Consider the following 57671-nt stretch of genomic DNA (forward strand, 5'->3'; position numbering starts at 1 on the left):
TCGGTCGCGATGTACGAACTGGCCGGCGCGCTGCCGTCCAGACGCAGCATGCCGAGTTGATGGCCGCCATCGTCGACCACCACGATGGCGACGGCCCACTGGTGTTTCTCGGCTTCGGCGCGGGCGGCTTCGAGAATGCGGGTCGTTTCGGCGACGGTCAACATGGGTTTGCTCAGCATAGTGAATTTCCTGGTTCGTGTAGGGTAAGGATCGGCTCGGCCACGCCGCCACTCGCGCTTTGCACGGATGGCTTCGGCCTCGATGGCTAACCGCCGCGCGCGGGAATTGCACCGTGCACGCGCGCGGCGGCCGCGTTGATATTCGGTGACGGCGCGGGTTGCACGCAGCCTTCCAGTATCCGCATTGTGCGCGAATGCCGCAGCGCCGGCCTGGTCCTTGCCCAAGCGCTTTGCTTGGGGATTTTACGTCCAAGCGCCGCCGGAAGAAACGGCGGCATCGCGCGCTTCGGTATTCGGCGGTTCGTTTGGCCGCTATTCCGGCTGGAACGAAGCGAGCGGCGGGCTTTACAATCAGGCATCGCACACAAGAATTCGCACGCTCCCCACGTGCGCCCCCACGCCATGCCGACCATCAGCGAACTATTCGTCTATCCGATCAAATCCTGCGCGGGCATTGCCCTCAATGAGGCGCGGCTGCTCGCCACCGGCCTCGAATACGACCGCTGCTGGATGGTCACCGACCCGGCCGGCGCCATGCTCACGCAGCGCGCGTATCCGCGCATGGCGCTGATCCGTGTCGAACTCGGCGCCGAGGATCTCGTGATCCGCGCGCCCGGCATGAGCGAGTTGCGCACGCCGCTGGAAAGCGCGCGGCTGGAGGCGCCGCCCGCGGTGCAGACCAGGGTCTGGCGCGACGCGGCCTATGGACTCGACACCGGCGACGCATGCGCCGCGTGGTTCTCGACATTTCTCGGCGTGCCCGCGCGGCTCTTGCGCTTTAATCCCGAGCGCGAACGCATTGTCGATCCGGACTTCACGGAGAGCGTGGGCGGCGCCACCACCCATTTCGCGGATGGTTTTCCGCTGCTGGTGATCGGCCAGGCGTCGCTCGACGATCTGAACACGCGTCTGAACGGCAAGGGCGCGCCGTCGATTCCGATCGACCGCTTCCGTCCCAACGTGGTGCTGAGCGGGCTCGACGCGTATGAGGAAGACTATGTGGAGACGCTGAGCGTGGCTGGCGAAGCAGGCGGGGGCGCGCAACTGCAGCTGGTCAAGCCGTGCACGCGCTGTCCGATGCCGACCATCGACCAGGCGAAAGGCGCACCCGATCCGGACTGGCCGAACGAGCCGACCGACACGATGAGCGTCTATCGCGCGAATCCGCAGCGAAACGGGGCGATCACGTTCGGCAACAATGCGCTTGTCGCGAGTGGCGCCGGAACGTGGCTGCGAGTCGGGCAGGCAGTGGAAGCGGAATTGGGCTTCGGCGATTAAGAGCTAATGCCGGACACGCACGGTCAACGCCGCGAGAATAACCGGCATCGGCACTGGCTTGACGAAATGATGATCGAAGCCCGAGCGCAGCGATTCGCTCACTTCCTCGGCACGTTCGAGCCCGGTGACCGCGACCAGCGTCGGTGCCGGAATATCGCCCACGTAGCGGATTCGCCGCGCCACCGCGCGTCCGTCCAGACGCGGCATCTCGACGTCCAGCAGCGCGGCCTGCGGATGCCATGCGCAGTATTGAGCCAGCGCATCGAGGCCGTTGCGCGCCGTTCGGATCTCGAAGCCATGCGCGCTGAAGTAGTGTACGTAAGCGGCCAGCAGATTCGCGTCGTCGTCGGCGATCAGAAGGCGTGCGGCTGGGTGATGGGCCATCTGATTTCCCTCAGGTTGTGATCCTGTTAGATGAGCAATTTGAAGTCCCGACAGAATCGACGCTCCATCAAGTGATTTTCGGGCCGAATCGGCAAGGATAGGCAGCACCGCTTCTCACGAATAAATTACCGCCCGGCAACGCTGCAAACGCCTGCATCGCGCGCAATATCGAGACCGTCCAGCATCTCCACGCGATGCCTTCCACCCCGCCCATGATCCGCAAGAACAGAGCATCGGCTTTGCCGCCGCGGCCTGCGTCACGGCGCAAATCTACAAGCTGGGCAGTTATATCTCCGTACCGATCATTTTTCCCGACGGCAGCTATTTCGGTAATCTCTGCGCGATCGACCCGAATCCCGGCCGAGGTGTCGAACCCGCGTTTAAATGTAGTGGGCGGATTTGAGCGGTCGAGAGGCGTGTGGACCGCTCACGCGGCCTGCGCGATTGCCTCGCGCGCGGTCGGCATGTCGCTTTGCATCGCGTCCGCCTCGCCGCGCCGTGCGTTATCTCCAGCCCGCTCGCGCTCGACGCTCTCTCCGATCGCGCTGCCCACCAGAATCACCGCCGGGCTGCCGAAGCCCGCGTTCGTCGCATCCGCAGCGAGCCGGTCGAGGCGGCTCATCAGACGCCGTTCGTTACTGCCACCGGCCCATTGCACCACGGCAGCGGGTGTATCGGCCGGCAAACTCGCGAGCAACGCGGCCGCGATACTGTCGATGCGCCGCATCCCCATATAGATCGCCAGCGTGGTGCGTGTCGCGGCCAACGCGGCCCAGTCCGGCTCGCCGTGATCTTCGGTATGTGCGGTCACGAAACTGACGCCGTGGCAATGGCGGCGATGCGTGAGCGAAATGCCGAGCCCCGCGGCGGCCGCGAACCCCGACGAGATGCCGTTGACGATCTCCACCGGAATGCCGGCGCCGCGCAAGACCGCGAGTTCTTCGCCGGCGCGTCCGAACAGCAGCGCTTCGCCGCCTTTCACCCGCACCACGTGCAAGCCCTTGAGCGCATAGCGTCGCATCAACCGTTCGATAAACGCTTGCGGCGTCGAGCGGCAGCCACCGCGTTTGCCGACGCGAATCACGCGCGCTTGCGGCGCCAGCGTCACGATCTCGGGATTCGCGAGGTCGTCGAGCAGCACGACGTCGGCGGCGGCTAGCGCTTTCGCGGCCTTGAGCGTAAGCAGATCGAGATCGCCGGGGCCGGCACTCAATAAGGTGACCTTGCCGGTGTTCGTGTTCATCGCGGTATCCATCACGGTGTCCTTCGCTTCTGTGTCGGCCGGCGATCGCTGTCGCGCCGGCGCCCAATAAAAAACGGCGTCCGCTCGTGATGCTCACGAGGGGACGCCGTTGTCCGTTTACTGCTTGTGTGCTGCTCTGCCGTTTCGCTTCCAGCACGGTGAAAACACAGCGTTGTGTTTCGCCCGCATGGGTATGTGCTGCATGTCGTGGCTGCCGCGTTGCCGCCATGAACTCGCCACTGCTTATGCAAGGACTACGCCATGCATCGGCCACGCATGCTGTGCGCCTTGCCACGCCTCGCAAATAACGCCGCCGACGCGCACGCCACGCACCGTTCGCAAGCGTGCACCTCGCACGCGCAGGGTGCTGCGTCGCACCATCCATGTGCCCCGCTGCATCAAAACGCGTCGTGCGCCCGCTTTGCCGCACACGCATGCGATTCGCCGCAAACCCCCGCGCCACGGCCTCCTTACGGGCATTTGGTGCAACTGGCATGGGCTTTGCATTAAGCCTTGCCATCGGATCAACGTGGATCCGGCGCGAGTGCAACACAAAGTGCTCGCTGCAGGACAGGTCAGGACAACGGCGTCCCCCGAATTCAGTCATCGACTGGGTTCGCGGGACGCCGTTTTTATTTCCAGAATCGTTTTCGCCACCTGCCATACGGCGTCGCTCGCAACCAGCATATTGAGGAAACCGCGCTCATGAAAATCATCGTTATCGGTCACGGGATGGTCGGTCACAAACTGGTCGAGTGCCTCGCCCAGGACGCCGCGCACGGCCTCGATATCACCGTGCTGTGCGAGGAATCGCGGCCGGCCTACGATCGCGTGCACCTGTCCGAGTTTTTTGCGGGCAAGACGGCGGACGATCTCTCGCTGGTCGAACCGGGTTTCTTTGAACGCCAGAACGTGCTCCTGAAACTGAACGCGAAGGCCGTGGCGATCGATCGCGATGCGCGCACCGTGACGGTGTCGACGGGCGAAACGCTGCCTTATGGCAAGCTGGTTTTCGCCACCGGCTCCTATCCGTTCGTGCCGCCCGTGCAGGGCCGCGAGCGCGCGGATTGCTTCGTGTACCGAACCATCGACGATCTCGAAGCGATGCGTGAATGCGGCGCGCGTTCGAAGACGGGCACGGTGGTCGGCGGCGGACTGCTCGGGCTCGAATGCGCCAAGGCGCTGCGCGACATGGGCCTGCAAACGCACGTGGTCGAATTCGCGCCGCGTCTGATGGCCGTGCAGGTGGACGACGGCGGCGGCCGCGTGCTGCGCAGCAAGATCGAAGAACTGGGCGTGACGGTGCATACGCAGAAGAACACCACGGCGATCGTCGATGGCGAGCAGGGCACGCACCGCATGCAATTCGCCGACGGCAGCCACCTCGACACCGACATGATCGTATTCTCCGCGGGCATTCGTCCGCGTGACGACCTGGCGCGCGCGAGCGGCCTGACGCTCGGCCCGCGTGGCGGCATCGTGATCGACAACGCATGCCGCACGAGCGATCCGCACATCTATGCGATCGGTGAATGCGCGCTGTGGAACGGCCAGTTGTTCGGCCTCGTGGCGCCGGGCTACGACATGGCTCGCGCGGTGGCGAAGCAATTGCTCGGCGACACGGCGGAATTCGCCGGCGCCGACATGAGCACCAAGCTCAAGCTGATGGGCGTGGACGTGGCGAGCATCGGCGACGCGCACGGCAACACGCCGGGCAGCCGCGCGTATCAGTTCAGCGACGAGCGCAAGCAGGTCTACAAGAAGCTGGTGGTGTCCGAGTGCGGCAAATATCTGCTGGGCGGCGTGATGGTGGGCGACGCCGGCGAATACGGCACGCTGCTGCAAATGATGTTGAACCGCATCGAATTGCCCGCGTCGCCTGAATTCCTCATTCTGCCGGCGGCCGACGGCAATGCGAAACCCGCGCTCGGCGTTGATTCGTTGCCGGCTTCCGCGCAAATCTGCTCGTGCAACAACGTCTCGAAGGGCGAACTGTGCGCCGCCGTTTGTGCCGGCGCGACCGATATCGGCGCTTTGAAATGCGCGACGACCGCCGGCACCTCGTGCGGCGGCTGCGTGCCGCTCGTCACCCAGGTGATGAAGGCGGAGATGAAGAAGCAGGGCCTCGCGGTCAACAACCATGTCTGCGAACACTTCGCGTATTCACGCCAGGAGTTGTATCACATCGTGCGTGTGGAAGGCATTCGCAGCTTCGGCGAACTGCTCGCGAAGCACGGCCACGGCCTCGGCTGCGATATCTGCAAGCCGGTGGTGGCGAGCGTGCTCGCGTCGTGCTGGAACGAGTTCGTGCTGAAGAAGGAGCACGCATCGCTGCAGGACACCAACGACTACTACCTCGCCAACATTCAGCGTGATGGCACCTACTCGGTCGTGCCGCGCATGGCGGGTGGCGAAGTCACCCCCGATGGTTTGATCGCGGTCGGCCAGGTTGCGAAGAAGTACGGCCTCTATACGAAGATCACCGGCGGTCAGCGTGTCGATCTGTTCGGCGCGCGCGTCGAGCAACTGCCGCTCATCTGGGAAGAACTGATCGCCGCCGGTTTCGAATCCGGCCACGCGTATGGCAAGTCGCTGCGTACCGTGAAGTCGTGTGTCGGTTCGACGTGGTGCCGCTACGGCGTCGGCGATTCGGTGGGTCTCGCCGTGGAGATCGAGAACCGCTACAAGGGCCTGCGCACGCCGCACAAGATCAAGTTCGGCGTGTCGGGCTGCACCCGCGAATGCGCGGAAGCGCAGGGCAAGGACGTCGGCATCATCGCGACCGAAAAGGGCTGGAATCTCTATGTGTGCGGCAACGGCGGCATGAAACCGCGCCACGCCGAACTGCTCGCGTCGGACCTCGATAAGGAAACGCTGGTGCGCTACATCGACCGTTTCCTGATGTTCTACGTGCGCACCGCCGACCGTCTGCAACGCACCAGCGTGTGGCGCGAGAGCCTCGAAGGCGGCCTCGATTATCTGATCGACGTGGTCGTCAACGATCGTCTCGGCGTGGCCGCAGAACTCGAGTCGGAAATGCAGCACGTGGTCGACACCTACGAGTGCGAATGGAAGAAGGCCGTCACCGATCCCGAAACGCGCAAGCGCTTCCGTCATTTCGTCAACAGCGCCGAGTCGGACAGCCATGTCGCGTTCGTCGAGGAGCGCGGCCAGATCCGGCCGGCCACACCCGCCGAGCGGCGCTCGAAGCTCGCCGCAATTCCCGTTGTAGTCGAAACCGTTTGATTGAACCGCACTATTCACCGAGGACTTCCGTCATGAACAACGATCGCCTGCCACGCTCCTGGACGCCGGTTTGCCCGCTCGACGACATCGTGCCCAACACGGGTGTTTGCGCGCTCGTCAACGGCGAACAGGTCGCGGTTTTTCACGTGAACAACGGTGACGCGGACCCGATCGTGTACGCGATCGAAAACTTCGATCCGGGCTCGCAGGCGGCGGTGCTCTCGCGCGGACTGATCGGCAGCCTCGGCGAACGCATCGTCGTGGCCTCGCCGATCTACAAGCATCACTTCGATCTGCGCACCGGCGAGTGCCTCGAAACACCGGCGCATTCCGTCGGCGCGTTTGCCGCGCGCGTGGAAAACGGCCAGGTGTGGGTCGCGGTTTGAATCGCTGAATTCTTTTTTAACGACGTCGCCCGCTCATGTCCTCTACAAACGTAAAAACCGTGTGCCCCTACTGTGGCGTTGGCTGCGGGATGGTGCTGCACGTCGAGGACGGCCAGGTCGTAAAAATCTCCGGCGACAAGGAGCATCCGGCCAACTTCGGACGGTTGTGCACGAAGGGGCAATCGGCGCATGTGGCATTGCGCAAGTCGGGGCGTCTCGAAGGCGCGTTCGTGCGTCACGCGCGTGGCCAGGACCCGGCGCCGTTGCCGATGGCACAGGCGATCAGCACCACGGCAGCGCGTTTGCGCGGCCTGCTCGATGAACATGGGCCGGACGCGCTGTCGTTCTACGTCTCCGGGCAGATGTCGATCGAGGCGCAGTACCTCGTCAACAAGCTCGCCAAGGGCTTTGTCGGCACCAACAACATCGAATCGAATTCACGCCTGTGCATGGCGAGCGCGGGCAGCGGCTACAAACTGTCGCTCGGCGCGGACGGCCCGCCCGGATCGTACGAAGACATCGATCACGCTGACCTGTTCTTCGTGATCGGCGCGAATATGGCCGACTGTCACCCGATTCTGTTCCTGCGCATGATGGATCGCGTGAAGGCGGGCGCCAAACTGATTGTCGTCGATCCGCGCCGCAACACCACGGCGGAGAAAGCCGATCTGTTCATGCAGATCAAGCCGGGCACTGATCTCGCGTTGCTCAACGGGCTGCTGCATCTGCTGCACGAAAACGGCCAGACGGATGCCGTATTTATCGCCGAGGCTACCGAAGGCTGGGACGCAATGCCCGCGTTTCTCTCCGATTACACGCCGGAGAATGTCGCGCAAATCACCGGCCTCGCCGTCGAGGATATCCGCGAGGCCGCGCGGATGATCGGCACGGCCAAAGAGTGGATCAGTTGCTGGACCATGGGCCTGAATCAGAGCACGCACGGCACCTGGCACACCAACGCGATCTGCAACCTGCATCTGGCGACAGGCAAGATTTGCCGGCGCGGCAGCGGCCCGTTTTCGCTGACGGGCCAGCCCAATGCGATGGGCGGCCGCGAGATGGGTTACATGGGGCCGGGCCTGCCGGGTCAGCGCTCGGTGCTGGTCGAAGAAGACCGCGCGTTTATCGAAGACCTGTGGCGCATTCCGAAGGGCACGCTCAAGCCGCAGGTCGGCAACGGCACGATCGATATGTTCGCGCGCATGGCGGCGGGCGAGATCAAGGCTTGCTGGATCATCTGCACGAATCCGGTGGCGAGCGTGGCGAATCGTCAGAACGTGATCGACGGATTGAGTGCGGCGCAACTCGTGATCGCGCAGGACGCGTTCCTCGATACCGAGACCAACCGTTACGCCGACGTGCTGTTGCCAGGCGCGCTGTGGGCCGAAGCCGAAGGCGTGATGATCAACTCCGAGCGCAATCTCACGCTGATGCAAAAGGGCATCGAGCCGCCGGGCGCGGCGCTGCCGGACTGGCAGATCATCGCGCGCGTTGCGTGTGAAATGGGTTTCGCCGATGCCTTCACGTACGCGAGCGCCGAAGAAGTCTTCGCGGAAATCACCCGCGCGTCGAATCCGAAAACCGGGTACGACCTGCGCGGCGCGAGCTATCGCCGCCTGAAGGAAACGCCGTTGCAATGGCCGCTTGCATCGGATGATTCCGCCGACCGCAACCCGGTTCGCTACCTCAACGACGGCGTGAGTCAACCGCTTGAGGAACGGCCCGACGGCAGCCGCCCGCGGCTCGTGTTTCCGACGGCGAGCGGCAAGGCGATGTTCTTCGCGCGCGCCTACGCGGCGCCCGCTGAACTGCCGGACCGTGAGTTTCCGATCGTGTTGAACACAGGCCGCTTGCAGCATCAATGGCACACCATGACCAAGACCGGCAAGGTCGCGATGCTCAACAGGCTGAACCCGGGCCCGTTTGTCGAGATTCATCCCGAAGATGCCGCCACGCTCGGCATCAAGGCCAAAGACCCGGTGGAGATTCGTTCGCGCCGCGGTCGCGCGGTGTTGCCGGCTGTCGTGACCGAGCGCGTGAGCGCGGGACAGTGCTTTGCGCCGATGCACTGGAACGACGTATTCGGCGACGACCTGTGCATCAACGCCGTGACGAGCGACGCCATCGACCCGGTCTCGCAGCAGCCCGAACTCAAGTTCTGCGCTGTGGCGCTGAGCCCGGTGGCGGTCGAGCGCGTCGAGCCGTTCCTGAATGACGACGATGTATCGCTGGCGGATGCATCCGTTGCAGTCGCTGCGAGCGCCGCGCCGGCCGACACCGTATCGGCTAGCGCCGAGGACCTGGATATGCCCCGTATCGAAGCACTCACCAGCCTGTTGCAGTTGCCGCCGACTCCCGCGCCTTCGTTCACCGATCAGGAGCGCACGTATCTCGCCGGCTTCGTGAATGGACTGCGCTCGGCGGAAGCGCAAGGTATCGACCGCGTGCCGGTTCTGCCGGGTAGCGCGCCGCTCGATACGGCGAGCCGTCTTTACGTCGACGGTCTGCTGGCCGGTCTTTATAGCCGCAGTGCGACCGTTCTGGACGATGCGTTGACAACGCCGCACGCCGCGGCGAATGCAGAAACATTGCACGCGTCGTCCGGCGTGCGCATCGTGCGCGCACGGCCGAAAGTCACGCTGCTGTGGGCCTCGCAAACCGGCAACACCGAGTCGCTGACCGAAGCCTACGCAACGCGGTTAATGGAATCGGGCTTCGAAATCCGTACGTCGTGCATGGCGGACTATCAGGCCTCGACGCTCGCCAAAGCTCAATACGTGCTGCTGATGACGAGCACCTTCGGCGACGGCGATCCACCCGACAACGCACAAAGCTTGTGGACGCAATTGAACGGCGAGGGCGCGCCGCGCCTCGACGGGGTGCGCTTCGCGGTGCTCGCGCTCGGCGATCGCAACTACGACCAGTTCTGCGGCCACGGCCGGCGTCTCGATGAGCGGCTCGCCGAACAAGGCGCGCTGCGCCTGATGGAGCGCGTCGATTGCGATAGCGAGTATCAGGAAAACGCGGACGCGTGGCTCGAACGCATCATCGTGCGTATCAAGGAAGAGGATGCCGCACTGTATGCCGTGCCGCCGGGCGGCATGATCAACGCGGTGGTGCCGGGCACGGTGGCGACCAAAACGCGGCCGGCCGCATCGCGGCTCGTCAGCAATCTGCGCCTGAACAAGCAGGGCGCGGCGAAAGACACGCGCTACTTTTCGCTGCGCACCGGCGACTCGGGACTTGAATACGAAGCAGGCGATGCGCTCGGCGTCTGGCCGAGCAACTGCCCGGAACTGGTCGACGAATTGATCGCGCTAAGCGGCGTGAGCGCGGACGCTGCGGTGAATGTAGCGGGCCTGGGCGAAATGCGTCTTGCCGATGCGCTCGGCAAGCACTACGAGATCGCGCGGCCGAGCCCCGATCTGCTCGCGTTCGTCGCCGCGCGCAGCAACAACGGCACGCTGCGCGATCTGCTGTCGCCCGAGCGCAAGGCCGACCTCAAGCAGTGGTTGTGGGGCCAGCAGATCGCCGACGTGCTGCACGAATTTCCGCTGAGCCTCACGGCCGCCGAATTGACCGGCATGCTCAAGCGTTTGCAGCCGCGTCTCTATTCGATTGCGTCGAGCCCGAAAGCCCATGTGGGCGAAGTTCATCTGACGGTTGCCGCGGTGCGCTACAGCAATGGCCGCCGTCATCGCAAAGGCGTGTCGTCGACGTTTCTCGCCGACCGCGCGGGCGATGTGAACGTGCCTGTGTTCGTGCAGAAGTCCGCGCACTTTCGTCCTCCTCATGGTTCCGATACGCCGATGATCATGGTCGGTCCCGGCACCGGCGTTGCACCGTTTCGCGGCTTTCTGCACGAGCGGCGTGCGCGCGGCGATACGGGACGCAACTGGCTCTTCTTCGGCGAGCAGCACGCGGCCTCCGATTTCTACTATCGCGACGAACTCGAATCGATGCGCGATACCGGTGTGCTGACCCGGCTCGACGTCGCGTTCTCGCGCGACCAGGCGGACAAGGTCTATGTGCAGGACCGCATGCGCGAACAGGGTGCGCAATTGTGGTCGTGGCTCGAAGACGGTGCGCATTTCTACGTATGCGGCGACGCCAACCGGATGGCGAAAGATGTCGACGCGGCGCTCAAGGAAGTGGTAGCCCGTCACGGCGGCATGAGCGATGAAAAAGCTCTCGAATACGTGAACCGCCTGGCGCAGGAAAAGCGCTACGCACGCGACGTTTATTGATAGTCATGCGGTTTTCAGCGCAACGAGCGCGCTCGTGTTTCAAGGTTTCAAAGAGTACGCAGTACAGCTTCAAAACAAGGAACCGCATGGCATGGAGGTTGCATGTTTATGCCGGTTATCAACATGGTGATCATTCCGGTGCCTGGCGCATAGCGCGATCTGCTGGATAGTCGAAAAATCAGTTTTGTGAGGATATCTGATGAAAAACGTGATGAGCTCCCTAAAGAGTGGGGACTGGCGCGCGCTGGTGGCGTGTTTCCTCTATTTCGACACGGGCTTTACCGTGTGGGTCCTGTATGGACCGCTCGCACCGTTCATCAGCAAGAGCATCGCGATGACGCCCGCGCAACAGGGTTTGCTGGTCGCGGTGCCGGTGCTGTCGGCCGCGATCCTGCGCGTGACGCTCGGTAACCTGTATCAATCCGCGCATGGCAAGCGCATCGCGCTGATGGGCGTGCTGTTGTCGGCGGTGCCGACCATCGTGTTGCCGTTGATGCCGTCCGTGCCGTCGTACACGGTGCTGCTGGTGCTCGGCGTGTTCCTCGGCGTGGGCGGTGCGAGTTTCGCCGTGGCGCTGCCGATGGCGGGCAGCAACTATCCGCCGAAGGTGCAGGGCCTCGTGCTGGGCCTCGCCGCGGCGGGTAATATCGGCGCGGTGCTCGACGGCTTTCTGTTCCCGCAACTGGCGACGCACTACGGCTGGCAGATGGCCGCCGGCGGCGCTTTGCCGTTGCTCGCGATCGCCGCGATCACGCTGTATTTCTGGGCTAACGACTCCGGCGTGAAAACGGGCAGCGCGCTACGCGCATTCGGCAGCTTCGCGGTGACGCTGATCGGCTTGATCGTGCTGGTGCTGCTGGTCGAAGCGGGCATGTTCGGCTCGGGCAAAACAGGTGTGCTGCTGTTGCCGGTGATCGGCGCTCTGCTGGCGATTGCGGTGCTGCCCAAGCGTTATCGCGCAGTGCTGGCCGAGCGTGACACGTGGGCCATCATGCTGGTGTACAGCATTACGTTCGGCGGATTCGTCGGCATGTCCTCGTATGTCACGCTGCTGCTGACCAACCTCTATCAGCTCTCGAAGATCGACGCCGGCCTCTTCATGGCGCTGCTCGCCGCGACTGGCGCGATGGTGCGTCCGCTCGGCGGTCTGATCGCCGACAAGGTGTCCGGCGTGCGCGCGCTGACCGTCCTGCTCGCGATCATCTCGTTGTGCGACTTCGTGTTCGCCGCGGTGATGCCGACCATGGCCGGCGGTATCGCGTTGCTGCTGTGCCTGTATGTGGCCTTCGGTCTGGGCAACGGCGCGACCTTCCAACTGGTGCCGCATCGCTGGGCTGGCCGCACGGGTCTGATGTCGGGCATTGTCGGCGCCGCGGGCGGCATCGGCGGATTCTATCTGCCTGTCGTGATGGGTATCGCGAAGGAAAGCACGGGCAGCTATCAGATGGGCTTCGCGACGTTCGGCGCGCTCGCGGCCTGCGCGTTCGTCGCAATCGTCGCGCTGCGCCGTCCGTGGATGGCGTGGTCGATGCACACCGGTGTGATGCACGCGCACGCAACGGAGTGATGCAGTAATGCAGCAACGCGCGCGATCCGACTGCCACGCTGACGCGGCGGTGCGGATCGTGCGTCGGGGCCAACAAAAATCAGTGGTGAGTGCGTTCGTGAAGAAAACGCAGGCGGGATGAGCCACGCAGTGCCGCGTTATTGTCGTATGCTTGGCGTTTTCCAAAACGTCGGGCAAATGTAATGTATAACTGGTGGCACGCGGTGTGGGCAGCCGCCCGGGCAGAGTTCTCCGATCTCGGCAGCGCGGCCGACGTCACTCAGGTCCTGATGCGCCTCGGGCTGGCCTTGATACTCGGCGGCATACTGGGTTTCGAGCGTGAGATGTCACGGCGCGACGCCGGCATGCGCACGCACATGATGGTGTCGGTCGGCGCGGCCTTGTTCGTGGTCGTGCCGCTGCAGGCCGGTTTTTCGCAGGACAACATGAGCCGGGTCTTGCAGGGACTCGTGTCCGGGGTCGGCTTTCTGGGCGCGGGCGCCATCATCAAGCTCAGCGCCGAGCGCGAGGTGCGCGGTCTGACGACGGCGGCAAGCTTGTGGCTCAGCGCGGGCGTCGGCGTGGCGGCGGGGCTCGGGCGCGAGGCCACGGCGATTCTCAGCGTGGCGATCGCGCTGGCCATTCTGTCGAGCGCGCGGCTGTTCAAGAGCGGGGAACAGGAAGAAAAATAAAGGCGCGGTGGGCGTATGAACCTACGAAAAACCAGCATGCAAAAATGCAGTCAAATACTTGCATGTTGGCCGCGCGGCTTCTAATATGCAGCTCGCAACTACGTTGCATGGTCGACAGGAGGCTGCATATGAACACATCCACCGATCGCATCGAAAAACAGATTCTGCTGAAGGCGCCGCGCTCGCGGGTCTGGCGTGCATTGTCCAACGCCGAGGAATTCGGTAACTGGTTCGGCGTGAATCTCACCGGCAAAGAGTTCGTGGCCGGCCAGTCCGTGCAGGGCAACATTACCTATCCGGGCTACGAGTATCTGGTCATGGACGTGCATGTTGAACGCGTCGAGCCGGAGCATCACCTGTCCTGGCGCTGGCATCCGGCCGCGGTCGATATCGAGGTGGACTATTCACCGGAGCCGACTACGCTGGTGGTGTTCGAGCTGACCGAGGTCGAGTCGGGCACCCTGTTGCGCGTGGTCGAGTCAGGCTTCGATCAACTTCCCCCCGGCCGCCGCGAAGAAGCGTTCCGTATGAATAGCGGCGGTTGGGAAGAGCAGATGACCAACATCGAACAGCATGTCGCCAAGAGTTAAGAAGGCGTCTGGCGGAGCGGCTCTGAAGGCGGCGGCGCTGCGCAGTTCCGCGGCCATTTTCGCGGCGCTCGGCGACGAGACACGTCTGCGTCTGGTCGCGGTATTGTGCGCGGGCAGCGCGATGTCGATCGCGCAACTCACTGCGGGAACGGACATCACGCGGCAGTCCGTCACGCAGCATTTGCAGGTGCTCGCCAACGCGGGGCTCGTGCGCGATGTGAAGGTGGGCCGTGAACGCTTGTGGGAATTCGAGCCCACCCAACTCGACGCAGCGCGCCGCGCGCTCGACGCGATCTCGCGGCAGTGGGATCACGCGTTGTCCAAGTTGAAGGCGGCGGTGGAGGACTGAAAAACCGTCGCTTAAAACTTATGCCGCAGCGCCAGCCGAACGGCGACCTGCGTGCCCGTCGACGACGGTGCCTGCACACCGGGAATGAACGCGTTGTCGAGAATCGAGTGAGTCGAATCGCCCGCGACCTTTTGATACTCGCCCTGCACATACACGTCGGTGCGCTTCGACAGGTTGTAATCCGCCATCAGGCCGACCGAGTGAATCTTCGGCTTCACGCTGCCTGACGACGCATCGTAGTTTTCCATCGTGTACACGTACTGCGCGCCGACGAAGAACGCCGGCGTGAACTGGTATTTGCCGTTCACTTCGAAGTTCTGATACTTCAGCGTATTCAACGTGACGCCCGGCGCGGCCAGCGGAATGCCGATATAGCCGTTGCCCGTCGGGTTCTTGTAGTTCGAGTTGGTGTAGGCAAAACCGGCCGTCGCCGAGCCGAACGTGTAGTTGATGCCGCCGCCGAACACCCCCATGCGTCCAGCGATAAAGCTCGCGTCGTTTGCGGTGATCGCGCCGGTCGAGCCCACGCCGGGATTGTCCGCCTGCATATAGGCCGCCGCGACCAGCAGGCCGCCGTTCGCATACTGACCGCCGAAGCTATACGCGCGGTTGTTCGCGAAGTGGGTGTCGTTACTGAAGGCGTAAGCGCCGCCGAACTGGAAGCCCGCCATCTCCGGGCTCGCGTATTTCACGCTGTTGCCGAGGCGGAACGAGTTGTCGGTGTTGTCGTTGTCGTACGGATGCGCGAACAGGTAGCCGGCCCAGTTGCCGTTGGCCGTGGTCTGCGCAAGGTAATCGACCACGGAATCGTACTGCCGCCCGAGCGTGACCGTGCCGAAGCGACCATCGCTCAGACCCACATACGCCTGACGCCCGAACATGCGGCCGCCCTGGGCGAGCCGTCCGGAACTCACGTCGAAACCGTTTTCGAGTTGAAACACGGCCTTCAGGCCGCCGCCCAGATCCTCCGAACCCTTCATGCCCCAGCGGCTGCCCTGCGCATAGCCGCTCGCCATTTCCCACACCGCGCCGTGCCCCGCGTTGTTGGTGTAGTTGATGCCTTCGTCGAGCACGCCGTACAGCGTGACGCTGCTTTGAGCGAAGGCCGGCGACGCCGCCAGCGAGGCGAGTGCGGCGAACGCGGCGGTCGCAATGCGGTTCTTTTTCATCATGAGCTCCATACCTTGGTAGTGAGCGGACCGAATTCCCCGGACGAACCCGAAGGCGTTCGACGACCGCTGCTTTTTGGCAAAGCCCGGATTCTGCTATTCGGGATGGGAATCGCGAATGAGGCACATCCCTGGATAAACGTGATTTTTTCGAATGTTTGTCCCGCGAATTATTCGCTTGTGGCGGGGCGGTGACCCAGAGAAAAATTCCGTTCATGCACCTTTGGCATGAAGGCCATAGCCGAGGGCAATGCGTTTTTCGCACCATGCTTTTCAGGAGACGACCATGCGACTCGATCGGAATTTTGCTAACGGCCAGTTCATCGAACCCGCGACCGACACCGCTAGCCGCGAGCTCATCGCCGTTTGCAATCCGGCCACCGAGGCCGTGATCGCCCATGTCGCCGGCGCCACCCAGGCCGAAGTCATCGCCGCGGTCGATGCCGCCGCGGTTGCGCAAAAGGGCTGGCGCAAGCTGCCGTCGGCCGAGCGCGCGGTCTATCTGCACAAACTCGCCGACGCGCTGACCGAATGCGCGCCCGCCATCGGCGCGGCGCTCGCGCTGGAGTCGGGCAAGAGCGTGGCCGACGCCACCAATGAAGCGATCTACGCCGGCCAGATCACCCGCTACCACGCGGAATGGGCGCGCCGCATCGAAGGCGAAGTGATTCCAAGCGATACGCCCGACGAAAACCTCGTGCTGCATCGCGAGCCGATCGGTGTGGTCGCGTGTCTGATCCCGTTCAACTATCCGGTCTATACGTTCATGCGCAAAGTGGCGCCGGCGTTGATCGCCGGCAACACGGTCGTCGTGCGCCCGAGCAACAACACGCCGACATCCGCATTCGAAATCGCCAGGGCGGTGGAGAAGGCCGGCTTGCCGGCGGGCGTCGTCAACATTCTCGCGATGAACCACGCCACCGCCGAGGCGCTTTGCACGCATCCCAAGGTCGGCATGATCACGCTGACGGGCAGCGTCGGCGCGGGCCGCAAGGTGCTCGACTATTGCAAGGCGAACATCGCCAAGCCGTCGCTCGAACTGGGCGGCAAGACGCCCGCGATCATCGAGGCCGACGCCGATCTCGAGAAAGCCGCGCGCGATCTGGTCGCGTCCAAGACCACGCATTGCGGCCAGTTGTGCACGGCGATCGAACGCGTCTACGTGCAGGAAAGCGTGCATGACCGCTTCGTCGCGCTGCTTAAAAAGCACATGAGCGCGGTGGAAAGCGGCGATCGCAGCGAACAGCCGTCGCTGATGGGTCCGCTCGTCAACGAGGCGTCGCGCCAGTCGATTCACGCGATGGTGGAACGCGCGGTCGCAGCGGGCGCCACGCTCGAAACCGGCGGCAAGCTGCCCATACCAGGTCAAGGCAAAGGCTTCTTTTATCCGGCCACGTTGCTAACGAACTGCCGTCAGGACATGGAAATCATCCAGGAAGAGACCTTCGGTCCGATCATGCCGGTCGTCAAATATCGCACGCTCGACGAAGCGCTGGAGATGGCCAACGATCATCAATTCGGTCTCTCGTCGGTGTTGTATACGGAGAACTATCGCAGCGCGATGAGGATCGCCAACGGCATCGAAGCCGGTGAACTGTACGTGAACCGTACGCCGGCCGATCCGTATCAGGGCTTCCACGCCGGCTGGAAACGTTCGGGCCTCGGCGGCGACGACGGCAAGCACGGCATGCTCGAATTCACCCAGACCCGGCTCGTGGTCATGAAGTACTGACGCTGAACCGGCGCGCGCCGCACGTTGAAGCTTCGGCGCGTGTCTGCCTTGCAACCTGAAAAGCGCAGCGATTCTGCTGCCAGTCCAAAACAAAACATATTGGAGACCGGGCGGCCCGATGGGCCGGCGCTGTGTCTCTGAGGAGCGCTCACGTGTCATCCCAACCCGTTCGAACCGATGCTTCGCTCGCTTTAAGCGACGAAGAGGCCGCGCTGCGAAACAGCAAGACGCAGCGTTATGTCCAGCTCATCCTGCTGGTGATCGCAGCCGGCGCGATCTATCCGATTCTGTATCTGCGGCAGGTGTATCAGCCGACGATGCTCGAAGTGTTCCACATCACCGATAGCCAGCTCGGCTATCTGTATTCGTCGCTGGGCACGATCTTTCTGTTGAGTTATCTGCCGAGCGGCTGGCTCGCAGACCGTATCGCGCCGCGCTTGCTGATCTGTTTTTCGCTGATCGCCACCGGCGTGCTCGGGCTGTGGTATTCGACCGCGCCGTCGTTCCCGATGCTGATGATGATCTTCGGCGGCTGGGGCTTATCGACCGGTTTGACGTTCTGGGCCGCGGTCATCAAGCGCGTGACGATGATCGCCGGCACGCATGAACAGGGCCGTTTCTTCGGCTTGCTCGACGGCGGGCGCGGCCTGATCGAGGCGATGCTCGCGACCATTGCGATCACGCTGTTCGCATGGATCACGCAGACCAGGGGCGAACCGGTCGCGGCCGGATTCAAGCTGGTGGTGTACATGTACGCGTTTCTTTGCATTGCGCTCGGCGTCGTGCTCGCACTCGTCAAGGATTCGCAGGGCAAAGCAGATGCCGCCGCCAATCGCGCCGCGCGTCAACGCAACAACGTTCTGGTCGATCTGAAGACGCTCGCGAAGATTCCCGAACTGTGGCTCGTCGCGGCGATCGTGTTCTGCGGTTACCAGGTGTTCTGGGCGACCTACAGTTTCTCCGCGTATCTGCATGAAGGCGAAATCGGCCTCACAGTCGTGATGGCCGGCACGATCACCACGCTCAAGCTGTGGATGCGGCCGATCGGCGGCATCGGCGGCGGCTTTCTCGGCGATCGCTATTCAAAGGTGTCGGTGCTCGTGATCGCGCTCTTTCTGGCCGCGCTGTCGCTGCTGGGTCTGATGGCGGCGCCGCGTATTTCGAGCCACGTGCTGCTGGTGTTTCTCGTGCTGTTCATCGGCATTCTGACTTACGCGATTCGCGGCCTGTACTGGTCGCTGCTGGACCGCTGCAACATTCCGGTTGCCACAATGGGTCTCGCGATCGGCCTGATCTCCGTGCTCGGCTATTCGCCGGACGTGTTCCTGCCGCTCATCAACGGCTATCTGACGCAGACGTTCCCCGGCGTCTTCGGCTACCAGCTCTACTTCGGCTACGTAGCCGCCATGGCGGCGCTCGGCGGCTTTGCCGGGCTCGCGCTGAGAAGCATGCTCAATAGAAAAGAGGTTGCGTAAATGAAAGTCGTCTCGCTCGAAACGCATATCGTCGCCGTACCGCCGCCGCATGTGGGCGGCATGTACTGGATCTTCGTCAAGCTCAAGACCGATTGCGGAATTGAAGGTGTCGGCGAAATCTATTCGGCGACCTTCCATCCGAAAGCGATGACCCACATCATCGACGACGTATTCGGCCGCTATCTGCTCGACAAGGACCCGCATCATATCGAGCGGCTCTGGCGCGAAGCGTATTCGAGCGGTTTTACGCAACGCCCCGATCTGACCATGATGGGCGTGGTGAGCGGCCTCGAAATGGCGTGCTGGGACATTATCGGCAAGGCGGCTAACAAGCCGGTGTATGAGTTGCTGGGCGGCATGGTGAATCAGCGCCTGCGGTCGTACACGTATCTGTATCCGAAGAACAGCCGCGGCGAATACGACTACGACGATCCCGATCTGGCGGCCGAATGCGCGTTTGAAAACGTCAAGCGCGGCTTCACGGCGGTGAAATTCGATCCGGCCGGACCGTATACGGCGTACTCAGGCCATCAACTGTCGATGGAAGTGCTGGACCGTTGCGAAACCTTCTGCCAGCGCGTGCGCGAAGCAGTCGGAAGCAAGGCGGATCTGCTGTTCGGTACGCATGGGCAGATGGTGCCGTCGTCGGCGATCCGGCTTGCGAAACGCCTCGAAAAGTACGACCCGCTATGGTTCGAAGAGCCGGTGCCGCCGGGGCAGGAAGGCGCGATGGCGCAGGTCGCGCGGCACACTAGCATTCCGATTGCCGCGGGTGAACGCCTCACCACCAAGTACGAATTCTTCAAGCTGCTGGAAGCCGGCGCCGCGTCGATTCTGCAATTGAACGTGGCGCGTGTTGGCGGCTTGCTCGAAGCGAAGAAAGTCGCGACGCTGGCCGAGGTGTACTACGCGCAGATCGCGCCGCATCTGTACAACGGGCCGATCGGCGCGGCGGCCAGCATTCAGCTCGCGACGTGCACGCCGAACTTCCTGATTCAGGAAAGTATCGGTACGTGGGACGGTTTTCATGCGGCCGTGCTGAAGAAGCCGATTCAATGGGAAGACGGCTACATCATTCCGTCGCAGGAACCGGGCCTCGGCGTCGAGCTGAACATGGAAGTCGTCAGGCAGCACACGCCGTACACCGGCGAGCGTTTGCATCTGCAAATGGCAGCGCAACCGGCCGATGTGAAGGATCTCGCGCCGGCCAAGGGTTGAGTGCGCCTTGCATCTGACGGGTTTCACTACTACGTTTCAATGGATTGAGCGCCGTCTGGCGATATAGAGCATGAACTACGATTACATTATCGTCGGCGCGGGTTCGGCGGGCTGCATTCTCGCCAATCGTCTGTCGGCGTCGGGTCAATATTCGGTGCTGCTGCTCGAGGCGGGCGGCAAGGATAGCTCGTTCTGGTTCAAGATTCCGGTGGGTTTCACCAAGACGTACTACAACGAAACCTACAACTGGATGTACTACAGCGAGCCGGAAAAAGAACTCGACAACCGGCCGATCTATTGTCCGCGCGGCAAGGTGCAGGGTGGTTCCGGCTCGATCAACGCCATGATCTACGTGCGCGGCCAGCCGCACGATTTCGACGACTGGGCCGCTGCCGGCAACCCGGGCTGGGCGTTTCGCGACGTGCTGCCGTACTTCCGCAAGCTCGAATCGCATCCGCTCGGCAACACGGACTATCACGGCGCCGACGGCCCGATCCGCATCTCGCCGATGAAAGACGCGGTGCATCCAATCTGCCACGTGTTCCTCAAAGGCTGCGATCAAGCCGGCTATCAGCGTAGCGACGACTTCAATGGCGCGCAATTCGAAGGCGCCGGCATTTACGACGTGAATACGCGCAACGGGCAGCGCTCGTCGAGCAGCTTCGAGTATCTGCACCCGGTGCTGTCGCGCAAGAACCTCACGGTCGAACGAGACGTGCTGGCAAGCCGCGTTCTATTCGACGGCAACCAACGCGCAATCGGCGTGAGCGTCACGCAGAATGGCACCACACGGCAATTCATGGCGACGCGCGAAGTGATTCTGTCGGCGGGCGCGGTCGATTCGCCGAAGCTGCTGCAACTCTCCGGGGTGGGCGACAGCGCACTGCTGGCGAAGCATCGCATTGCGATGGTGAAAGAACTGCCTGCGGTGGGCCAGAATCTGCAGGACCATTTGTGCGTGAGCTTCTACTATCGCGCGAACATGAAGACGCTGAACGACGAAATGCGCCCGCTGCTCGGCAAGCTCAAGCTCGGTCTGCAATATCTGCTGACGCGCAAGGGACCGCTCGCGATGAGCGTGAACCAGTCGGGCGGCTTCTTCAAAGGCAACGATCGGCAAGCGCAGCCGAATCTGCAGTTGTACTTCAATCCGCTGTCATACCGCATCCCGAAGAGCAACAAGGCGAATCTCGAACCTGAACCGTACTCGGGCTTTCTGCTGGCGTTCAATCCGTGCCGGCCGACCAGCCGTGGTTCGATCGAGATCGCGTCGAATCGCGCCGAAGACGCCGCGAAGATCCGCATCAACGCGCTGACCACGGAGAAGGACATCGACGAAGTGATCCAGGGTTGCGAACTGGTGCGCAAGGTGATGGCGTCGCCGGCGTTGAAGGCGATCACGGTCGAGGAAATCTCGCCGGGGCCGCAGGTGAAGACGCGCGAAGATTTTCTGCAGTACTTCCGTGAGCAATCAGGTTCGATCTATCACCTGTGCGGTTCGTGCACGATGGGCGACGACCCGCGAAGCTCGGTGGTGGATGCGCGGTTGCGGGTGCACGGTATCGCCGGTTTGCGCGTGGTCGATGCGTCGATCTTTCCAAACATCACGTCGGGCAATATCAATGCGCCGACCATGATGGTGGCGGAGAAGGGCGCCGACATGATTCTCGAGGACGCCGCGAGCGAAGTTGCGTATCGGCCTGTGGCGCCGGAGATGGCTGCGGCTTGATGCGGTAGCGCACGTTCTAACCGGCGTCGCTCAAAGGCGCCGATTCGGACGCATCGAGCGCCCGTCCGCTCAACCAGATTTCCTGCTGCAGCCAGTCGCGGAACAGCGCGACGTGCGGCAGTTCTTCCTGCTCCGTGCGCGTGACGAACCAGTACGACTGATGCCCATCGACGTGCACGTTCAACACCTGCACGAGCTGGCCTTCGGCCAGTTCGCGCGCAATCATGTGACGATCGGCGATGGTCACGCCGAGCCCGTCGATTGCCGCGCGAATCGCGTGATCGAGCAGATCGAATTCATAACCGCCGCGCGTATCCACGTTTTCAATGCCTGCCGCCTTGAGCCAATGCTGCCAGGTGAGGTAGCGCTGATCGGCGCTCGCCAGCACATGCAACAGCGTGAACTGATTCAGATCGATTGCCGCGCTGCCTGCCTCGCGCGCGAGCAAGGCGGGCGAGCAGACCGCGATATGCCGCTCGCTCATCAACAGGCGGTTTTCGACACCTTCCCATTCGCCATTGCCGAAACGGATCGCGCAATCGAGCACGCCGGATTCCGCGAGGTCGTCGTCGACGCGCGTCGACAGACTCAGTTCGAGTTGCGGATGCGCGTCACGCAGGCGGCCGAGGCGCGGCATGAGCCAGCGGCTCGTGAACGTGGGCGGCGCATTGATGCGCAGGCGATTGCGATGGGTCTTTTCCTGCAGGCCGCGTACCGTGAGTTCGATACGGTCGAACGACTGCTGCAGCGCTTGCAGAAGAACGCGGCCGGCAGCCGACAGTTCCAGATGGTGATGGTGACGCTGCAGCAGCGTCTCGCCCAATTGCGCCTCGAGTTGCCGGACCTGGCGGCTGACCGCGCTTTGCGTGACGTTGAGCAGTTCCGCGGCGCGGGTGAAGCTGCCCGTGCGGCCGGCGACTTCGAAGGCTTTTAGCGCGTTCAGCGCGGGCATTTTGCGTTTCAAGATGTTCGACCGGAGGTAAGGCGCGGCGGCGCGATGTCCCGGCATTTTACTGGTTTGCCCGCGCGGCGCGGCACCCATGATGCACCGCGCAGGCGTTGCAGCGTCAATACGCAATACAGACCGACTTGCTCTCCGTATAGGAATCGATGATCGACTTGCCGTGTTCGCGGCCGATGCCCGACGCCTTGAAGCCGCCGAACGGCATGGCCGGATCGACCATGTTGTGTGTGTTGACCCACACCGTTCCGGCCTCGATGCCGTCCACGAGCCGCAGGGCTTTGTCGAGCTGATTGGTCCAGACGCTCGCGCCGAGACCGTACTCGGAGGCGTTCGCCTGGGCCAGCACTTCATCCAGGTCGTCATAGGGCATCGCGACCAGCACCGGGCCGAACACCTCTTCCCTGACGACGGAAAGCGGCTTGCAGGCGCGATTGGCGATCACGGTTGGACGCACGAAGTAGCCCTCGCACTCCACGCGTGCATCACGCGACAGGATCTCACCGCCTTCGTCCTTGCCCTGCGCGATCATGCCGGCCACTTTGTCGCGATGCCGCGCGGAGACCATCGGGCCCATTTGCGTCGCCGCGTCGAAACCGGAGCCGAGCGTGATGCTGTCGGCGACGGCGGCAATGCCTTGCACGACTTCGTCGTAAATGGAGCGCGCGACATACAGGCGCGAGCCCGCCGTGCAAACCTGGCCATGATTGAAAAAGATCGCGCCGGCCGCGCCTTCGATCGCCTTGCGCGGATCGCAGTCGTCGAGCACGATCACCGGGCTCTTGCCGCCCAGTTCGAGCGACGCGCGCTTCAGATCGTCCGCGCATTGACGGCCGATGATGCGCCCGACCTCGGTCGATCCGGTGAATGTAACCTTGTTCACCAGCGGATGCCGCACGAGCGCCGCGCCCGCTGTTTCGCCGCGGCCGGTCACCACGTTGAACACGCCGGCAGGGAAGCCCGCTTCGTGCGCGAGTTCGGCGAGACGGATGGCCGTCAGCGGCGTTTCTTCAGCGGGTTTTAGCACCACGGTGCAGCCGCAGGCCAGCGCCGGGGCAATTTTCCATACCGCCATCAGCAGCGGAAAATTCCACGGGACGATCGCGGCCACCACGCCGGCCGGCACGCGTCTGGTGGAGGCGTTGTAGCGTGTGCCCGGCGGGAACGGAATCGACAGATCGAACGTGCTGCCTTCGATCTTGGTCGCCCAGCCTGCCATATAGCGCAGCCATTGGACGCTGCCCGCCACTTCCAGCATCTTCGAGAAGCCGATCAGCTTGCCCTGATTCAGCGTTTCCAGCGTGGCGAGTTCGTCGCTATGCCGCTCGACGAGGTCGGCGAGTTTCAGCAGCAGGCCCTCGCGGACGGCCGGCGGCATTCTGCGCCACGCGTCGGATTCGAAAGCCGCCTTCGAGGTTCTGACGGCGTGATCGATATCGGCTTCCGACGCGTCGGGAATCTGCGCGATTTCTTCCGCGGTGGCCGGGTTGAAGACCGGAAAGGTTTGGCCCGCGGCGCTGCCGGTTTTTTCGCCGTTGATGAACATGGTGTGCGGCAATGTGGCCGCCAGCTTGTGTTCGGTCATGGTGGTTCGTCTCCGTTGGGGGTGAGTGGCCGTGGCGCTAACCGGAAGGGTTCGTCTGACGGCGGAATGGGTTCAGGCGCGGGTAGACGTGCCGCTTGGCGCGCCAACGCGTTGCTAACGACGCGGCGCAGATCATGTTTGCCGTCGCGCTCAATGCGTACAACAAGACGAATCCTTCGCCGAAAAAGTAGGGTGTGGTCGACAACGCAGCGCCCAGCAGCATGCCGATGTGATGTGCGACGCCGGGGCAACTCGCGCTCAATACGCTGGTCGCGCTGGTCGTTCTGGTCGAGACGCCGCGCAAGTTGGCGAGCGCGGGAATCGTCACGCAGTCGAGAATTAGAAAGGCTGCGGCCGCGAGTGGCGCAAGCGCGGGATTGTCGTTCGTCGCGAGCGTGCCGAGCAGCGTCGCTCGGGCGATGTACAACGCCATCAACAGGCGATTGCCGCGCAAGCGGTCGGCGATCAATGCCAGCACGCAGACGGCCGCAAGCGAAAGCGGGATTCGCCAGAATGGTTGTGCGCCGCTGATACCGCAGATGGCAAAAAGCTGGAAGCGGGCGAGGCTGCCGCTCGATAGCCCCGCGAGCAAGGCGAGAAGAGCCGTCGCGTTTGAAGGAGTTGCCGCTTTGATCGAATCGGAATCTTGCTGAGTGCCGCGATCCACGTCATGACGCGAATCGGCGTAGGCGCGCAGCCGATTGAGCAACATGACGACGCCCGTCGCGATCATCAGCACGGCAATCGCAATGCCGTGCGCCGAATCATTCAAATATGCGGGCACGCTATTCATTGCGCTGATCGTCACGATAAGCGTCGCGGCGCTCGCCAGCAGCGTGGTTCGGCCCGATGAGCGCGACATCAGCAGTGGGACGCTCATCATGGCTGTCAGCATCAGCGCGCTCATCCATAGCTCGGTGGCGTGCCGGCCGAGGCCGGCCTGCATCAACAGCGCAGCGCCGCCGCCCGCGAGGCACACGCATGCCGTACCCGCGCATAACGTGCTCGCGCGAGCGGCGTGACGTGCGCGAGGCATGCGCGGATCAGTGCTTGCAGCAGCCATGCTCTGTGGACTTGCCGTCTTCGACGCTGTTCAGATCACGTTCGGCCGGCAAGTCCATCGTCGGATTGGCCCAGAAGAAGTTGTTCGGCTTGAGCATGAAGCCGGCATATTCCACCGGCATCACCGGGAAGTCCTCGGGCTTGCACACATGCGTGTGGCCGAAGCTGTGCCACAGCACGACATCTTCATTCTCGATGTTGCGGTTCGCCTCGATATAACGCGGCAGGCCGTCGCCGCCCGAATGCTGATTCGGATAATCGCCACTCGCATAGCGCTGCGCCGGATCGAACGGCGTGACCCACACGTGGCGCGTGGCAAAACCGCCGCGCTGACGCACTTTCGAACGTTCGTCGGCCAGCATCAGCGGCGAGTCGTTCACGACCAGCTTATAGCCCGGATTCGCGCCGACGGCATTCTTCACATTCGGGTTGCTGACCTTCCAGTAGCGGCCTGTGCTGCCGTTCGCGTTGCGGGCGGCCTCGCTTTCGGTCTTCAACACGCGTTTGGTTGTATCGAACACATTGCCGTACGGATTGTTCTCGCCCATTGGACGCGTCACGAATTCGTGTTCGGTCACCGTGTTGCGCTCGCCGTCCACCATCATGTGCATGCGGGCGTTGAAGAAGTGCTGATGCGTGGGGCCGCCGAGGTTCTCCGTGATCATGCCGCCCCATGGATAGGTGTCGCCATCGGCCACGGCGGACGTTTGCACAATGCCGGTCAATTTGCATTCGAGCTGAATCGTGCCGTCCTGGTACAGATACCAGTAGAAGCCGTAGTCGTAGTTGCCGACCGTGGCGAAGAAGGAAATCACGAGGCGTCGCGAGCGGCGCATTTCGAATACGCCGGTGCGGAATTCATAGTGCTTCCACAGCGTGCCGTAGTCTTCTTCGTGCATGCAGACGGCGTTCTTCATCGCGAACGCGTTGCCGAAATCGTCCGCGGAAGGAATGTCGAAATAGCGGATCGTGCCGAGGCAATCGCAACCGAGTTCGAGCTGGTTCGCCAGTTTGCCGAGGCCGTATTCACCCGCGTCGAACGCGCTTTTCCAGTAGTGGTTGGTGGTCGGGTCGGAGTAGGGCACGCACATTTCCGTGACGCTCGCACGGTAGATGATCGGCCGCGTGTTCTTGCCGTCGTCCCACGACAGTTGGTGCAGCACCAGCCCTTCGCGCGGCGTGAAACCGACGCGGAAGTTCCAGTTCTGCCAGTTCACGTGCCAGCCGTCGATCGTGAAGCTCGGTCCGTCGGGCTGGTTGATCGAGAGCGGTTTGAGCGTGCTGCGCGGTTCGCCGAGACTCGGTGTGTCGTAGTTGTGCTTGACGCGCGGAATCGGAATGATGCGGCCGTCGTCCACCAGTTCGATCACTTTTTTTTCCAGCAGATCGACCACGGCCATCACGCCTTCAATTGGATGCGCGTAGCCGTTATCGGTCAATGTCTCGCGGTAATAGCTCACGCAACGCACGAGACGCCGGCCGTTTTCGTTCTCGCGATCGAAGCATCCTGCCGAGAACGGATCGACCTGGACGCGTTCCAGATCCTTTTCGCTGAGGCCGCGCTTCATCACGGCCACGCGCCATGCTTCGTCGCTTTTGACGATCTGTTCCGCGTTCATGAAGTCGTCGATCATGATGGGCGGCTGGCCGTACGGCGCCTCGCCGAACGGCATCACACGGCGCGCGGCGATTTTCTTTTCTCTCAGGTCCACCTCGAATTCGATCGTCGCGCCATTCGACCGATCGATCGCGAGTACGAAGGCCGTGCGCGAAAAATAGTTGCCGGTTTTGAATGCCACCACTTCGGCTTTCGGCGGCTCGCGCAGTTCGACCATCGGAAAACGTGCGTGCGAGTCGAGTTTCTCGGCGGCTTTCACGAGATCGCACGCGAGTTGCATTTCTGCGCCGCTCAGCGGATCGAGCGGATGAACGGGGACGTGAGCGGCTTTCTTGGCATTCGTGTTCATAAGATTCCCGTAAGGAGTTGCTGGACCGGACAGCGTGCTCGCGAGGCGAATGAGGCACGGCGAACGCTGAGTCGATGGCAAATCGTAGGAACCCAATAATATTTTCGCGCTTGCGTATTGCGCCAAATGAACGATAAAGTGCGCCAGGGAATGACTCGAGCAATCGTCAGCGAAGACTGGAGAGGAGACGCTCAGCATGAAGAAAGTCACGCTCAACGGCAGTTTCCCGATGGTCCGCGCCGCGGTCATGGGACCGGTTGTGCGCGCACTCGATGCATCGGGCGCGCAATGCGACACGCTGCTGGAGGAGTTCGGCATGAGCCGCAAGCTTCTGTCGAATCCGTACGAAATCCTGCCGCTCACGCGCTACGTCGCGGCGTTCGAACGTGCCGCGGAGGTACTTGGCGAGTCCGCGCTCGGCCTGCGTTTAGGCAGTGAATTGCAATTGACGGAACTCGGGCCCGCAGGTCTGGTGTTTCTCTCATCGCCCACTTTGAATGCGGCCATGCGCAAGTTCGTGCTGGCGCTCGCGTCGTGGCAAAACACCACGACCTGCGAATTGCTGCGCGACGACGAATGGCCGATCTGGACCTACCAGATTGCCAGTCCGCAAATCTGGCCGCGCCGCCAGGATGCGGAATACAGCCTCTCGACCATGTGCCATATGGTGCGCCTCGTGCGCGGCGCGGCGTGGAATCCGGTTGAAGTGCATTTCGAACATGCCGCGCCCGCCGATCTCAAACCGTATGCGCGCATCTTCCATGTGCCGGTGCGCTTTCAGCAGCCTTTCAATGGCTTGATTCTGCGGCCGCAGGATCTCGACGCTTCGCTCAAAAGTGCCGACACGCAAATGGCGCGCATGATGGAGCGCCACGCTACCGATCTCATCGCGCGGGATGCGATGCCGCACAGCATTGCCGAGCAGGTTCGCGATCTGGTGACGCGGCGGCTCGTGCACGAAAAGCTGATCGTCGCCGACATTGCGAAGGATCTCGGTCTCTCGCATCGCTCGTTGCAACGGCACCTCGCGCAAGAGGGCACTTCCGTGCGGCAGATCGTGCGAGAGGAACGGCAACGCAGCGTCGAAGGCCTGCTCGAACGGGAAGAACTCACCAATGCCGCGATCGCACGCGCCGTCGGTTATGCGGATGCCACGGTCTTATGGCGCGCCACGCGTAGCTGGAAGAAAAACAGCGCGTGACGTGGCCGTATTTTCTTTCAACCTGAAAGTAATGCGCGAGAATAGTTCAGGTTCCTAAATATCCGCCGAAATATCCGCTGAGAGCGGCCGTATTCGGGCTTCCCCGCATTGGCGCAAATTATCGAAAATTTGGCGCGGTTGGCGAAGTCGTTTTATTTTTTAGCTACCTACCATGCGCTCACACCGAAGCATCGGAGATCGGTCAAGCGAGCGTCTGGATCAGCAGTGCAGGGTTCAGGCGAGTCCCAGACTAGCCAACACAACAGAGGCAGCGATGAGTGAACCCTATTCTCCGACCCGAGCGGTCGACGCGGAGAACCCCGTGGAATTGAAAGGCAATACGCTGGGCTTATGGCAGATCGTGTTCCTGGTGATTTCGGCGGCCGCGCCGCTCACCGGCATGCTCGGCGCGGTGCCGCCCGCGATCAGTCTGGGCAACGGCGCGGGCATTCCGGGCGCGTTCGTGATCGCCGGCGCGGTGCTGCTGATTTTCAGCGTGGGCTTTGCGTCGATGAGCCGGCACGTGGTGCGCGCCGGCGCGTTTTACGCGTACATCACCGCCGGACTCGGGCGGCCGTTGGGTATGGCCGGCGCGCTCGTCGCGCTGATGTCGTATACGTTCATCCAGATCGCGCTATACGGACTGTTCGGTTTCTTCTGCACGGTGATCCTCTCGCCGCTCTTGCCTACCGCGTTGCCCTGGTACGGGTATTCGCTGATCTGCGTGGCCGTGGTGCAATTCACCGGCATTCGCGGTATCGATCTGAATAGCCGCCTGCTCGGCGTGCTGATGTGCCTCGAACTGGGCATTCTGCTGGTGCTCGCCATCGCGATCGTCGTGCATGGCGGCGGACCCAACGGGCTCACGCTCGCACCGTTCACGCCGCAGCATGTGTTTAGCGGCCACCTCGGTATTGCAGTGATGTTCGCCTTCGCGTCGTTCATCGGCTTCGAAGCGACCGCGATATACGGCAAGGAATGTCGCGATCCGAAGGTGACCGTGCCGCGAGCCACGTATGTGTCCGTGATGCTGATTCTCGTGTTCTTCGCTTTCGTCACGTGGACCATTGTTTGTGCGTACGGCCTTGCCGATGTGGTCACGGTCGCGACCAAACAGCCTGGCGATTTCTGGTTCATTCAGTCCGGCAAATATCTGGGCAATGCAGCGACGACGGTCATGAGCTTCCTGCTGCTCAGCAGTATTTTCGCGAGCCTGTTGTCGTTTCATAACACGCTGGTGCGTTATATCCATGCGCTGAGTCTCGAAGGCATCCTGCCGCAAGTCCTCAACCGTGTGCATGAAAAATATCGTTCGCCGTATGTGGCGAGCTATCTGCAGACACTCTCCGTGTGCGTGCTGCTCGGACTCTTTATCGCGGCAGGCAGCGATGTGTTCAATATCGTGTTCAGCTGGAGTTCGGCGCTCGGCACGATCGGCATTGTGATGTTGCAGGCAGTGACGAGTTTTTCGGTGATCGCGTTCTTCCGCAAGACGCGCAAGGACACGCGCGTATGGCACTCGTTCGTTGCTCCGCTGGTGGGTGGTTTTGGCCTGTTGTATATCGGTGTGATTCTGGTGCGCAATCTCGATGCGCTCAGCGGCTCCGATAGTCCGATCGTCAAATCGTTTCCCTGGATCGTGTTCACGGTGGCGCTGGTCGGCGTGCTGATCGGTCTCGTCCTGCGCAAGAAACGCCCGGATATCTACGCACGCTTCGGCCAGTAAAAGCAAACCGCGCGCACCGCGCGAATCGCGCCAACCCGGCGCGACAACCACCTACCTCACTTCTCGACAAGACAATCATGGCAGACACTTTCGTCAAGCGCTCGGCGCTTGCGCTGGCCGCGTTCGGCCTTTCGATGGGCGCGCACGCGCAATCTTCGGTGACGCTTTACGGCACCGTCGACGCCGGCCTCATCTACACGAGCAACCAGCAGACGACGCTCGCCAACGGCAGCACCAACGGACACGCGAACTATCAACTCGGCGGCGGCAATCTGGTGCCGTCGCGCTGGGGCTTGATGGGCACGGAAGATATCGGCGCAGGCACGACGGTCAACTTTGCGTTGGAGAACAGTTTTCTGATCGGCAGCGGCGCGATGCTGCAATCGAATACGCTGTTCAATCGCAATGCGTGGGTCGGTGTGAACAACGCGACGTATGGCGCGCTGACGTTCGGCCGTCAATACGATCCGTTCTCGGATTACATGGGTGCGTATGCATCGAGTAATAACTGGGCGACGCTGTACGGCTCGCATTTCGGCGACGTCGATAACCTGAACGAGGCGTTCAACTTCAACAATTCGATCAAGTACATCAGTCCGAGCTTCGGCGGATTCACGCTGGGGGGATTGTTCAGCCTCGGCGGTGTAGCGGGGAATTTTTCGCAGAACAAGGGCTGGGCGCTGGCGGCGAATTACGCGCAGGGGCCGCTGTCGTTGAGCGCGGGGTATCTGGAGTTGAATCAGCCGTTGCAGGCAGCGCTGGGTGGCACGAGTGGCTATATCGGCGACTTCAGTTGTGCGAACGCGGACGCGTCGTACTGTCTGCTGCAGGATGCAAGCAAGTTGCGGATTTTCGGGGCAGGGGGTTCGTATTCGTTCGGCAAGGCGAACGTGGCGGTGACTTATACGCATACGCGGCTGTCGCAGAGCCAGTACTTTGCGAGCGCGGCGCGGCCGGCCGGCACTGACGTTTCATTCGATATCGCCGAATTGAACACTACCTATGCGCTTGCGCCGGATTTGCAGCTTGGGTTCGCCTATATCTTCAACGACGTCAAACCGAGTGGCAGTGGCTCAACCCGCGTGCATCAGATCAATCTCGGCGCGGTGTATAGCTTGTCCAAACGGACTGCCGTTTATGCCGTGGCAATTGGGCAGAAATCTTCCGGTGCCGGATTAGGGGTTGATCCGGCGACCGGGGCGAGCGAGAACCTGGCGCAGATTCCGAACGTGGTGAATTCGGATACGGATCGGCAGGTTTCGGTGGTGTTGGGCTTGCGGCATAACTTTTGACATCACGCTTTGAACGTCGCCTGCTCGAGAATCATGTCGTAGAGCGCCTGCGCGGCAGGTGACAACTGCGCGGTCTTGCGCGCCACGAGCACGAGTGTGCGCGACACGGTGGGCTGCGTGAGTTCGACAATGCGCACCGTCGGATACGCGCCTTTCTGCAACGCAAGCGCCGGCACCACCGCCGCGCCCACACCCTGGGCGACCAGCCCGACAGCCGTCGAGCTGCGCTGCACTTCGTAGAACGAGCGCAGCGCCAGGTGGCTCGGCGCCAGCGCGACATCCAGTAACGCACGGTTGCCGCTCACCTCGCCGGCAAAGATCAGCGGATACGATTGCAACTGCTGCCAGGCGATGCGGCGCCGCTTTGCCAATGGATGATCCTCGTGGCAAATCAAAACGTAGCGGTCCTCCGTGAGCGGCACGCTCGCCAGATCGGGATGATGCTCGCCCGCGATATTGATGCCGAATTCGACTTCGCGGCGCAGCACGGCCGCTTCCACCGCGGACGACGCGTGATCGAGAATCCGGATGCGGTTATGCGGATAACGCGCCGAATACGCCTGCAAAATACGCGGCAGATACTGCACGCCAACCGTCGGCACACAAGCTATGGACGCATCGCCGCAGCGCGCCACGCCCGTCTCGCGGATTTCGACCAGCGCATCGGCGAGTTCGCCGAGCAAGCGGCGTGCTTGCGGCAGAAAACCGCGCCCGATTTCGGTGAGCGCCATGGAACGCGTGGTCCGCTCGATCAGCGCGACGCCGAGATAGGTTTCGAGCTTGCGCAGACGCTGCGTGATGGCCGTCTGCGTGACGTGCAGCGAATCGGCAGCACTCTGGAAGCTGCCGCGATCCGCGATGGCGACGAACGCCTGAACGCCGAGCGTGTCGATTTTCATCAGTAAAATTGAGGAATCGGAGTGATAAATTCATTTTACTCCGCACGTCGCGCCGCCGAGAATGGGCGGATTGGATCGGTTGGAATGCCGCGCGGTTCAGATCGACGGTCACCGATCCGGCCACCCTGAACACAAGGAGTCCCAGATGACGTCGAAGAAGGATTGGCACGCGAAGCAGTACGTGATGTTCGAAAACGAGCGCACGCGTCCGGTCAGGGATCTGCTGGCGGCTGTGCCGACGGCGAATGTGAAGACCGCGGTGGACATCGGCTGCGGACCCGGCAACTCGACCGAGACACTCGCGGCGCGCGTGCCGGGAGCGGCGGTCAGCGGCATGGACAGTTCGCCCGACATGATCGCGGCGGCCCGCCAGCGACTGCCGCAATTTCGCTTCGACGTGAGCGACATTGCCACGTGGGCCGCGCCCGGACCCTACGACCTGATCCTCGCCAATGCGGTGCTGCAGTGGGTGCCCGACCACGAGCGGCTGTTTCCGTCGCTCGTCGGCAAGCTCTCGCCGGGCGGCAGTCTCGCCGTGCAGATGCCGGACAATCTTGACGAACCGGCGCACCGCCTGCTGCGCGAGATTGCCGCCGATGGTCCGTGGGCGCACAAGCTCAAAGGTGTCGAGCGCACCATGCGCTACGGCGCACAGTGGTATTACGCCTTGCTCGAACCGCTGTGCGCGCGGGTCGACGTGTGGCGCACCGTCTATCACCACCCGCTCGCGGGTGGCGCGGACGCCGTGGTCGAATGGTTCAAGGGCAGCGCGCTGCGGCCGTTTCTCGCCGAACTCGACGACGCGGAGCAAGCCGCTTTCCTCGGGCGTTACCGCGAGGCGATTGCCGCGGCTTATCCGGCGCTCGCCGACGGCACAGTGCTGCTGCCGTTTCCGCGCCTGTTCATCGTCGCCACGCGCTAGCGGCGCGGGCTCGCGAGCGAGGCGTGATGCGGCCCGCGGGCCGGCTGCCGTGCCAACGTGGCGCCGCCGCGCCAGGGTACTCAGGAATTGCCGCGCTTGAATTCTGCGTGATATTGTTCTATCGAAGCGGAGGCCGGCGACACGCCGTCCTCACCGGAACGCAATCCACCGCAGCGAGCGTCGCCATGAGTGATGTACGCCATCATCTGAGTCCACGGGACCGTCTGGAGCTGTTGTGCTGGCTCACATGCGGCAGTCTTGGCGCTTATTACCTGAATGAGGACTGGCCCGACGCGGCGTTCCACGTGCAAGCCGCGCACAAGTGGCTCGACCGCCGGGCGCGGGAGGCCGACTGGCTGACGGTCGCCAAGCTGACCGCTACCGCGGTGGAGATCGCGCGGCGCCACGCGCGGTTTGTCGAGGCGGACTGGGCGAGAGATGCGGTCGAGGAGATTCTCGATACGGATGAACTCGATCCTCAGGCCCGGCTCGTTCGGCAAGTCATTGCCGATTGTCAGAATGCTTTGTCGGATAAAAGGTTGGCGGATTAAGGTTCAATCACGCACGGCATCGGCTGAGCAGTTCGGGGAGATGCGTTCGCCACCACCTCGCCGCCGGCCCCACCATATTGCGCTCGATCGGCCGCCGCATGCCGGCCGTCCTGCCGTTGAGCGTTGACGACGGACGGCCGAGTGCCCCACTCAACGCGCTTTTTTGCGGACGGGCGTTGTTCCGTTTCGGGGCACGCGTTCGCCTCACAATTCGCAAGCTCAAATTGAGTTATTGCTTCAGGCGAAGTCAGTCGAGCGCGACAACGCCTCCCACGTTTCGATTTCCTCGTTCAGCGCCGCCAGCTTCGTCTTCACCAGGTCGAGCGCATCGTTGCCGAGCAGCAGATGCACGGGCGGATTCTTTGCCGCGACGATTTCCAGCAGCGCCTGCGCCGCCTTGCGCGGATCGCCCGCCTGCTTGCCGCTCTTTGCCTCGCGTGCTTCGCGGATCGGGTCGAACAAGGCGTCATAGTCGGCGATGCTGCGGCCCGCGCGGATCATCGAGCGGCCGGCCCAATCCGTGCGGAACGAGCCGGGCGCGACGGCGGTGACCTTGATGCCGAAGCCCGCCACTTCTTTGGCGAGCGTGTCGGTGATGCCTTCGAGCGCGAACTTGCTGCCGCAGTAGTACGCAATGCCGGGCATCGTGATGAAGCCGCCCATCGACGTGATGTTGACGATGTGGCCCGAGCGCCGCTCGCGCATGGCGGGCAGCACGGCCTTGATCATCGCCACCGCGCCGAACACGTTGACGTCGAATTGACGGCGCAGATCGTCGAGCGGCGACTCTTCCAGCGTGCCCTCGTGTCCGTAGCCGGCGTTGTTGACGAGGACGTCGATCGGGCCGACGCGGTGGGTGATCGCGGCGATAGCGGGCGTAATCGCCTCGAAATCCGTGACGTCGAGCACGACCGCGTGCGCCCGTTCGGCCGCCAACGCCGTGAACGCATCGCGCGCGGCCTCATTGCGCACCGTGCCGACAACGGTATGGCCCGCGTCGAGCGCCGCCTGCGCGAAGGCGCGGCCGAAGCCGGAACTGACGCCGGTGATCAGAAACGTTTTGCTCATGGTGATTCACTCCTTGATTTTGTCCGTCATCACATGGCGCTTTCGGGCGAAAACGCGGGGCATCGACGGAAACGGCCCAGAACTGAATGGTAGGAGCGGCGGGGCCGGGCGCGAATGCCGGCTCGTCTGCGTTGATTGCCTAATCCTATGAACGGATGGATTTTTCGGCGCCGCGGTGGCACAGTGCAACCTGCTTAACCATGTCGACGGGGCCTGCAATGAAGCACAAACATCAGGATCCGGGCGCGCGGCAACGCATGGTGGCCTTGCTCGAAAATCTCGCGCCGCTGGAAGGCTACAACCTCACCGTGCTGCCCGACGTGCGCTTTCTGCGGTCGAACCGGCCGCTGAGCCGCACCCCGGTGCTGTACGACCCGGGCGTCGTGATCGTCTGCCAGGGGCGCAAGCGGGGCTTTCTCGGCGAGACGGTCTACGTGTACGACGCGCAGCACTATCTGGCCGTCTCTGTGCCGGTGCCGTTCTCGATGGAAACCGAAGCGAGCGAGGCCAAGCCCTTGCTCGCCATCTATTTCCGCCTCGACTTCAAAGTCGCCGCGGACCTGATGCTGCAACTGGACGAGCGGGACGCGCGCGTGCCGGCCGAACCGCGCGGCATGATGTCGACGCCGCTCGACGCGAAACTGAGCGCTTCGGTATTGCGCTTTCTGGAGGCGATGAGCGTGCCGCTCGAGGCCGAACTACTCGGACCAGCATTGGTGCGCGAAATCTACTTCCACGTGCTGACCGGCGAGCAGGGCGGATCGATGCGCGCCGCGCTGACCGCGCAAGGCCAGTTCGCGCGGATCGCCAGAGTGATCCGCAAGATTCACGCGTGCTATCGCGAACCGCTCGACATCGGGCAGCTCGCGCTGGAAGCGAACATGAGCGTGCCCAGCTTCCACTCGCACTTCAAGGCGGTGACGCGCACGTCGCCGATGCAATATCTGAAGTCGACACGGCTTCATCAGGCGCGCCTGCTGATGGTGAGAAACGAGGTGACGGCGGCGCACGCGTGCGTGCAGGTGGGCTATGAAAGCGCTTCGCAATTCAGCCGCGAATTCAAGCGCCTGTTCGGCCGCAGTCCGGTCGAAGAGGCTGAACGGATGCGCAAATCCTTCGCCGTGCCGCCGCCCGCGCCGGGTACCGTCTTCGTCGCCTCGCACTGAGCGGAGCTGGCCCGGCGCGCGTGGCGCAAACTGTGTCTGTCCGTTCCATCGAGCCGTCGATACGCTTTGAGCCCATGCTACAGATACTCGGCAAGACCTCATCCATCAACGTCCGCAAAGTCTTGTGGACCTGCGCCGAACTCGCGCTTCCATTCGAACAGCAAGACTGGGGCTCCGGATTTCACGCGACCGACGTACCGGAATTTCTCGCGCTGAACCCCAACGCCATGGTGCCCGTCATCAAGGACGGCGAGTTCGTGCTGTGGGAGTCGAATTCGATCATCCGCTATCTGGCCGGCCGCTATCGAGGCGAGTGGCTATATCCGCTCGATCCATGCGAGCGCGCCCGCTGCGATCAATGGATCGACTGGCAGGTGAGCGAATTGAACCGTTCCTGGAGCTATGTCTTTCTGGCGCTGGTCCGGCATTCTCCGGCACACCAGGATCCGCGGCAGATAGAGCTGTCTTGCGCGAATTGGGCGAGGCACATGGCCATAATCGAAGGACAGTTGCGGAAAACCGGCGCGTTCATCGCCGGAGACGCGTTTTCGCTTGCGGACATTCCGCTCGCGCTGTCCATCAACCGCTGGCTGGAAACACCGCTGCAGCACAGCGATTTGCCGGCGGTTGACGCATATATGACGCGTCTCGCCACGCGCGAAGGCTACCGGATGTATTGTCGCAACGGTACGCCGTAACGCCTGCGCAATCTCCCTCGCCTTACAACAATCCGTGCGCAATGCTTACGGATTCCCGAGCATGCACGCGCTGCTGCGCGGCGCGCCCCGACTCGCCTACAATGGCCACTTTTGCGACACCGATTGAAGGTTCCATGATGCGGGTATCGAAAGTTGCGCTGGCGTTGCTGGCCGCGTGTTTCACTCTGAATGCGAGCGCCGAGATGACGGCGGCGCAGTACAAACAATGGGCGCATGCCGATAACAACTCGATCTACGCCGCGTACATTACCGGCACGATCAACGCGTTCGGCTGGGCGAACGGCGAACTGGTGTCGAAGAAGAAGCCGCCGCTCTTCTGTCCGCCGCAAAATCTCGCCATCGGCAACCAGAACGTCTATCCGTTGCTCGACACGTTCTTCACCAACCACCCGGGCCTGTCGGACGATTTTCCGGTCGGCCTCGCAATTCTCCGTTCGCTTCAGGCGGCGTTTCCCTGCTGAAGCACATTTGGAGGAGCGCCGCTTGCCGGTGAGCGGCAGCAACGCGGGATAACCGGTGCGAGCCCGAAGCGGGGCCACTCAAGGCCCCGCGTTTCGTCAAACCTGCACGAGCTTCGGAATCTGCACGTCCGGATTGACGTCCGCTTCGTAATCCACGCCCGCGATCTCGAAGCCGAACAGACGCAGGAAATCCGTCTTGTAGCCGCTGAAGTCGGTGAGTTCGTAGATATTGTCGTTGGTCACCTGGGTCCACAGTTCCTGCACGCGGTTCTGCACCTCGGGGTCGAGCTCCTTGTAGTCGGCGCGCAGACGGCCTTCTTCGTCGATGTGCGGCGCCGCGCCGTACAGGCTGTCCTTGTACAGGCCGTAGACCTGCTCGATGCAGCCTTCGTGCGTGCCTTTCTCCTTCATGACCTTGAAGAGCAGCGACAGATACAGCGGCATCATCGGGATCGCGGAACTTGCTTGCGTGACGACCGCCTTCAGCACGGAGACGCGCGCATCGCCGCCCTTGGGCGCCAGCTTTTCGCGAATGCCCAGCACTTTCTGGTCGAGGTCCTTCTTGGCCGCGCCGATCGAGCCGTTCCAGTAAATGTCGTGTGTGATCTTCTCGCCGAGGTAGGTGAACGCGGTGGTCTTCGCGCCGTCCGCGAGCACGCCGGCTTCGAGCAGGGCGTCGATCCACATCTGCCAGTCTTCGCCGCCCATCACCGCGACGGTGTCGTCGATTTCCTTCTGGCTGGCGGGTTCGAGCACGGTTTCCTTGATGACTTCCTTGTCCGTGTCGATGCCGCGCAGATTCACCGCCTTGCCGACCGGCTTGAGCGTCGAGCTGAACACTTCGCCGCTCTTCGGATGCGTGCGCTTGGGCGCGGCAAGGCTGTAGACGACCAGATCGACCTGACCCAGATCGCGCTTGATGACTTCGATGGTGCGTGCTTTGACTTCATCGGAGAAGGCGTCGCCGTTGATGCTGGTCGCGTACAGGCCCGTTTCCGTGGCGAATTTCTCGAAGGCGGCGGTGTTGTACCAGCCGGCCGTGCCGGCCTTGGTTTCGCTGCCGGCGCGCTCGAAGAACACGCCGAGCGTGGCGGCGTCCGAGCCGAACGCCGCGCTGATGCGGGCGGCGAGGCCGTAGCCCGTAGATGCGCCGATCACCAGCACTTTCTTCGGGCCGTTGGCGATGGGGCCGCGTGCCTTGACGTAGTCGATCTGTTCGCGGACGTTGGCTTCGCAGCCGGTCGGATGGGTGGAAACACAGATGAAGCCACGCACGCGCGGTTTGATGATCATGAAGCACCTCTTGTCGGAATTGGCGACATTATAGTGGGCCGCGTAGTGGGCCGCGATGGTTGCGGGCGCGCCGCGGCGCTTTGGCTTCTGGCTGCGCTCCGGCCGCGCGCCGTGGGCAAAAAATCGGCCGCCGCCGCGCGACTTGGTAGGATTGCGCCTTTCCCGTCCGACGATTGGCTAGTGTGAAGCGCCTCATCCCCTCATTTCTGGCGGCCCTCGATAAAGGGCTGACCCTCGCCAACCCGCTCGTCGCCCAGGCTCTGTGGCACCTGCGGCACCCGACGCGCCGTGGCGTGCTGAAGGCTTGCGCGGCGCTTCCGCTGTTGCTGGTGCTGTACGTGCTGATCCTGATTCCGTTCACACCGGGCATCGGCGACATCCGCAAGGCCAAGATCGAGCAGCCGGCGCAGATCCTCTCGGCGGACGGCAAGCTGCTGGCCGAATTCAAGCCGTCCAACCGCGAGTGGGTCAAGCTCAAGGACATCTCGCCGAACGTGGTGAATGCGCTGATCGCCACCGAAGATCATCGCTTCTACGAGCATTGGGGCCTCGACTGGCGGCGCACGGCCTCGGCCGCGCTGCATACGTTTTCCGGCGACCGGCAGGGCGGCTCGACCATCACGCAACAACTCGCCCGCAATCTCTATCCCGACGAAATCGGCCGCGCGCCGACGCTCACGCGCAAGCTGAAGGAAGCGATCACGGCCTTCAAGATCGAGGCGCTCTACAGCAAGGACGAGATTCTCGAGACCTACCTGAACACGGTGCCGTTCCTCTACAACGCCTATGGCATCGAGATGGCGGCGCGCACCTATTTCGACAAATCGGCTTCCGACCTGAACGTGCTGGAAAGCGCGACGCTCACCGGCATGCTCAAGGGCAACAGCTACTACAACCCCGTGCTGAACCCCGAGCGCGCGCTGCAGCGGCGCAATACGGTGCTTGGCCAGATGGTCAAGTACGGCAAACTGACGCCGGCCGCCTACGCGACGTTGAGCCGCCGGTCGCTGCGCATCGATTTCGAGCGCCAGACCGAGCCGCCCGGCCCCGCGCCGCATTTCGCGCAGCAACTGCGCAAGTGGCTGGCGTCGTGGGCGGACCGGAACGACTACAACATGTATGCCGACGGGCTGGTGGTGCGCACCACCATCGATTCGCGTCTGCAGACCATGGCGACTCAGGCCGTGACCTTGCAGGGCAACCAGTTGCAGGGCATCGCCAATGCGGCGTGGGGCAGCCGCGCGGGCTGTTCGAACGGCCGCGATCTGCTGCAGACCTTCCTGCGCGAAACGCCCGACTACCGCGCCGCCAAAGACGCCGGCCTGACCGATGACGACGCGCTCAAGCGCGTCTCGTCCGACCGCAATCTCGTGAAGTCGGTGTGCGAGTCCAAAACGCGGGTGCAGGCGGATTTTCTCGCCATGGACCCGCGCAACGGCCAGATCCGCGCGTGGGTGGGCAGCCGCGATTTCAGCCAGGACCCGTTCGACCATGTCCAGCAGGCGCGGCGCCAGCCGGGCTCGACCTTCAAGCCGTTCGTCTACGCGGCGGCTTTCGAGTCGGGCGCGAATCCCGCCGACACTTTCGTCGATAAGCCCGTGGAAATTCCGCTGGCAGGCGGCGAGATCTGGCGTCCGAGCGACGAGGACGAGCCGAGCGAGCGCAAGATCAGCCTGCGCGACGGCCTTGCATACTCCCGCAACCGCATTACCGCGCAACTGATGGAGACGGTCGGGCCGGACAAGGTTGCCAGATTGGCCCGCGCAATGGGCGTGCGCGACAGCGAACTGGATCCGGTGCCGTCGCTCGCGCTCGGCACGAGCCCTGTCACGCTGAAGGAAATGGTGTCGGCCTACGGCACGATCGCCAACCTCGGTGCCTACGTGGAGCCGGTGATGGTGACACGCATCGAGAACCGCAAAGGCGAGGTGCTGGCCGAGTTCGCGCCGGTGTCGCCGAAACAGGAACTGCCCGCCGACACCGACCGTGTGCTGATCGACGTCATGCGCGACGTGGTGAACCGTGGCACGGGTTCGAGCATTCGCAGCCGCTTCGGCGTGCGCGGCGACGTCGCGGGCAAGACGGGCACCACGCAGGGCAATGCGGACGGCTGGTTCATCCTGATTCATCCGCAGCTCGTGGCGGGCGCGTGGGTCGGTTTCAACGACAGCCGCGTGACCTTGCGCAGCGACTACTGGGGCCAAGGGGCGCACAGCGCGCTGCCGATCGTCGGCGATTTCTTCCAGCGCGCGCAGCGTTCGCGGCTGGTCGATAGCCGCGTCAAATTCGCCACCGACCAGCAGCCGGGTTGGTTCGCCGAACGCTCGGGCAGGTTGCGGGAATGGTTCCAGAATCTGTTCGCGGGCTCGCCGGGCAAGCCGGAGGCGCCGGTGGTGCAGCGCGGGACGACGCGCCGGTCGCCGGCTGCCGCGCCGGAACAACCGGCAGTCGCGCCGTCGGCGTCGGCGGCTTTGGCCGAGCCACGGGGATTGCCGCAGCCGCCGATGCTGCCGTCACCAGCTTCAGCGCCGGTGGCGGCGAGCGGGGCGGTCGACGGTGAAGCGCGCGGTGGCGGTGAACCGGCACTGGCGCCGACGCCGACCCCCGACGACGTGGTGCCGCCGGACGCCGGCAGCCCGGCTAACGCGTTGCCGGAGACGTCGGCGGGCGGGCGCGGCTCGCCGTGAGCGATGCGGTGTAGTCCGCGCTGCGTGGCTGAGCCGGGTCGGCGCTTTTCTCGGGAGCGGATGAATTCGCGGCGCTTTCCGCAGGCGCTGCCACGCTCATGTGGTTTTTTTCCAAAGCACGGCTCAGCTCGCGCGACGCTTCCCACAAATACATCTTGAGCCACGCATTGCTTTTCACCGGCGCGGCGACCTGACGCGACTCGCTTCGCCTGCGTCGGCCAGCGCCGCTACGACCTTGCCGCCTCGGTCGCCCCCGTCGGCTCCGGATCCGAAAACCCCGCCGCCGCTTCGAGCGAAGCATCGTGGTGCAGCAACAGCACGGCCGCGACGCCGACCAGCCCCGCGCCCGACAGGCACAGCAAACCTGCGCCGAAGCCGCCGGTGCTGTCCTTGATCCAGCCCATCGCATACGGTCCAAAGAAACCCGCCAGATTGCCGAGCGAATTGACCGCGGCGATACCGCCCGCTGCCGCCGCACCCGACAGGAACGACGCCGGCAAGGTCCAGATCACCGGCAGGCAACCGAAGATGCCGAAGCCGGCAATCGACAGCGCGATCATTTTCTGCACCGGATTGTCGAGCCCGGCGGCCGCCGCGATGCCGCCCGCCGCCACCAGCAGCGCAATCGCCACGTGCCGTTTGCGTTCGAGCTTGCGGTCCGAGTGCCGTCCCCAGAAAACCATGCTGATCACGCCGACGATATACGGCAGCGACGTCACGAAGCCCGTCTGCAGATTGGTGAGCCCGAACGATTTGACGATCTGCGGCAGGAAGAAGCTCAGCCCGTAGTTGGTTGCGTTCGCACCGAAATAGATCAGCGCGACCGCGAGCACGCGCGGGTTGAAGAGCGCCTCTTTGACGCTGAACTTATGCACCGCTTCGCGATGCGCGCGCTCCTGCGTCTGGCGTGCGACCAGCCAGCCGCGTTCGTCGGCGGCGAGCCAGGTGGCGTCGGCGGGCTTGTCGGTGAGGTAGGAGAGGACGACGAAGGCGAGCACCAGCGCGGGCGCCGCCTCGATCAGATAGACCCACTGCCAGCCGGCCAGTCCGGCGAAGCCGTCCATCGACAGCAAGGCGCCGGAAATCGGGCCGCCGATCACCGTGGACAGCGGAATCGCCGCCATGAAATAGCCGACTACGCGACCGCGATACGCGGCGGGAAACCACAGCGTGAGCAGGAAGATGATGCCCGGGAAGAAACCCGCCTCCGCCACGCCGAGCAGAATCCGCAGCCCGTAAAACACGTGCGCGGCAGAAAGTCCCGTGAAACGCGCAATATCTGGGATATACGCCATTGCGCCCGCGAGAATGCCCCACGTGAACATGATCCGCGCGATCCAGCGGCGCGCGCCGAATTTCTCCAGCAGCAGATTAGATGGGACTTCGAAGAAAAAATACGCGATGAAGAAAATCCCGGCGCCGAAACCGAAAGCACTCGCGGACAGGCCGAGCGCCTTGTTCATCTGCAGTGCCGCAAAGCCGACGTTGACGCGGTCGAGATAGGCAATGAAATAACACAGGATAAGGAACGGCACGAGCCGAACCGTTACGCGTTTCATGGTGCGTGCTTCGAGATCCATCGATGTCTCCTCCGGTTTAGCATCCGGCTGGTTTAAATGATGTCGTTACAGACTAGACGCTGAAAACCGATTCCGGAAGGTTTTTGCACAGTGCGCAATGCGGCGTGCTCAGGTCCACGGAACGTGAACCTTGTCGAGATTGCGGTCGAGCTGGTACGCGGCGCTGATCAGCGCGAGATGCGTGAGCGCCTGCGGAAAATTGCCGAGCGCCTCGCCGCTGGTGGCCACTTCCTCGGAAAACAGGCCGACGTGATTCGCGTACGCGAGCATCTTTTCGAACACGAGGCGGCCTTCGTCCACGCGTCCGGCGCGCGCCAGCGCTTCCGCATACCAGAACGAACAGGCGCTGAAGCCGCCTTCGATGCCGGGCAGACCGTCGAGCGTCGTGCCGCGTGTATAGCGGAAGATCAGCGGGTCCACTTTCAGTTCGCTGCCGATCGCGTCGAGCGTGCCGAGCCAGCGCGGATCAGTCGGGCCGATGAAGCGCACGAGCGGCATCATCAACGCGGACGCATCGAGCCGTTGCGAATCCGGCGTCTGCACGAACGCGTTCAGTTTGTCGTTCCAGAAGTGCTCGTGAATGTCGGCGTGGATCGCGTCGCGCGTGTCGAACCACCGTTTGAGCGGGGCAGGCAGGGAACGCTTTTCCGCCAGACGCAGCGCGCGGTCCACCGTGACCCAGCACATCAGCCGCGAATGGAGCAGGGGCCGCAGGCCGTTGCGAAACTCCCAGATGCCGTGGTCCGGTTCGCGCCAGTGTTCGACCACATAGTCGACCGTGCGCGTGACGTCGCGCCAGCCGTCGTGCGAGATCGCGGCGCCGTACTTGTTGTACAGATAGATCGCGTCGAGCAGCGCGCCGTATACGTCGAGCTGGATCTGATCGCGCGCGGCGTTGCCGACGAGCGGCACGCCCGCAGCGCCATCGTCGTTCGACAGCGCCGCGATTTCGGTTTCTTCCGGCGGCTCCTTGCCGTCGACGGTGTACATGACGTTCAGCGAGCCGTCCGAGTCGCATTGCCGGCTGCGTCCGGCGATCCATGTCATGAAATTCCGCGCTTCGCCGGTATAGCCGAGACGCAGCAGCGCGTACACGGAGAACGCGGCGTCGCGAATCCATGTGAAACGGTAGTCCCAGCGGCGCGAACCGTCGAGCGCTTCGGGAAGCCCGAAGGTCGGCGCGGCGACGATCGCGCCATGCTCGCTGGAACTGAGCAGCTTCAAGGTCAGCGCCGAGCGCATCACGACCTCACGGTAGCGGCCGCGATAAGTGGATTGCGCCGACCAGCTTCGCCAGTAGCGGACCGTATCGGTCAGCGCCGCTTCGCAATCGAACGCCTTTTCGCGCAAGCCATCGGCGTCGCCGAAAGCGAAGCCGGCCGTTTCGCCATGACTCAGCTCGAACTCCGCGTGCGCGGCGCCGTGGTCGAGCGCGAGCGGCACGGTGCTGTTCAGGCGCAGTTGCATGCCGCTTTCAATGCCGGCTTTGGCGGCGGCGTGAAATTCGACGCCGCCGTTTTTATCGATGTGAGCCGTGTGGGCGCCGCGTGCATAGTCGAAGCGCGGCTCGCAACGCATCCTGAACGCCATGCGCCCGTGCACGACCCGCACGACGCGGATCACGCAGTTGGGTAGCGGCGCGTCAGCAGCGGCGCTGCCGCCATCCTCGGGCACCGGCATGAAGTCCATCAGTTCGCAGACGCCCTCGGGCGTCATGAAACGGGTCAGCAGGACATTGGTGTCGGGCAGATACATCTGCTTGACGTTGGCGCCTTCGAACGCGGGTTCGATCGAGAAAGCGCCGCCGCGCGACGGCTCGAGCAGGCCGGCAAAAATCGCCGGCGAGTCGATGCGCGGAAAGCACATGAAGTCGATCGAGCCGCGCAGCGAGACGAGCGCCGTGGTCTTCATATTGCCGATCACGCCGCGCGCGTCGGTCGGCAGGGCGGGTCTCGGTGGAACAGGTCGTTGATCGGGCATGTCTGCACACTCCGTGAAGCGAGCCGCGATGCGCTCATACGAAACCCGTCAGCAACGTCTGTGCCGCGCCGTTTGCGCGGGCCGGGCGGGGATTGTTCGGGCGCGCGCAACAGTGTTTTCGGGTGGTGAGGCTGATCTCTTACGCGTGATTGCGGATAATTTCATGATTGGTTAATCCGCAAAAATTCTGCAGGTGATACATGTTCAACACTGTCTCAGGCCGCATCCCGGAACGGGGCGAGGCATCCGGGGCGCTCGCGGCGCGAAACGCATTGTCAGGGCGCGCCCGTGCCTTCATTGCGGCCGTGGCGGCGTGCGCGAGTCTCGTGGGCTGCGCCAGTTCCAGCGACGTGGTCGCCACCGGCAAAGCTAATACTTATACGGTCGCGGCCAGCGCGACAGGCGGACGCCTCGCGTGGGCCCGCGCGCATGAGCATGCGATGAGCGAGGCGCGCGATTACTGCGAGCGTCGCGGCATGCAGGCCAGCGTGGTGACGGAAACCGTCAGCGGCGTGCAAGGGTTGACGGAGCATGGGTCGTCGATGAGTTTCGAATGTCATCCGAAGTTTTAGGCGCGGCGGGGGCGCTGCGAAGTCGGCAAGCAACTCGGGCGTAAGAACTCCCGCGCTCCTCCGCTTCCCGGTCAGGCGTCGACGTCAATGCAGTTTCACTTCTTGTCAAACGTAACCAGCTTCTTGTCTTTCGTATCGGCCACGAAAATCGCCAGCAGCCTGGCGGGTTCGGCATCGCTCGCGTTTTCGCTCACGGTGTGATGCACGCCGGGCTTCTCGGTCCAATGCTCACCCGCGTGGTAGACGCGCTCTTCGCCGTCGTTCACGCGGCTGCGGATCGCCCCCGACAGCACGTAGCCGACCACGAAAGCCTGGCCGTGCCGATGCGGCGTCGACTTGCCGCCGGGCGCATAGTCGACGACGAGCGCCGTCATCGTCTTGCCCGGCACGTTGGCGATCGCCTCGGTGAACGCTGGCGTGATCGTCTCGTGCGGCGCGCTCGCGTCAGCGGCGAATGCGGGCTGGGCAACCCCGAAAATGGAGAGGCCGACGAGCACGGCCGCCGCGCTCAGTGTGCGAATCATCATGCTGTGACTCCTGACAAAGCGTGAATGGTTGCATTGCTCAAATCCGCTGACGACGACGCCCAGTTCGACGCCACCGCGTCCAGTTCGGCGCGTGCGCGCTGAAGCGCCTCCGTGCGCGCCTCGGGAACGGCAAACTGCAGCGGCTGGGCATCGACAAAGGTCGGATCGGCGACGCCGAGGAAGCCGAACGCGGCTCTCAGCGAAGGCGTGAGCGCATCCATGCCTTCATAAGGCGAACCCGCGCGCAAATCCGCGCCGCGGCTCGTGATGAAGAGCACTTTCTGACGTGAAAGCTGGCCGACCACGCGGCCGTCGTCCGCATTCACATAGGTCAGGCCCGTACGCGTGATGCTGTCGATAAACGCCTTGAACGCGGAGGGCATCGACCAGTTGTACATAGGCATGGCGAAGACGAACGCATCGGCGTCGAGCAGGCGCTGGCACAGCGCATCCGAACCGGCCAGCGCCGCCTTCATGGCAGGCGTGCGATCCTGCGCGGCCGTGTACGTGGCGATGGCGAAAGCCTCGTTGACGTGCGGCGGGGTGTCGATCGTGACATCCAGATAATCGACTTCGACCTGCGCGCCTTCTTCGCGCAGGCGTTCCAGAAAATAGCGGCTCAATGCGCGCGAGTTGGATCGCTCGCGCTTGGCGCTGGCGTCGACGTGCATGATCTTCATGAATTCCGTCCTTCCGTGAGTGACTGGGTGGTTTAGCGTGAGAACAGATTAAATGCTCGAATGGCTTTGCGAAATGACCGATTTTCGCTAATTCAAGGTGACCACTTCGCGCACCCACGGTGGCCAACACGCAGCGGACTAGGGCATATAAATGAAACAGTCATGTGCCGGAAGCGATCCTTGCGGATATCTGACTTTGCAGATAAAGTTAAACGCACTGAACGAGGGGGCACGCATGAAGCACTACACGCCGGACAATTTCAGCCTGACGCTGAGCGTGGGTTTCTTGATCAACAAGGCACGCAACCTGTTGATCAACGAAATGGACGCCGCGCTGAAGGATCTGGATATCACCAGTCAGCAGATGGGCATTCTGCTGTCCATGCGCCGGGGTTTCGCCACCACGCCGTTCGAATTGTCGCGCTTGCTCGGCATCGACACCGGTTTGATGACGCGCATGCTCGACAAGCTGGAAATCAAGGGCTTGCTGGAACGCTCGCGCAGCATCGAAGACCGCCGCGTCGTCAACCTGAAACTGACGGAAGAGGGCGAAGCGGTCGCCGCGCGGCTTCCGGAGATCGCGCCGGTGGTGCTGAACCGCCGTCTAAAGAAGTTTACGAAAGCCGAATTCGAGGAATTGCGCCGTCTGCTGAATAAGTTTCTCGCGGAGTAGGCGAGGCCAGCCAAACATGCTGCGAATGCTCGCGGCAATTTTTTCAACCTTTTATCTGACAAGTCAGACAATGAAACCACAATTAATTCCACGGACAGCCGGCTCGCGGATCGCGAAGGCTGGTGTGACGGTGATCTTCGCGGCCGTACTGTCCGCCTGCGCGAATTACGCCGGTATCTCGAGCGACAAGCAGATGGCGCAAGCGCAGACCTACGCGACTCAACAAAGCATTCCGCGAGACAACGGTCATTGGCCGGCCGCCGATTGGGCCGACCAGTTCGGCGACGCACAACTGAAGGCCTTGCTCGCTGAAGCGCTGAAGGGCAATCCGTCGGTCGAGCAGGCGCGCGCCCGCGTCGCGGCGGCCGCCGCGTACAGCGATACGGCGAAGGCGAGTACGCTGCCGAAAGTCGGCGCGGACTATTCGCTGACGCGTCAGCAGTATTCGGGCACGGCGCTCGTGCCGCCGCCGTACGGCGGGTCGTGGCAAACGGAGAACAAGGGCTTGCTGTCCGCGTCCTACGATCTCGATCTGTGGGGCAAGAATCGCGAAGCGCTGAAAGCGTCGCTGTCGCAGCTGCAGGCGACCCAGGCGGACGAGGAAGTCGTCAAGCTGTCCCTCACGTCGGCCGTGGCGCGCGACTACAACCAGCTGGCGCGGCTCTATGCGTTGCGTGACATCGCGCAGGAAGAAATCACCCAGCGCGAACAGATCGACCGCATTACCGCCGGGCGCATCGCAACGGGCCTCGACACGCAAGTGGAACGCAAGACCGCGCAGGCGAATCTCGCCACCAGCCGCGCGACGCTCGCGTCCATCGACGGCAGCATCGTCACGACGCGCTATCAGTTGGCCGCCTTGCTTGGCGCCGGACCGGACCGCGGTCTCGCCATCGCGCGGCCGGCACTCGGCGTGGGCGACGAAGTGCGCCTGCCCGACAACCTGCCGGCCGATCTGGTGAGCCGCCGCCCCGACCTGGTCGCGGCGAAATGGCGCGTCGACGCGCTCACGCACGACGTCAAGGAAGCCAAGGCCGAGTTCTATCCCGACATCAACCTGAGCGCCGCGATCGGTCTCGACGCGTTCGGTTTCGGCCGTTTCCTGACGGCGGCGAGCCGCACGGCGTCGGTCGGCCCCGCGATCCATTTGCCGATTTTCGACGGCGGTCAGTTGCGCGCGCAACTGAAAGGGCGTTACGCCGATTTCGACTACGCCGTTGCCACATATAACCAGACGCTGGTCACGGCCTTGTCCGAAGTCGCGACGCAACTCGCGCAAATCCGTTCGACGGACGAGCAGCTCGCCGATGCGCAAGCCGCCCAGCAAGCCGCCCGCGACGCCGATCAGTTGGCGCTCGTGCAATACAAGGCCGGCCTCACGAATCAGCTGACGGTGCTGAACGCCGACACCACGGCGCTCGCCGCCGACCAGCAGGTCGCGAATCTGAAGATGAGCCGGCGCGATCAGCAGATCGCGCTGGCCGCGGCGCTCGGCGGCGGTTATGTCGATAACGCCGCTTCGCTCGCCAGCAGCGGCGCCGCCGTTCCCGCCGCCTCGGCCAATCCCGTCGTCGCCGCCGCGCGTTAAAGCGCCATCGCGACACCTTGCCAAACTGTCAGGACCCACATCATGAGCGACACGATCAACACCAGCCGCAAGACGGCGGACGCGGACCAACCCCTGCAAACGCAGCCCCCCACGAGGCGCAAGCTGCTGCTGTCCCTGCTGGCCGCCACCGTCGTGCTGGCCGGCGCGGGCTACGGCGCGTACTACTACACGAGCGGGCGCTACTACCAATCCACCGACGACGCCTACGTGAGCGGCAACCTCGTGCAACTGACGCCGCAAGTGAGCGGCACGGTGGTCGCGGTCAACGCCGACGACACGCAGATCGTCAAGCAGGGCGCGCCGATCGTCACGCTGGATAACGCTGACGCGAAGGTCGCGCTGTCGAACGCGGAAGCGACACTCGGCCAGACCGTGCGGCAGGTCAGCGGCCTGTATGTGAACAACGATTTCTACGCGGCGACGGTCGCGCAACGTCAATCGGATCTGGCCCGCGCCATCGACGACCTGAAGCGCCGTCAGGCGGTGGCCGAAACAGGCGCGGTGTCCGGCGAGGACATCGATCATGCCCGCGACGCCGTCAGTTCCGCGCAGGCCGCGCTCGACGCCGCGCGTCAGCAGGCCGAGGCCAATCATGCGCTGACCGACCGCACGTCGATCGAACAGCACCCGAACGTGCAGGCCGCGGCCTCGAAAGTGCGCGACGCTTACCTGAGCTACGCGCGCAACACCTTGCCCGCGCCCGTGACCGGCTACGTCGCGCGCCGTTCGGTGCAGGTCGGCCAGCGCGTTGCGCCGGGCACGCCGTTGATGGCGATCGTGCCGCTCGACGGCGTGTGGGTCGACGCGAATTTCAAGGAAAGCCAGTTGAGGCGCATGCGCATCGGCCAGCCCGTCACGCTCACCGCTGACGTGTACGGCTCCAGCGTCAAGTATCACGGCCGGGTTGAAGGCTTCTCGGCGGGCACGGGCTCGGCGTTCGCCGTACTGCCCGCGCAGAACGCCACCGGCAACTGGATCAAGGTCGTGCAGCGTCTGCCGGCGCGGATCCTGCTCGATCAGAATGAACTGAACGCGCACCCGCTGCGCATTGGGCTGTCGATGCAGGTCGAGGTCGACACGCACGAGGAAACCGGCGCTCAACTCGGCGCGGCGGTCAACACCTCGTATCACACCGACGTATTCGCACGGTACGGCGACGAAGCCGACGCGGAGATCGCCCGGATCATCGAGCAGAACATGCCGGCGAAGCACGCGGTGGCCGCGAGCCCCACGCAGAAAAACACCGCGCGCAAGGCCGGTTGAAGCCACGACCACCTAGCGGCGTTTTTTTTGCGCATTTAACTGATAAGTCAGATAGTTTTGCCTTCCTCGACAGGTGATGAAATGAATGGATCGACGCAGCCCGCCGCACTGCCGCCGCTGACCGGCGGCAAGCTGGTGCTGGCGACGCTCGCCGTGGCGCTCGCCACGTTTATGAACGTGCTGGACTCATCGATCGCGAACGTGGCGATTCCGACGATCGCCGGCAATCTCGGCGTGTCGGTGGACGAGGGCACCTGGGTGATCACGCTGTTCGCCGCCGCCAACGCCATTGCGATTCCGTTGACCGGCTGGCTCGTGCAGCGTGTCGGGCAGATCAAGCTGTTCGTCTGGGCGATTCTGTTGTTCGTGCTGTCGTCGTGGCTGTGCGGAATCGCGCCGAATCTGCCGGTGCTGCTCGCGGCGCGGATTCTGCAGGGCGCGGTGGCGGGTCCGTTGATCCCGTTGTCGCAAGCCATTCTGCTCGGCTCGTATCCGAAAGAGAAATCCGCGACCGCGCTCGCCTTGTGGGCGATGACCGCGACCGTCGGCCCGATTGCGGGCCCGGCGCTCGGCGGCTGGATTACCGACAGCTACTCATGGTCATGGATCTTCTACATCAACATTCCGGTGGGCCTGTTCGCGGCCGGCGTGACGTGGGCGATCTACCGCACGCGCGAAACCCCGACGAAGCGCTTGCCGATCGACAAGGTCGGCCTGCTCTCGCTGATTGCATGGGTCGGCTCGTTGCAGATCATGCTCGACAAGGGCAAGGACCTCGACTGGTTCAACTCGCCGGTGATCGTGACCCTGACCGTGTTCGCTGCGATCAGCTTCGCGTTCTTCGTGATCTGGGAGTTGACTGAAAAGAATCCGATCGTCGATTTGCGCTTGTTCGGCAAACGAAATTTTCTCGGCGGCACGATTGCGATTTCGGTGGCGTACGCGGTGTTTTTCTCCAACCTCGTGCTGTTGCCGCAGTGGATGCAGGAGTATCTGAACTACCGTTCCGTCGACGCGGGTCTGGCCACCGCGCCGCTTGGCATCTTCGCCGTCATTCTCGCGCCGGTCATGGCGAAGATCATGCCGAAGTCCGATGCGCGGGTGCTCGCGACGCTGGCCTTCGTCGGCTTTGCCGGCGTGTTCTTCATGCGCTCGAACTACACCACCGGCGTGGATACGTGGACGCTGGTCCTGCCGACGCTGTTGCAAGGTATCCCGACCGCGCTCTTCTTCGTGCCGCTGACCGCGATCATTCTGTCCGGCCTCGGGCCCGACCGGATTCCGGCCGCGGCCGGTCTGTCGAACTTCGCGCGGGTGTTCGCCGGCGCGGTCGGCACGTCGCTGGCCTCGACGGGATGGAACGACCGGACGATCCTGCATCACGCGCAACTGGCCGAGCAGACGAGCGTGAATAATCCAACTTACACGGCCGCGCTGGATGCGCTGCAAAGTACTTTGGGCGGCGGTCAGGCCCAGGCGATGGCGTTCTTCGAACGCTCGATGAATACCCAGGCGGCCATGCTGGGACTGAACGATATTTTCTGGCTGTCGGCGGTGATCTTCGTATTGATCATCCCGTTGATCTGGGTGACGAAACCGGATCGCTCCAGTTCCGCCGCGGCGGCGGGAGCGGGCGGTCATTGAAGGCGGCACAGGCGGCGGGCGGCATGGTTTCCCGTATTTACTAAGGCCTGTTCGCCGCCTACGATAGATTCAGGTTTCGGGGTAGCGCGCAATCTGTTGGTATAAAAAATAGCGCGCGCTTCGAGGTCTTACGTTGCTCCTGTGCGTCTTACGGCACTAACGTCTTGCGGGAGAGCGCCATGATTCGCGCCGAACGTCGGATTGTATTCGCGGCCATTGCGGTGTTCGTCGCGCTCGGCGGCATGGCGATGGTCATTCACGGTGTGCTGTTCGACACGCGCAATGCCATGTTATACGGCGGAATCTTGCTGGTGCTCGGCGTCGCGGTGCTGGCGCTGATGCTGACACCGCGACCGACGGATAGCTCCTGAAGTCACGCTGCCGCCAGCAAACAGAAATACTGCCAAGCCAACGAATGCGGCGCGCCACCGGTTTTTTCCGGTTGGCGCGCCTTGAGTTTTGCATCGACCGGCAACGCGCCGGCCCGTTTTTGCGCAGATCGCTATTCCGCCGCGGCCCCGTGATGGCATCCCGCGTGATGGACGTGACCCGCCTGGCTGTCATCCCATGCCGAACCGAGAATGATCTTGCAGAAGTTCAGCCGCTTGTAGCTGGGATCTTTCATCTCCAGCACATCGGCTTTGACGTTTCCGAACGTGGTTTCGGGCTTGCTGATCGTGCCTTGCGCGAACGCGTCGATGATCAGGTTCTTGAAGTCCTGCTCGCGCGGATGCGCGGCCACCACGCTGACGCGTTGCGCGTCGTCGAACTCGTGGTAGCGCATGCCGAGCACATCCATTTCGACGCCCGCGGTCACCAGCGAAACCACCGGCTTCAGATGCTCCGGAACACCCGGCGTGGTGTGAAGCGCGATCGACAGCCAGACCTGCTCGATGTCGTACTCGTCGACGCCATGACTCTTGAGAAAGTCGCGCGCCGCATTGGCGCCGTCGACTTCGAAGCGATCCGTCTTGCTGGCGTAGCCCGGCGTGAGGCCCATGTCATGAAACATCGCGCCGATATACAGCAACTCGGGGTCATACGCGAGCTTGCGGCGCGCACCGGTCAGCGCGCCCCACAGGAACACGCGGCGCGAGTGATTGAACAGCAGATCGTTCTCGGTGTCGCGGACCAGATCGGTTGCGGCTCTTGCGAGACGGCTGTCTGGAATGTGAATGCCGGCAATGGTCGTACTCATCGAATTTCTCCTGGACAAAGATAGTGCCTCGTGAGGCCATGGACTTCGCGTCGTTCGGACAATGTCCATGCAGCGGTCTGAATTGGGTCGCTGTGAGCACCGTCCGGGGATGTCCAAGTATCTGTCGGAGTCGTATTGAGGGGAGTGGGAATCGACCGGCAATGCGTGCCAGTGATACGTTGTTTGCTGCCAACCGCGCCTCGCCGAGGCATGGGCGGCCGGCTTGGCGCGCTCTGAACGCGCCAAGCGTCATTCGCGATAACCGGCGAGCGGACGGCGAGGGCGTCGTTCGACCCGCTTGCGCAGCACCCAAGCCATGCCCGAGGTCACGCGACATCGTGACGATGGCTTGGCGTTGCGGTTCAAGCGCTGTGCGTCGCGTTCACGAAGCCACTGACGAGGACAGGCTTCACCGGTCTTCCGTGCTTGATCTGCGAACCGCTGCGGCTTCCGTGAACTTCACATCGCGACGCACGTCGCGCCTCCTGGCCGATGAAGCGCGGCGAGGAGAGGGCGAGAGCGTGGCAGCAGGGCGCCCGCTTTCCACCAACTGACGGGACAGCGTTTCAAGTTTTTTGCGAAGGAACTCGCCGGCGGCTATCTGTTGGTCGAGCGCGATTTCGCGCGACGCCAGCTCTTGTTCGACGCTCGCGCAACGCGTCATCGACGTCGTCAACTGTGTTTTCGCCTCGGCAAGTGCATCGCGCAACTGATCGCGCTCGGCCTGATGGGTGGCCTGAGCCTCGGTCATCCGATTGATCGCCGCCTGCAACTCCTGGCGCGTCTGGCGTGCCGCCGTCCGCTCGCTGTCGATCTCCAGCAGCGCCCGCTTTTCAGTCGCGGCGAGGCGCTGTTCGCTCTGATTGTGCATGACACGCAGCTTGCCCAATTCTTCGGCGAATTCACGTCGAGCGTCCGACAGCGCCGTCGACGCCGCCGCGCTTACATTTCTGGACTGCGCAAGCTGATCCGCCAGCATGGTTTTGGCGGTTTCCAGTTCGACCAGACGCGCGAGCAGTTTCCTGTTCTCCCTACGGACGTCAGCCGCGTCGCGGGACGCCTGCTCGCTAGCGGCGATCGCGGTGTCGCGTTCCGCAGCGGTTTGTTGTGCATGGTCGACTGCCGCAGCAATTTCGCGCTGGGCGTCCTGCTTGAAAACTTCCAGCGCGGCGTTGGCCGCGTCGCCGGCTAGCCGCCAGAGGGTCGCCGCCAGTTCGCCGGCGGCGCTTGCGACTTCCGGTGGCAAATCCGGTTGCCCGACGTCGACCCGCGCCTTGTCCCTGACTTCCGCCCAGAAATCCCGCAACGCTTTCGCCGGCGCACTCATGCTGCCTTTGCGAACGAGTTGATACAGCTTGTTCGCTGTCGGCGTTTCGCCGTAACGGAAGAACATCAGCGCGCAAACCTCGCGATAGAGCTCCTGTGTGTCCGAGATGCGTTCACGGAGGGCTTCAATGTCGGCTTCGAGCGGCATGGGAATCCTTTAGCGGCTGATATGTCTTGATGTGTTGATAATACAACGTATAACGTTGAACAACCAATTTATCACTATCCACTACACGACATTAGTACTATAATGTCGTGTAGTATGTAGCAGACGTTTTTTGTGTCGGACTTTGTCTCTGGAGCCTCTAAAACCGTGCCTGATGCCCCACTCGTCACCGTTCAGCCGGTCGAATCGCTCGTCGTTCCCGAAATTCTCGACGGTCGCGACGGCACTAACCGTGGCGCGGCCGGTGGCTCGCAGCTGTCCGCCACCAACGATCTCGACGCCGTCCGCGCCTGGCTGTCGAACTACGCCGATACCAAAACAACGTTCGATAACTACCGCAAGGAAGCTGAGCGGCTGCTGCTGTGGGCCGTCGTGCAACTCGGCAAACCGCTGTCGTCGCTGACGCACGAGGATCTGCTGCTGTTCAAGGGGTTTCTCGTCGATCCGCAGCCGGCGGCTCGCTGGGTGTCGAGCACGGGCGGCAAGTTTCCCCGCGGCGACGAGCGCTGGCGTCCGTTCAACGGACCGTTGTCGCCGGCAAGCCAGCGTCAGGCGTTGATCATCCTGAATGCGATGTTCACGTGGCTGGTCAACGCAGGTTATCTGCGAGGCAATCCCATGGCGCTGCTTCGACAGCGCGCCAAACGCTCCGCGCCGCGCGTAACGCGCTATCTATCGACGTCGCTGTGGGATGAAGTGAAGGTGTTTGTCGAGCAATTGCCGCGCGAGACGGCCGACGAGCGGGCCTATTACGCCCGCAGCCGCTGGCTGACGACACTTTTCTATCTGCAGGGCATGCGCATATCTGAAGTCGCCGGCGGGAAAATGGGGGATTTTTCCCGTCGACTAGGCGCCGACGGCAAGGATCAGTGGTGGCTCGAAACGCTCGGCAAAGGGAACAAGGAACGCATTGTCCCCGCTTCGCCCGAACTGATTCAGGAAATGCGGCTTTACCGAACTGAAAATGGTTTGGCGCCGCTGCCCACTCGCAGCGAAGAAACGCCCTTGGTGATTCCATTCAGAGGCCGCAACCGGTGCTTGTCCCGTTCCGCCATTCACGACGCGATCAAGAGCATTTTCGGCAACGCGGCCAGCTGGCTGCGCTCGAAAGGCGCCGACTTTTCCGATCGGGCGGATGAACTGGAGCGAGCCTCGGCGCACTGGCTTCGACATACCGCCGGTTCGCATCAGGCGGACGGCGGCGTGGATCTGCGCACGATCCGTGACAACCTGGGCCACGTGTCGCTCAACACGACCAGCCTCTACCTCCATACCGAAGACGATACGCGCCATCGCGAGACGGTGGATCGTCACCGCATGAACTGGGACGAATCCAAGCCTGAGGGGAAGTGACGCTGATCCGGACGACAAGCGCGGGGATCGACAGATATGCCCGCGCCTGTCGATCCGTTCCGGCTCCGGCCGCCCGACATCGAGCGCCAGAGCCGGTCCTCATCACTTGCGCTTGAGTTGCGAGAGATCCCGTACCGCGCCGCGGTCCGCCGAGGTCGCCAGCGCGGCGTAAGCCTGCAACGCTTGCGACACCACGCGTTCACGATTTGCCGGCTGCCACGCCTTGTCGCCGCGTGCCTCCATGGCTTCGCGACGGCGCGCCAGGTCCGCGTCCGACACCACCAGGTGCATCTTGCGGTTGGGAATGTCGATCTCGATCACATCGCCCTCTTCCACCAGGCCGATCGTGCCGCCTTCGGCCGCTTCCGGCGACGCATGCCCGATCACCAGCCCCGACGAACCACCGGAGAAGCGACCGTCGGTAAACAGCGCGCAGCTCTTGCCCAGTCCCTTGGACTTCAGATACGACGTGGGGTAAAGCATCTCCTGCATGCCGGGGCCGCCCTTGGGGCCTTCGTAGCGGATCACGACCACGTCGCCCGCCGCCACCTTGTCGCCCAGAATGGCTTCGACGGCGTCGTCCTGACTCTCGAAGACGCGCGCGCGCCCGGAGAAAATCCACTGCGATTCGTCGACGCCGGCGGTCTTGACGATACAGCCCTTCTCCGCGAGGTTGCCGTACAGCACGGCGAGGCCGCCGTCTTTCGAGTACGCGCTCTGCTTGCTGCGGATGCAGCCCGTATTGCGGTCGGTATCCAGCGCGGCAAACGTGGCTTCCTGGCTGAATGCAACCGTCGTCGGAATGCCGCCTGGCGCCGCGCGGAAGAACTTCTGCGCTTCCTCGCCCGCGCCACCGGCGACGTCCCATTTGGCGATGGCGTTGCCCAGCGTGCCGCTATGCACGTTGCCGCACGACAGATCGAGCAGTTCCGCACGGGCCAGTTCGCCGAGAATGCCGGGAATGCCGCCGGCACGATGCACGTCTTCGATATGGAACTTGTCGGTGGCGGGCGCGACTTTGCACAGGCACGGCACTTTACGCGAGATGCGATCGATGTCGGACATCGTGAAATCGACGCCACCTTCCTGCGCGGCGGCCAGCAGATGCAGCACGGTATTGGTCGAACCGCCCATGGCGACGTCGAGCGCCATGGCGTTCTCGAAGGCCTGCTTGCTGGCAATGCTGCGCGGCAGGACGGATGCGTCGTCTTCCTGATAGTAGCGGCGGCACAGGTCCACCACGAGACGGCCGGCCTGCTCGAACAGACCCTTGCGCCACGCGTGCGTGGCGACGATCGTGCCGTTGCCGGGCAGCGCCAGACCGATCGCTTCGGTCAGGCAGTTCATCGAGTTCGCGGTGAACATGCCCGAGCACGAACCGCACGTCGGGCAGGCGCTGCGCTCGATTTCCGCCACTTCGGCGTCGCTCACGCGGGAGTCGCCTGCCTTGATCATCGCGTCGATCAGGTCGATCTTGGCGATCACCTGGCCGTCCGTCGGCGATTTGACCTTGCCCGCTTCCATCGGACCGCCGGAGACGAACACGACGGGGATGTTCAGGCGCATGGCGGCCATCAGCATGCCCGGAGTGATCTTGTCGCAATTGGAAATGCAGACCATGGCGTCGGCGCAGTGCGCGTTGACCATGTACTCCACCGAGTCAGCGATCAGTTCGCGCGAAGGCAGCGAGTACAGCATGCCGCCGTGACCCATGGCGATGCCGTCGTCGACGGCGATGGTGTTGAATTCCTTGGCGACGCCGCCGGCCGCTTCGATTTCCTTCGCGACCAATGCGCCCAGGTCGCGCAGATGCACATGGCCCGGCACGAACTGCGTGAACGAGTTCACCACCGCGATAATCGGCTTGCCGAAATCACCGTCCTTCATTCCGGTGGCACGCCACAAGGCGCGCGCGCCGGCCATGTTGCGGCCATGGGTCGAAGTTTTCGATCGATAGTCAGGCATCTGTGTCCTCAGGTACGGGGGTCGTCAAAATTGGAATTGTGCCCAGACCGGCCGCTGCGCCGTTTACGGGCAGCGACGCCATCGCGTTTGCGCGCAGGCGGCCGCCGGCGTT

At 63.2% G+C, this 57671-nt stretch carries 46 protein-coding genes (1 of these 46 cut by a window edge); 28 read left to right on the forward strand and 18 right to left on the reverse strand.

All coding sequences use genetic code 11. The features are described from left to right. Nucleotides 1-179 carry the 5' end (the start) of a heme-binding protein gene (locus B0G73_RS12755; protein ID WP_106281181.1) on the reverse strand. Its footprint begins 226 nt before the window's first position, so 179 of the gene's 405 nt are visible here — the first part of the coding sequence; the start codon lies at nucleotides 177-179; its stop codon lies beyond the left edge, outside the window. Between the two features lie 402 nt (nucleotides 180-581). Here B0G73_RS12755 and B0G73_RS12765 point away from each other — a divergent pair, with 402 nt between their 5' ends. Beyond that, the gene (locus B0G73_RS12765; RefSeq protein WP_106281182.1) at nucleotides 582-1457 is read left to right on the forward strand and encodes an MOSC domain-containing protein; all 876 of its coding nucleotides are present in this window, start codon (nucleotides 582-584) and stop codon (nucleotides 1455-1457) included. A 3-nt stretch (nucleotides 1458-1460) separates the two neighbouring features. On the opposite strand, the gene B0G73_RS12770 is transcribed toward B0G73_RS12765, so the two are convergent. Together B0G73_RS12770 and cobA are read right to left on the reverse strand one after the other, a co-directional pair. Continuing rightward, a complete protein-coding gene (locus B0G73_RS12770) occupies nucleotides 1461-1841 on the reverse strand; it encodes a response regulator (RefSeq protein ID WP_106281184.1) in 381 nt (126 codons plus the stop codon). A 427-nt stretch (nucleotides 1842-2268) separates the two neighbouring features. After that, on the reverse strand, nucleotides 2269-3084 hold the full coding sequence (gene cobA, locus B0G73_RS12780; RefSeq protein ID WP_106281429.1) for a uroporphyrinogen-III C-methyltransferase: 816 nt from the start codon (nucleotides 3082-3084) through the stop codon (nucleotides 2269-2271). A 705-nt stretch (nucleotides 3085-3789) separates the two neighbouring features. Here cobA and nirB point away from each other — a divergent pair. From nirB to B0G73_RS12815, 7 genes are all read left to right on the forward strand, one after another. Continuing rightward, nucleotides 3790-6330: a nitrite reductase large subunit NirB gene (gene nirB, locus B0G73_RS12785; protein WP_106281188.1), complete on the forward strand. Its 2541-nt coding sequence runs from the start codon at nucleotides 3790-3792 to the stop codon at nucleotides 6328-6330. A 32-nt stretch (nucleotides 6331-6362) separates the two neighbouring features. After that, entirely contained in the window at nucleotides 6363-6716 is a 354-nt protein-coding gene (gene nirD, locus B0G73_RS12790; protein ID WP_106281190.1) for a nitrite reductase small subunit NirD, read from the forward strand. A gap of 35 nt (nucleotides 6717-6751) precedes the next feature. Continuing rightward, nucleotides 6752-10963 carry a bifunctional nitrate reductase/sulfite reductase flavoprotein subunit alpha gene (locus B0G73_RS12795; protein WP_106281192.1) on the forward strand — a complete coding sequence of 1404 codons (4212 nt, stop codon included), beginning with the start codon at nucleotides 6752-6754 and terminating at the stop codon, nucleotides 10961-10963. A 199-nt stretch (nucleotides 10964-11162) separates the two neighbouring features. Then, complete coding sequence (locus B0G73_RS12800) at nucleotides 11163-12530, forward strand: MFS transporter (RefSeq protein ID WP_106281194.1); 1368 nt, start codon at nucleotides 11163-11165, stop codon at nucleotides 12528-12530. A gap of 182 nt (nucleotides 12531-12712) precedes the next feature. Then, nucleotides 12713-13201 carry an MgtC/SapB family protein gene (locus tag B0G73_RS12805; protein ID WP_106281196.1) on the forward strand — a complete coding sequence of 163 codons (489 nt, stop codon included), beginning with the start codon at nucleotides 12713-12715 and terminating at the stop codon, nucleotides 13199-13201. A 128-nt stretch (nucleotides 13202-13329) separates the two neighbouring features. After that, a complete protein-coding gene (locus B0G73_RS12810) occupies nucleotides 13330-13791 on the forward strand; it encodes an SRPBCC family protein (RefSeq protein ID WP_106281198.1) in 462 nt (153 codons plus the stop codon). Then, complete coding sequence (locus B0G73_RS12815) at nucleotides 13775-14140, forward strand: helix-turn-helix transcriptional regulator (RefSeq protein ID WP_106281200.1); 366 nt, start codon at nucleotides 13775-13777, stop codon at nucleotides 14138-14140. The genes B0G73_RS12810 and B0G73_RS12815 overlap by 17 nt, the downstream gene beginning before the upstream one ends. Before the next feature lie 11 nt (nucleotides 14141-14151). Here the strand turns inward: B0G73_RS12815 and B0G73_RS12820 are convergent, their stop codons facing one another. Further along, nucleotides 14152-15309: a porin gene (locus B0G73_RS12820; RefSeq protein WP_106281202.1), complete on the reverse strand. Its 1158-nt coding sequence runs from the start codon at nucleotides 15307-15309 to the stop codon at nucleotides 14152-14154. Between the two features lie 286 nt (nucleotides 15310-15595). On the opposite strand from B0G73_RS12820, the gene aldA reads away from it, so the two are divergent. The 4 genes from aldA to B0G73_RS12840 all read left to right on the forward strand — a co-directional run bounded on the left by aldA (nucleotide 15596) and on the right by B0G73_RS12840 (nucleotide 21463). Next, complete coding sequence (gene aldA, locus B0G73_RS12825; protein ID WP_106281431.1) at nucleotides 15596-17041, forward strand: aldehyde dehydrogenase; 1446 nt, start codon at nucleotides 15596-15598, stop codon at nucleotides 17039-17041. 152 nt (nucleotides 17042-17193) lie between these two features. Then, nucleotides 17194-18516: a nitrate/nitrite transporter gene (locus tag B0G73_RS12830; protein WP_106281204.1), complete on the forward strand. Its 1323-nt coding sequence runs from the start codon at nucleotides 17194-17196 to the stop codon at nucleotides 18514-18516. Beyond that, nucleotides 18517-19734, forward strand: a complete 1218-nt coding sequence (locus tag B0G73_RS12835; RefSeq protein ID WP_106281206.1) for a mandelate racemase/muconate lactonizing enzyme family protein — start codon at nucleotides 18517-18519, stop codon at nucleotides 19732-19734. 70 nt (nucleotides 19735-19804) lie between these two features. After that, nucleotides 19805-21463, forward strand: a complete 1659-nt coding sequence (locus B0G73_RS12840; protein WP_106281208.1) for a GMC family oxidoreductase — start codon at nucleotides 19805-19807, stop codon at nucleotides 21461-21463. 16 nt (nucleotides 21464-21479) lie between these two features. Here B0G73_RS12840 and B0G73_RS12845 read toward each other — a convergent pair whose 3' ends face one another. The 4 genes from B0G73_RS12845 to B0G73_RS12860 form a co-directional block, all read right to left on the reverse strand. After that, a complete protein-coding gene (locus B0G73_RS12845; protein WP_106281433.1) occupies nucleotides 21480-22415 on the reverse strand; it encodes a LysR substrate-binding domain-containing protein in 936 nt (311 codons plus the stop codon). 115 nt (nucleotides 22416-22530) lie between these two features. After that, nucleotides 22531-24009, reverse strand: a complete 1479-nt coding sequence (styD, locus tag B0G73_RS12850) for a phenylacetaldehyde dehydrogenase StyD (RefSeq protein ID WP_106281210.1) — start codon at nucleotides 24007-24009, stop codon at nucleotides 22531-22533. A 37-nt stretch (nucleotides 24010-24046) separates the two neighbouring features. Next, nucleotides 24047-25045, reverse strand: a complete 999-nt coding sequence (locus B0G73_RS12855; RefSeq protein ID WP_146144172.1) for a hypothetical protein — start codon at nucleotides 25043-25045, stop codon at nucleotides 24047-24049. A gap of 7 nt (nucleotides 25046-25052) precedes the next feature. Continuing rightward, nucleotides 25053-27038, reverse strand: coding sequence for a primary-amine oxidase (locus tag B0G73_RS12860; protein WP_106281214.1), 1986 nt, complete (start codon nucleotides 27036-27038; stop codon nucleotides 25053-25055). 196 nt (nucleotides 27039-27234) lie between these two features. On the opposite strand from B0G73_RS12860, the gene B0G73_RS12865 reads away from it, so the two are divergent. The 3 genes from B0G73_RS12865 to B0G73_RS12875 all read left to right on the forward strand — a co-directional run bounded on the left by B0G73_RS12865 (nucleotide 27235) and on the right by B0G73_RS12875 (nucleotide 31257). Beyond that, nucleotides 27235-28239 carry an AraC family transcriptional regulator gene (locus B0G73_RS12865; RefSeq protein WP_106281216.1) on the forward strand — a complete coding sequence of 335 codons (1005 nt, stop codon included), beginning with the start codon at nucleotides 27235-27237 and terminating at the stop codon, nucleotides 28237-28239. 274 nt (nucleotides 28240-28513) lie between these two features. Then, nucleotides 28514-29965, forward strand: a complete 1452-nt coding sequence (locus B0G73_RS12870; protein WP_181196539.1) for an APC family permease — start codon at nucleotides 28514-28516, stop codon at nucleotides 29963-29965. Between the two features lie 77 nt (nucleotides 29966-30042). Continuing rightward, nucleotides 30043-31257 (forward strand): porin, encoded by a 1215-nt coding sequence (locus tag B0G73_RS12875; protein WP_106281220.1) that lies wholly within the window; start codon nucleotides 30043-30045, stop codon nucleotides 31255-31257. A 2-nt stretch (nucleotides 31258-31259) separates the two neighbouring features. Here the strand turns inward: B0G73_RS12875 and B0G73_RS12880 are convergent, their stop codons facing one another. Next, the gene (locus B0G73_RS12880; protein WP_106281222.1) at nucleotides 31260-32156 is read right to left on the reverse strand and encodes a LysR family transcriptional regulator; all 897 of its coding nucleotides are present in this window, start codon (nucleotides 32154-32156) and stop codon (nucleotides 31260-31262) included. Between the two features lie 145 nt (nucleotides 32157-32301). Between B0G73_RS12880 and tam the strand changes: the two genes are divergently transcribed. Further along, nucleotides 32302-33078 (forward strand): trans-aconitate 2-methyltransferase, encoded by a 777-nt coding sequence (gene tam / locus B0G73_RS12885; protein ID WP_106281224.1) that lies wholly within the window; start codon nucleotides 32302-32304, stop codon nucleotides 33076-33078. Between the two features lie 185 nt (nucleotides 33079-33263). Beyond that, nucleotides 33264-33629, forward strand: a complete 366-nt coding sequence (locus B0G73_RS12890) for a hypothetical protein (protein ID WP_106281226.1) — start codon at nucleotides 33264-33266, stop codon at nucleotides 33627-33629. 237 nt (nucleotides 33630-33866) lie between these two features. Here B0G73_RS12890 and B0G73_RS12895 read toward each other — a convergent pair whose 3' ends face one another. After that, nucleotides 33867-34697: an oxidoreductase gene (locus B0G73_RS12895; protein WP_106281228.1), complete on the reverse strand. Its 831-nt coding sequence runs from the start codon at nucleotides 34695-34697 to the stop codon at nucleotides 33867-33869. Nucleotides 34698-34915: 218 nt separating this feature from the next. On the opposite strand from B0G73_RS12895, the gene B0G73_RS12900 reads away from it, so the two are divergent. The 3 genes from B0G73_RS12900 (at nucleotide 34916) to B0G73_RS12910 (ending at nucleotide 37043) form a co-directional block, all read left to right on the forward strand. After that, nucleotides 34916-35863, forward strand: a complete 948-nt coding sequence (locus tag B0G73_RS12900) for an AraC family transcriptional regulator (protein WP_106281230.1) — start codon at nucleotides 34916-34918, stop codon at nucleotides 35861-35863. A gap of 74 nt (nucleotides 35864-35937) precedes the next feature. Beyond that, nucleotides 35938-36561, forward strand: coding sequence for a glutathione S-transferase family protein (locus tag B0G73_RS12905; RefSeq protein WP_106281231.1), 624 nt, complete (start codon nucleotides 35938-35940; stop codon nucleotides 36559-36561). A 134-nt stretch (nucleotides 36562-36695) separates the two neighbouring features. Beyond that, nucleotides 36696-37043: a hypothetical protein gene (locus B0G73_RS12910; RefSeq protein WP_241974594.1), complete on the forward strand. Its 348-nt coding sequence runs from the start codon at nucleotides 36696-36698 to the stop codon at nucleotides 37041-37043. A 96-nt stretch (nucleotides 37044-37139) separates the two neighbouring features. On the opposite strand, the gene fabV is transcribed toward B0G73_RS12910, so the two are convergent. After that, on the reverse strand, nucleotides 37140-38336 hold the full coding sequence (gene fabV, locus B0G73_RS12915) for an enoyl-ACP reductase FabV (RefSeq protein WP_106281233.1): 1197 nt from the start codon (nucleotides 38334-38336) through the stop codon (nucleotides 37140-37142). A gap of 182 nt (nucleotides 38337-38518) precedes the next feature. On the opposite strand from fabV, the gene B0G73_RS12920 reads away from it, so the two are divergent. Beyond that, the gene (locus B0G73_RS12920) at nucleotides 38519-41023 is read left to right on the forward strand and encodes a penicillin-binding protein 1A (protein ID WP_106281235.1); all 2505 of its coding nucleotides are present in this window, start codon (nucleotides 38519-38521) and stop codon (nucleotides 41021-41023) included. A gap of 227 nt (nucleotides 41024-41250) precedes the next feature. On the opposite strand, the gene B0G73_RS12925 is transcribed toward B0G73_RS12920, so the two are convergent. After that, a complete protein-coding gene (locus tag B0G73_RS12925; protein ID WP_106281237.1) occupies nucleotides 41251-42603 on the reverse strand; it encodes an MFS transporter in 1353 nt (450 codons plus the stop codon). A 108-nt stretch (nucleotides 42604-42711) separates the two neighbouring features. Next, entirely contained in the window at nucleotides 42712-44583 is a 1872-nt protein-coding gene (locus B0G73_RS12930; RefSeq protein ID WP_106281238.1) for a glycoside hydrolase family 15 protein, read from the reverse strand. A gap of 200 nt (nucleotides 44584-44783) precedes the next feature. Between B0G73_RS12930 and B0G73_RS12935 the strand changes: the two genes are divergently transcribed. Further along, on the forward strand, nucleotides 44784-45155 hold the full coding sequence (locus B0G73_RS12935) for a hypothetical protein (protein WP_106281240.1): 372 nt from the start codon (nucleotides 44784-44786) through the stop codon (nucleotides 45153-45155). 95 nt (nucleotides 45156-45250) lie between these two features. On the opposite strand, the gene B0G73_RS12940 is transcribed toward B0G73_RS12935, so the two are convergent. Further along, nucleotides 45251-45682: a cupin domain-containing protein gene (locus B0G73_RS12940; RefSeq protein WP_106281242.1), complete on the reverse strand. Its 432-nt coding sequence runs from the start codon at nucleotides 45680-45682 to the stop codon at nucleotides 45251-45253. Beyond that, nucleotides 45679-46362, reverse strand: a complete 684-nt coding sequence (locus tag B0G73_RS12945) for an FMN-dependent NADH-azoreductase (protein WP_106281243.1) — start codon at nucleotides 46360-46362, stop codon at nucleotides 45679-45681. Before B0G73_RS12945 ends, B0G73_RS12940 begins: the two co-directional genes overlap by 4 nt. Nucleotides 46363-46597: 235 nt before the next feature. Here B0G73_RS12945 and B0G73_RS12950 point away from each other — a divergent pair, with 235 nt between their 5' ends. From B0G73_RS12950 to B0G73_RS12970, 5 genes are all read left to right on the forward strand, one after another. Then, a complete protein-coding gene (locus tag B0G73_RS12950; protein ID WP_106281245.1) occupies nucleotides 46598-47035 on the forward strand; it encodes a MarR family winged helix-turn-helix transcriptional regulator in 438 nt (145 codons plus the stop codon). Between the two features lie 70 nt (nucleotides 47036-47105). After that, a complete protein-coding gene (locus B0G73_RS12955) occupies nucleotides 47106-48623 on the forward strand; it encodes an efflux transporter outer membrane subunit (protein ID WP_106281437.1) in 1518 nt (505 codons plus the stop codon). Nucleotides 48624-48665: 42 nt separating this feature from the next. Then, nucleotides 48666-49907, forward strand: coding sequence for an HlyD family efflux transporter periplasmic adaptor subunit (locus B0G73_RS12960; protein ID WP_106281247.1), 1242 nt, complete (start codon nucleotides 48666-48668; stop codon nucleotides 49905-49907). An 81-nt stretch (nucleotides 49908-49988) separates the two neighbouring features. Then, complete coding sequence (locus tag B0G73_RS12965; protein WP_106281249.1) at nucleotides 49989-51551, forward strand: DHA2 family efflux MFS transporter permease subunit; 1563 nt, start codon at nucleotides 49989-49991, stop codon at nucleotides 51549-51551. A 179-nt stretch (nucleotides 51552-51730) separates the two neighbouring features. Further along, on the forward strand, nucleotides 51731-51922 hold the full coding sequence (locus tag B0G73_RS12970; RefSeq protein WP_106281251.1) for a DUF2964 family protein: 192 nt from the start codon (nucleotides 51731-51733) through the stop codon (nucleotides 51920-51922). A gap of 131 nt (nucleotides 51923-52053) precedes the next feature. Here B0G73_RS12970 and B0G73_RS12975 read toward each other — a convergent pair whose 3' ends face one another. Together B0G73_RS12975 and B0G73_RS12980 are read right to left on the reverse strand one after the other, a co-directional pair. Beyond that, nucleotides 52054-52749 carry an HD domain-containing protein gene (locus B0G73_RS12975; RefSeq protein WP_106281253.1) on the reverse strand — a complete coding sequence of 232 codons (696 nt, stop codon included), beginning with the start codon at nucleotides 52747-52749 and terminating at the stop codon, nucleotides 52054-52056. 409 nt (nucleotides 52750-53158) lie between these two features. Further along, the gene (locus tag B0G73_RS12980; protein ID WP_106281255.1) at nucleotides 53159-54223 is read right to left on the reverse strand and encodes a DNA-binding protein; all 1065 of its coding nucleotides are present in this window, start codon (nucleotides 54221-54223) and stop codon (nucleotides 53159-53161) included. Nucleotides 54224-54388: 165 nt separating this feature from the next. Here B0G73_RS12980 and B0G73_RS12985 point away from each other — a divergent pair, with 165 nt between their 5' ends. Beyond that, a complete protein-coding gene (locus B0G73_RS12985) occupies nucleotides 54389-55594 on the forward strand; it encodes a tyrosine-type recombinase/integrase (RefSeq protein ID WP_106281257.1) in 1206 nt (401 codons plus the stop codon). A 102-nt stretch (nucleotides 55595-55696) separates the two neighbouring features. Here the strand turns inward: B0G73_RS12985 and ilvD are convergent, their stop codons facing one another. After that, nucleotides 55697-57559 carry a dihydroxy-acid dehydratase gene (gene ilvD / locus B0G73_RS12990; RefSeq protein ID WP_106281259.1) on the reverse strand — a complete coding sequence of 621 codons (1863 nt, stop codon included), beginning with the start codon at nucleotides 57557-57559 and terminating at the stop codon, nucleotides 55697-55699. Between the last annotated feature and the right edge of the window lie 112 nt (nucleotides 57560-57671).

The sequence above is a fragment of the Paraburkholderia sp. BL25I1N1 genome (genome assembly GCF_003002025.1).
In the GTDB taxonomy this organism is placed as follows: Bacteria; Pseudomonadota; Gammaproteobacteria; order Burkholderiales; family Burkholderiaceae; genus Paraburkholderia.

Bases quoted from the DNA above. Each gene is read 5' to 3' on its own strand.
- B0G73_RS12810 (WP_106281198.1), top strand. From the start codon at position 13,330: ATGAACACATCCACCGATCGCATCGAAAAACAGATTCTGCTGAAGGCG.
- B0G73_RS12970 (WP_106281251.1), top strand. From the start codon at position 51,731: ATGATTCGCGCCGAACGTCGGATTGTATTCGCGGCCATTGCGGTGTTC.
- B0G73_RS12815 (WP_106281200.1), top strand. From the start codon at position 13,775: ATGTCGCCAAGAGTTAAGAAGGCGTCTGGCGGAGCGGCTCTGAAGGCG.
- ilvD (WP_106281259.1), bottom strand. From the start codon at position 57,559: ATGCCTGACTATCGATCGAAAACTTCGACCCATGGCCGCAACATGGCC.
- B0G73_RS12870 (WP_181196539.1), top strand. From the start codon at position 28,514: ATGAGTGAACCCTATTCTCCGACCCGAGCGGTCGACGCGGAGAACCCC.
- B0G73_RS12820 (WP_106281202.1), bottom strand. From the start codon at position 15,309: ATGAAAAAGAACCGCATTGCGACCGCCGCGTTCGCCGCACTCGCCTCG.
- B0G73_RS12840 (WP_106281208.1), top strand. From the start codon at position 19,805: ATGAACTACGATTACATTATCGTCGGCGCGGGTTCGGCGGGCTGCATT.
- B0G73_RS12905 (WP_106281231.1), top strand. From the start codon at position 35,938: ATGCTACAGATACTCGGCAAGACCTCATCCATCAACGTCCGCAAAGTC.
- B0G73_RS12980 (WP_106281255.1), bottom strand. From the start codon at position 54,223: ATGCCGCTCGAAGCCGACATTGAAGCCCTCCGTGAACGCATCTCGGAC.
- B0G73_RS12950 (WP_106281245.1), top strand. From the start codon at position 46,598: ATGAAGCACTACACGCCGGACAATTTCAGCCTGACGCTGAGCGTGGGT.
- B0G73_RS12945 (WP_106281243.1), bottom strand. From the start codon at position 46,362: ATGAAGATCATGCACGTCGACGCCAGCGCCAAGCGCGAGCGATCCAAC.
- B0G73_RS12845 (WP_106281433.1), bottom strand. From the start codon at position 22,415: ATGCCCGCGCTGAACGCGCTAAAAGCCTTCGAAGTCGCCGGCCGCACG.
- B0G73_RS12965 (WP_106281249.1), top strand. From the start codon at position 49,989: ATGAATGGATCGACGCAGCCCGCCGCACTGCCGCCGCTGACCGGCGGC.
- B0G73_RS12895 (WP_106281228.1), bottom strand. From the start codon at position 34,697: ATGAGCAAAACGTTTCTGATCACCGGCGTCAGTTCCGGCTTCGGCCGC.
- B0G73_RS12835 (WP_106281206.1), top strand. From the start codon at position 18,517: ATGAAAGTCGTCTCGCTCGAAACGCATATCGTCGCCGTACCGCCGCCG.
- fabV (WP_106281233.1), bottom strand. From the start codon at position 38,336: ATGATCATCAAACCGCGCGTGCGTGGCTTCATCTGTGTTTCCACCCAT.
- B0G73_RS12875 (WP_106281220.1), top strand. From the start codon at position 30,043: ATGGCAGACACTTTCGTCAAGCGCTCGGCGCTTGCGCTGGCCGCGTTC.
- B0G73_RS12855 (WP_146144172.1), bottom strand. From the start codon at position 25,045: ATGCCTCGCGCACGTCACGCCGCTCGCGCGAGCACGTTATGCGCGGGT.
- tam (WP_106281224.1), top strand. From the start codon at position 32,302: ATGACGTCGAAGAAGGATTGGCACGCGAAGCAGTACGTGATGTTCGAA.
- B0G73_RS12935 (WP_106281240.1), top strand. From the start codon at position 44,784: ATGTTCAACACTGTCTCAGGCCGCATCCCGGAACGGGGCGAGGCATCC.
- B0G73_RS12805 (WP_106281196.1), top strand. From the start codon at position 12,713: ATGTATAACTGGTGGCACGCGGTGTGGGCAGCCGCCCGGGCAGAGTTC.
- B0G73_RS12940 (WP_106281242.1), bottom strand. From the start codon at position 45,682: ATGATGATTCGCACACTGAGCGCGGCGGCCGTGCTCGTCGGCCTCTCC.
- B0G73_RS12765 (WP_106281182.1), top strand. From the start codon at position 582: ATGCCGACCATCAGCGAACTATTCGTCTATCCGATCAAATCCTGCGCG.
- B0G73_RS12910 (WP_241974594.1), top strand. From the start codon at position 36,696: ATGATGCGGGTATCGAAAGTTGCGCTGGCGTTGCTGGCCGCGTGTTTC.
- B0G73_RS12960 (WP_106281247.1), top strand. From the start codon at position 48,666: ATGAGCGACACGATCAACACCAGCCGCAAGACGGCGGACGCGGACCAA.
- cobA (WP_106281429.1), bottom strand. From the start codon at position 3,084: ATGAACACGAACACCGGCAAGGTCACCTTATTGAGTGCCGGCCCCGGC.
- B0G73_RS12930 (WP_106281238.1), bottom strand. From the start codon at position 44,583: ATGCCCGATCAACGACCTGTTCCACCGAGACCCGCCCTGCCGACCGAC.
- B0G73_RS12865 (WP_106281216.1), top strand. From the start codon at position 27,235: ATGAAGAAAGTCACGCTCAACGGCAGTTTCCCGATGGTCCGCGCCGCG.
- nirD (WP_106281190.1), top strand. From the start codon at position 6,363: ATGAACAACGATCGCCTGCCACGCTCCTGGACGCCGGTTTGCCCGCTC.
- B0G73_RS12975 (WP_106281253.1), bottom strand. From the start codon at position 52,749: ATGAGTACGACCATTGCCGGCATTCACATTCCAGACAGCCGTCTCGCA.
- aldA (WP_106281431.1), top strand. From the start codon at position 15,596: ATGCGACTCGATCGGAATTTTGCTAACGGCCAGTTCATCGAACCCGCG.
- nirB (WP_106281188.1), top strand. From the start codon at position 3,790: ATGAAAATCATCGTTATCGGTCACGGGATGGTCGGTCACAAACTGGTC.
- B0G73_RS12770 (WP_106281184.1), bottom strand. From the start codon at position 1,841: ATGGCCCATCACCCAGCCGCACGCCTTCTGATCGCCGACGACGACGCG.
- B0G73_RS12890 (WP_106281226.1), top strand. From the start codon at position 33,264: ATGAGTGATGTACGCCATCATCTGAGTCCACGGGACCGTCTGGAGCTG.
- B0G73_RS12800 (WP_106281194.1), top strand. From the start codon at position 11,163: ATGAAAAACGTGATGAGCTCCCTAAAGAGTGGGGACTGGCGCGCGCTG.
- B0G73_RS12900 (WP_106281230.1), top strand. From the start codon at position 34,916: ATGAAGCACAAACATCAGGATCCGGGCGCGCGGCAACGCATGGTGGCC.
- B0G73_RS12795 (WP_106281192.1), top strand. From the start codon at position 6,752: ATGTCCTCTACAAACGTAAAAACCGTGTGCCCCTACTGTGGCGTTGGC.
- B0G73_RS12880 (WP_106281222.1), bottom strand. From the start codon at position 32,156: ATGAAAATCGACACGCTCGGCGTTCAGGCGTTCGTCGCCATCGCGGAT.
- B0G73_RS12955 (WP_106281437.1), top strand. From the start codon at position 47,106: ATGAAACCACAATTAATTCCACGGACAGCCGGCTCGCGGATCGCGAAG.
- B0G73_RS12860 (WP_106281214.1), bottom strand. From the start codon at position 27,038: ATGAACACGAATGCCAAGAAAGCCGCTCACGTCCCCGTTCATCCGCTC.
- styD (WP_106281210.1), bottom strand. From the start codon at position 24,009: ATGACCGAACACAAGCTGGCGGCCACATTGCCGCACACCATGTTCATC.
- B0G73_RS12925 (WP_106281237.1), bottom strand. From the start codon at position 42,603: ATGGATCTCGAAGCACGCACCATGAAACGCGTAACGGTTCGGCTCGTG.